54 protein-coding genes, 1 rRNA gene, 1 pseudogene and 1 riboswitch (1 of these 57 running past the window's edge) are annotated in these 57,140 nt (G+C 45.4%); of the genes and pseudogenes, 20 read left to right on the top strand and 36 right to left on the bottom strand.

What is annotated here, in order from left to right; all coding sequences use genetic code 11:
• From CQS04_RS04825 to aceA, 9 genes are all read right to left on the bottom strand, one after another.
• Nucleotides 1-207 carry the 5' portion of an MmcQ/YjbR family DNA-binding protein gene (locus CQS04_RS04825; RefSeq protein ID WP_100353054.1) on the bottom strand. Its footprint begins 162 nt before the window's first position, so only the first 207 of its 369 coding nucleotides appear in the window; its start codon is at nucleotides 205-207; its stop codon lies off the left edge, out of view.
• Nucleotides 208-211: 4 nt separating this feature from the next.
• Nucleotides 212-583, bottom strand: a complete 372-nt coding sequence (locus CQS04_RS04820) for a DUF2750 domain-containing protein (RefSeq protein WP_165775458.1) — start codon at nucleotides 581-583, stop codon at nucleotides 212-214.
• A gap of 47 nt (nucleotides 584-630) precedes the next feature.
• Complete coding sequence (locus tag CQS04_RS04815; protein WP_100353052.1) at nucleotides 631-2,751, bottom strand: sensor histidine kinase; 2,121 nt, start codon at nucleotides 2,749-2,751, stop codon at nucleotides 631-633.
• Nucleotides 2,748-2,873: a hypothetical protein gene (locus CQS04_RS13990; RefSeq protein ID WP_279327668.1), complete on the bottom strand. Its 126-nt coding sequence runs from the start codon at nucleotides 2,871-2,873 to the stop codon at nucleotides 2,748-2,750. Before CQS04_RS13990 ends, CQS04_RS04815 begins: the two co-directional genes overlap by 4 nt.
• A gap of 19 nt (nucleotides 2,874-2,892) precedes the next feature.
• On the bottom strand, nucleotides 2,893-3,585 hold the full coding sequence (locus tag CQS04_RS04810; protein ID WP_100353051.1) for a response regulator transcription factor: 693 nt from the start codon (nucleotides 3,583-3,585) through the stop codon (nucleotides 2,893-2,895).
• A gap of 26 nt (nucleotides 3,586-3,611) precedes the next feature.
• A complete protein-coding gene (locus CQS04_RS04805; RefSeq protein WP_100353050.1) occupies nucleotides 3,612-4,094 on the bottom strand; it encodes a DUF421 domain-containing protein in 483 nt (160 codons plus the stop codon).
• Between the two features lie 229 nt (nucleotides 4,095-4,323).
• Nucleotides 4,324-4,446 carry a protein YhfH gene (yhfH, locus tag CQS04_RS04800; RefSeq protein WP_094944531.1) on the bottom strand — a complete coding sequence of 41 codons (123 nt, stop codon included), beginning with the start codon at nucleotides 4,444-4,446 and terminating at the stop codon, nucleotides 4,324-4,326.
• A complete protein-coding gene (gene aceB / locus CQS04_RS04795; RefSeq protein ID WP_100353049.1) occupies nucleotides 4,427-6,052 on the bottom strand; it encodes a malate synthase A in 1,626 nt (541 codons plus the stop codon). The genes yhfH and aceB overlap by 20 nt, the downstream gene beginning before the upstream one ends.
• Before the next feature lie 22 nt (nucleotides 6,053-6,074).
• The gene (gene aceA, locus CQS04_RS04790) at nucleotides 6,075-7,358 is read right to left on the bottom strand and encodes an isocitrate lyase (protein ID WP_100353048.1); all 1,284 of its coding nucleotides are present in this window, start codon (nucleotides 7,356-7,358) and stop codon (nucleotides 6,075-6,077) included.
• Between the two features lie 168 nt (nucleotides 7,359-7,526).
• Between aceA and CQS04_RS04785 the strand changes: the two genes are divergently transcribed.
• Complete coding sequence (locus CQS04_RS04785) at nucleotides 7,527-7,868, top strand: LytR/AlgR family response regulator transcription factor (RefSeq protein ID WP_100353047.1); 342 nt, start codon at nucleotides 7,527-7,529, stop codon at nucleotides 7,866-7,868.
• A 56-nt stretch (nucleotides 7,869-7,924) separates the two neighbouring features.
• Here CQS04_RS04785 and CQS04_RS04780 read toward each other — a convergent pair whose 3' ends face one another.
• The 4 genes from CQS04_RS04780 to CQS04_RS04765 form a co-directional block, all read right to left on the bottom strand.
• Nucleotides 7,925-8,827, bottom strand: a complete 903-nt coding sequence (locus CQS04_RS04780) for an ABC transporter ATP-binding protein (protein WP_100353046.1) — start codon at nucleotides 8,825-8,827, stop codon at nucleotides 7,925-7,927.
• Between the two features lie 12 nt (nucleotides 8,828-8,839).
• Nucleotides 8,840-10,054, bottom strand: coding sequence for an ABC transporter permease (locus CQS04_RS04775; RefSeq protein ID WP_100353045.1), 1,215 nt, complete (start codon nucleotides 10,052-10,054; stop codon nucleotides 8,840-8,842).
• 13 nt (nucleotides 10,055-10,067) lie between these two features.
• On the bottom strand, nucleotides 10,068-11,186 hold the full coding sequence (locus tag CQS04_RS04770; RefSeq protein WP_100353044.1) for a hypothetical protein: 1,119 nt from the start codon (nucleotides 11,184-11,186) through the stop codon (nucleotides 10,068-10,070).
• 155 nt (nucleotides 11,187-11,341) lie between these two features.
• The gene (locus tag CQS04_RS04765) at nucleotides 11,342-12,226 is read right to left on the bottom strand and encodes a DMT family transporter (RefSeq protein WP_100353043.1); all 885 of its coding nucleotides are present in this window, start codon (nucleotides 12,224-12,226) and stop codon (nucleotides 11,342-11,344) included.
• Nucleotides 12,227-12,285: 59 nt separating this feature from the next.
• Between CQS04_RS04765 and CQS04_RS04760 the strand changes: the two genes are divergently transcribed.
• From CQS04_RS04760 to CQS04_RS04750, 3 genes are all read left to right on the top strand, one after another.
• The gene (locus tag CQS04_RS04760) at nucleotides 12,286-12,516 is read left to right on the top strand and encodes an excisionase family DNA-binding protein (RefSeq protein ID WP_094944519.1); all 231 of its coding nucleotides are present in this window, start codon (nucleotides 12,286-12,288) and stop codon (nucleotides 12,514-12,516) included.
• A 167-nt stretch (nucleotides 12,517-12,683) separates the two neighbouring features.
• On the top strand, nucleotides 12,684-14,216 hold the full coding sequence (locus CQS04_RS04755) for an AbgT family transporter (protein ID WP_100353042.1): 1,533 nt from the start codon (nucleotides 12,684-12,686) through the stop codon (nucleotides 14,214-14,216).
• 159 nt (nucleotides 14,217-14,375) lie between these two features.
• Nucleotides 14,376-14,948: a lipoprotein gene (locus CQS04_RS04750; protein WP_100353041.1), complete on the top strand. Its 573-nt coding sequence runs from the start codon at nucleotides 14,376-14,378 to the stop codon at nucleotides 14,946-14,948.
• A gap of 372 nt (nucleotides 14,949-15,320) precedes the next feature.
• Here CQS04_RS04750 and CQS04_RS04745 read toward each other — a convergent pair whose 3' ends face one another.
• Both CQS04_RS04745 and CQS04_RS04740 read right to left on the bottom strand, forming a co-directional pair.
• A complete protein-coding gene (locus CQS04_RS04745) occupies nucleotides 15,321-16,307 on the bottom strand; it encodes a homoserine dehydrogenase (RefSeq protein ID WP_100353040.1) in 987 nt (328 codons plus the stop codon).
• A gap of 122 nt (nucleotides 16,308-16,429) precedes the next feature.
• Nucleotides 16,430-17,728 carry an O-acetylhomoserine aminocarboxypropyltransferase/cysteine synthase family protein gene (locus CQS04_RS04740; RefSeq protein WP_100353039.1) on the bottom strand — a complete coding sequence of 433 codons (1,299 nt, stop codon included), beginning with the start codon at nucleotides 17,726-17,728 and terminating at the stop codon, nucleotides 16,430-16,432.
• Nucleotides 17,729-17,827: 99 nt separating this feature from the next.
• Nucleotides 17,828-17,941: riboswitch (SAM riboswitch) on the bottom strand.
• Between the two features lie 173 nt (nucleotides 17,942-18,114).
• Between CQS04_RS04740 and CQS04_RS04735 the strand changes: the two genes are divergently transcribed.
• The 8 genes from CQS04_RS04735 (at nucleotide 18,115) to CQS04_RS04700 (ending at nucleotide 27,929) form a co-directional block, all read left to right on the top strand.
• On the top strand, nucleotides 18,115-19,815 hold the full coding sequence (locus CQS04_RS04735) for a M3 family oligoendopeptidase (RefSeq protein ID WP_100353038.1): 1,701 nt from the start codon (nucleotides 18,115-18,117) through the stop codon (nucleotides 19,813-19,815).
• 98 nt (nucleotides 19,816-19,913) lie between these two features.
• Complete coding sequence (locus tag CQS04_RS04730; protein ID WP_100353037.1) at nucleotides 19,914-20,753, top strand: STAS domain-containing protein; 840 nt, start codon at nucleotides 19,914-19,916, stop codon at nucleotides 20,751-20,753.
• Between the two features lie 19 nt (nucleotides 20,754-20,772).
• On the top strand, nucleotides 20,773-21,996 hold the full coding sequence (gene pepT, locus CQS04_RS04725) for a peptidase T (RefSeq protein ID WP_100353036.1): 1,224 nt from the start codon (nucleotides 20,773-20,775) through the stop codon (nucleotides 21,994-21,996).
• An 18-nt stretch (nucleotides 21,997-22,014) separates the two neighbouring features.
• The gene (locus CQS04_RS04720; RefSeq protein WP_100353035.1) at nucleotides 22,015-22,971 is read left to right on the top strand and encodes a DMT family transporter; all 957 of its coding nucleotides are present in this window, start codon (nucleotides 22,015-22,017) and stop codon (nucleotides 22,969-22,971) included.
• A gap of 86 nt (nucleotides 22,972-23,057) precedes the next feature.
• Nucleotides 23,058-23,612, top strand: coding sequence for a TetR/AcrR family transcriptional regulator (locus tag CQS04_RS04715; RefSeq protein WP_100353034.1), 555 nt, complete (start codon nucleotides 23,058-23,060; stop codon nucleotides 23,610-23,612).
• Between the two features lie 13 nt (nucleotides 23,613-23,625).
• Complete coding sequence (locus CQS04_RS04710; protein ID WP_100353033.1) at nucleotides 23,626-26,655, top strand: efflux RND transporter permease subunit; 3,030 nt, start codon at nucleotides 23,626-23,628, stop codon at nucleotides 26,653-26,655.
• 177 nt (nucleotides 26,656-26,832) lie between these two features.
• A complete protein-coding gene (locus CQS04_RS04705; RefSeq protein ID WP_100353032.1) occupies nucleotides 26,833-27,507 on the top strand; it encodes a hypothetical protein in 675 nt (224 codons plus the stop codon).
• A gap of 11 nt (nucleotides 27,508-27,518) precedes the next feature.
• Nucleotides 27,519-27,929, top strand: coding sequence for a VOC family protein (locus CQS04_RS04700; protein WP_100353031.1), 411 nt, complete (start codon nucleotides 27,519-27,521; stop codon nucleotides 27,927-27,929).
• 58 nt (nucleotides 27,930-27,987) lie between these two features.
• Here the strand turns inward: CQS04_RS04700 and CQS04_RS04695 are convergent, their stop codons facing one another.
• The 6 genes from CQS04_RS04695 to CQS04_RS04670 form a co-directional block, all read right to left on the bottom strand.
• Nucleotides 27,988-29,067, bottom strand: a complete 1,080-nt coding sequence (locus tag CQS04_RS04695; protein WP_100353030.1) for an AI-2E family transporter — start codon at nucleotides 29,065-29,067, stop codon at nucleotides 27,988-27,990.
• Complete coding sequence (locus tag CQS04_RS04690) at nucleotides 29,064-29,270, bottom strand: hypothetical protein (RefSeq protein ID WP_100353029.1); 207 nt, start codon at nucleotides 29,268-29,270, stop codon at nucleotides 29,064-29,066. Before CQS04_RS04690 ends, CQS04_RS04695 begins: the two co-directional genes overlap by 4 nt.
• The gene (locus CQS04_RS04685) at nucleotides 29,267-30,070 is read right to left on the bottom strand and encodes a squalene/phytoene synthase family protein (protein WP_100353802.1); all 804 of its coding nucleotides are present in this window, start codon (nucleotides 30,068-30,070) and stop codon (nucleotides 29,267-29,269) included. Before CQS04_RS04685 ends, CQS04_RS04690 begins: the two co-directional genes overlap by 4 nt.
• A 95-nt stretch (nucleotides 30,071-30,165) precedes the next feature.
• Nucleotides 30,166-32,046, bottom strand: a complete 1,881-nt coding sequence (locus tag CQS04_RS04680) for a putative bifunctional diguanylate cyclase/phosphodiesterase (protein WP_100353028.1) — start codon at nucleotides 32,044-32,046, stop codon at nucleotides 30,166-30,168.
• 72 nt (nucleotides 32,047-32,118) lie between these two features.
• On the bottom strand, nucleotides 32,119-32,781 hold the full coding sequence (locus CQS04_RS04675) for an N-acetyltransferase (RefSeq protein ID WP_100353027.1): 663 nt from the start codon (nucleotides 32,779-32,781) through the stop codon (nucleotides 32,119-32,121).
• Entirely contained in the window at nucleotides 32,781-33,902 is a 1,122-nt protein-coding gene (locus CQS04_RS04670; RefSeq protein WP_100353026.1) for a mandelate racemase/muconate lactonizing enzyme family protein, read from the bottom strand. The genes CQS04_RS04675 and CQS04_RS04670 overlap by 1 nt, the downstream gene beginning before the upstream one ends.
• Before the next feature lie 83 nt (nucleotides 33,903-33,985).
• Here CQS04_RS04670 and CQS04_RS04665 point away from each other — a divergent pair, with 83 nt between their 5' ends.
• On the top strand, nucleotides 33,986-35,215 hold the full coding sequence (locus CQS04_RS04665; protein WP_100353025.1) for a hypothetical protein: 1,230 nt from the start codon (nucleotides 33,986-33,988) through the stop codon (nucleotides 35,213-35,215).
• A 37-nt stretch (nucleotides 35,216-35,252) separates the two neighbouring features.
• On the opposite strand, the gene nhaC is transcribed toward CQS04_RS04665, so the two are convergent.
• Both nhaC and CQS04_RS04655 read right to left on the bottom strand, forming a co-directional pair.
• The gene (gene nhaC / locus CQS04_RS04660) at nucleotides 35,253-36,665 is read right to left on the bottom strand and encodes a Na+/H+ antiporter NhaC (RefSeq protein WP_100353024.1); all 1,413 of its coding nucleotides are present in this window, start codon (nucleotides 36,663-36,665) and stop codon (nucleotides 35,253-35,255) included.
• Between the two features lie 111 nt (nucleotides 36,666-36,776).
• Nucleotides 36,777-37,874, bottom strand: coding sequence for an amidohydrolase (locus CQS04_RS04655; RefSeq protein ID WP_100353023.1), 1,098 nt, complete (start codon nucleotides 37,872-37,874; stop codon nucleotides 36,777-36,779).
• A gap of 85 nt (nucleotides 37,875-37,959) precedes the next feature.
• Here CQS04_RS04655 and CQS04_RS04650 point away from each other — a divergent pair, with 85 nt between their 5' ends.
• Nucleotides 37,960-38,394, top strand: coding sequence for a peptidylprolyl isomerase (locus tag CQS04_RS04650; protein WP_100353022.1), 435 nt, complete (start codon nucleotides 37,960-37,962; stop codon nucleotides 38,392-38,394).
• Nucleotides 38,395-38,433: 39 nt separating this feature from the next.
• Here the strand turns inward: CQS04_RS04650 and CQS04_RS04645 are convergent, their stop codons facing one another.
• From CQS04_RS04645 to CQS04_RS04620, 6 genes are all read right to left on the bottom strand, one after another.
• Complete coding sequence (locus CQS04_RS04645) at nucleotides 38,434-40,428, bottom strand: sensor domain-containing protein (RefSeq protein ID WP_100353021.1); 1,995 nt, start codon at nucleotides 40,426-40,428, stop codon at nucleotides 38,434-38,436.
• Between the two features lie 117 nt (nucleotides 40,429-40,545).
• Complete coding sequence (locus CQS04_RS04640) at nucleotides 40,546-40,899, bottom strand: hypothetical protein (RefSeq protein WP_100353020.1); 354 nt, start codon at nucleotides 40,897-40,899, stop codon at nucleotides 40,546-40,548.
• A 362-nt stretch (nucleotides 40,900-41,261) separates the two neighbouring features.
• Nucleotides 41,262-42,218, bottom strand: a complete 957-nt coding sequence (gene trhO, locus CQS04_RS04635) for an oxygen-dependent tRNA uridine(34) hydroxylase TrhO (protein ID WP_100353019.1) — start codon at nucleotides 42,216-42,218, stop codon at nucleotides 41,262-41,264.
• 63 nt (nucleotides 42,219-42,281) lie between these two features.
• Entirely contained in the window at nucleotides 42,282-42,734 is a 453-nt protein-coding gene (locus CQS04_RS04630; protein ID WP_100353018.1) for a YaiI/YqxD family protein, read from the bottom strand.
• An 11-nt stretch (nucleotides 42,735-42,745) separates the two neighbouring features.
• Nucleotides 42,746-45,793, bottom strand: coding sequence for an AAA family ATPase (locus CQS04_RS04625; RefSeq protein WP_100353017.1), 3,048 nt, complete (start codon nucleotides 45,791-45,793; stop codon nucleotides 42,746-42,748).
• A complete protein-coding gene (locus CQS04_RS04620; protein ID WP_100353016.1) occupies nucleotides 45,793-46,938 on the bottom strand; it encodes an exonuclease SbcCD subunit D in 1,146 nt (381 codons plus the stop codon). The genes CQS04_RS04625 and CQS04_RS04620 overlap by 1 nt, the downstream gene beginning before the upstream one ends.
• Nucleotides 46,939-47,072: 134 nt before the next feature.
• Between CQS04_RS04620 and putP the strand changes: the two are divergent.
• The 4 genes and pseudogenes from putP (at nucleotide 47,073) to CQS04_RS04600 (ending at nucleotide 51,557) form a co-directional block, all read left to right on the top strand.
• Nucleotides 47,073-48,563: pseudogene (putP, locus tag CQS04_RS04615) on the top strand (sodium/proline symporter PutP).
• Nucleotides 48,564-48,699: 136 nt separating this feature from the next.
• Nucleotides 48,700-49,731 (top strand): Delta(5) desaturase DesA, encoded by a 1,032-nt coding sequence (gene desA / locus CQS04_RS04610; RefSeq protein WP_100353015.1) that lies wholly within the window; start codon nucleotides 48,700-48,702, stop codon nucleotides 49,729-49,731.
• Nucleotides 49,732-49,830: 99 nt separating this feature from the next.
• The gene (locus CQS04_RS04605) at nucleotides 49,831-50,961 is read left to right on the top strand and encodes a sensor histidine kinase (protein WP_100353014.1); all 1,131 of its coding nucleotides are present in this window, start codon (nucleotides 49,831-49,833) and stop codon (nucleotides 50,959-50,961) included.
• The gene (locus CQS04_RS04600) at nucleotides 50,958-51,557 is read left to right on the top strand and encodes a response regulator transcription factor (RefSeq protein ID WP_100353013.1); all 600 of its coding nucleotides are present in this window, start codon (nucleotides 50,958-50,960) and stop codon (nucleotides 51,555-51,557) included. The genes CQS04_RS04605 and CQS04_RS04600 overlap by 4 nt, the downstream gene beginning before the upstream one ends.
• An 11-nt stretch (nucleotides 51,558-51,568) precedes the next feature.
• Here CQS04_RS04600 and CQS04_RS04595 read toward each other — a convergent pair whose 3' ends face one another.
• Genes CQS04_RS04595 through CQS04_RS04575 form a run of 5 tightly spaced genes read right to left on the bottom strand, consistent with a single transcriptional unit; the run spans nucleotide 51,569 to nucleotide 55,016 of the window.
• Nucleotides 51,569-52,372, bottom strand: a complete 804-nt coding sequence (locus tag CQS04_RS04595; protein ID WP_100353012.1) for a metallophosphoesterase — start codon at nucleotides 52,370-52,372, stop codon at nucleotides 51,569-51,571.
• A 36-nt stretch (nucleotides 52,373-52,408) separates the two neighbouring features.
• Nucleotides 52,409-53,125 (bottom strand): CBS domain-containing protein, encoded by a 717-nt coding sequence (locus CQS04_RS04590; protein WP_100353011.1) that lies wholly within the window; start codon nucleotides 53,123-53,125, stop codon nucleotides 52,409-52,411.
• A 9-nt stretch (nucleotides 53,126-53,134) separates the two neighbouring features.
• Nucleotides 53,135-53,917 carry an ABC transporter permease subunit gene (locus CQS04_RS04585; protein ID WP_100353010.1) on the bottom strand — a complete coding sequence of 261 codons (783 nt, stop codon included), beginning with the start codon at nucleotides 53,915-53,917 and terminating at the stop codon, nucleotides 53,135-53,137.
• Nucleotides 53,914-54,816 carry an ABC transporter ATP-binding protein gene (locus tag CQS04_RS04580; RefSeq protein ID WP_100353009.1) on the bottom strand — a complete coding sequence of 301 codons (903 nt, stop codon included), beginning with the start codon at nucleotides 54,814-54,816 and terminating at the stop codon, nucleotides 53,914-53,916. Before CQS04_RS04580 ends, CQS04_RS04585 begins: the two co-directional genes overlap by 4 nt.
• Nucleotides 54,813-55,016: a PLD nuclease N-terminal domain-containing protein gene (locus CQS04_RS04575; protein WP_100353008.1), complete on the bottom strand. Its 204-nt coding sequence runs from the start codon at nucleotides 55,014-55,016 to the stop codon at nucleotides 54,813-54,815. The genes CQS04_RS04580 and CQS04_RS04575 overlap by 4 nt, the downstream gene beginning before the upstream one ends.
• Nucleotides 55,017-55,178: 162 nt before the next feature.
• On the opposite strand from CQS04_RS04575, the gene CQS04_RS04570 reads away from it, so the two are divergent.
• Both CQS04_RS04570 and ytvA read left to right on the top strand, forming a co-directional pair.
• Nucleotides 55,179-55,379 carry a CsbD family protein gene (locus CQS04_RS04570; protein ID WP_100353007.1) on the top strand — a complete coding sequence of 67 codons (201 nt, stop codon included), beginning with the start codon at nucleotides 55,179-55,181 and terminating at the stop codon, nucleotides 55,377-55,379.
• A gap of 122 nt (nucleotides 55,380-55,501) precedes the next feature.
• Nucleotides 55,502-56,278: a YtvA family blue-light photoreceptor gene (ytvA, locus tag CQS04_RS04565; RefSeq protein WP_100353006.1), complete on the top strand. Its 777-nt coding sequence runs from the start codon at nucleotides 55,502-55,504 to the stop codon at nucleotides 56,276-56,278.
• A gap of 361 nt (nucleotides 56,279-56,639) precedes the next feature.
• Here the strand turns inward: ytvA and CQS04_RS13720 are convergent, their stop codons facing one another.
• A complete protein-coding gene (locus CQS04_RS13720; protein ID WP_165775457.1) occupies nucleotides 56,640-56,813 on the bottom strand; it encodes a hypothetical protein in 174 nt (57 codons plus the stop codon).
• A gap of 120 nt (nucleotides 56,814-56,933) precedes the next feature.
• Nucleotides 56,934-57,049 (bottom strand): 5S ribosomal RNA (gene rrf, locus CQS04_RS04560).
• Nucleotides 57,050-57,140 lie beyond the last annotated feature (91 nt).

Here is a 57,140-nt window from a genome sequence, read left to right as displayed (position 1 = left end):
CGCATCATACTCAGTACGAAGTTCTTCAGCATATGAAGGTTCTGCTTTTAACGTTAAGATAGCTGTTCCCTCTTTGTCGCCACCAAGCATTGCATACATCTTGTCACCTATCATGTAGCGATCAGCAGCCCACTCTTCTTTGTAATCATGAGTAGTCCCAGGTAAAGCCAGAAAGAACGCATGGAGAGCTTCGTTATCGTTCAGCATCTGCTCACGCCTCGCTCTCTAGATCTTCCAAATCTTCGAGCAGTGTTTCTGCTTCTACTAAAATCTCGTCTTTTGCTGTGGAGAACACAGAAATTTGGATTTCGTCTTTTTCAAGACCCGGTAGCCAAGCTTCCATAAACTCATCCAAAGCGATTGGTTTAGGTGTGAACCCAGGCCATTCTTTAGCGGCTTGGTGCTTTGCAAACTCTTCTGAAGGCCAGAAGAAGATGCGTTGTGCGCCTTTCGCGTCTTCTGCTGTTGCCCAGCCCTCTTGGAACAGTCCCCATACTTGTTTGCTCTCTGCTACTGTGTGCAAAAAGACTTCATACCGCGTATCTGCCGGCAGACGTGTCAGTTCATGCAATTCTTTTTTCATCCGAACCGCCTCCTTTTCTCTCATCGTACCACAATCCGAGAGACGCGTCAGACGGTTCCTTTAGGAATTCGAATCGTCACCTTGAACAAGTCTCCATCGAGATCCAGTTCAAATTGTCCTCCGTGTAAAGAAACAATGGATTGCGCTATCGCAAGCCCAAGTCCAGAACCTTCTGTGTGACGAGATTGATCGCCACGTTTAAAGCGCTCTGTAAGTTCTGCAGTATCGTCCCCGAGTTCATACTGCGAGACGTTCTTGAATGTTAAGATAGCTTCTCCAAACGATTCTTGCAACGCTAGATAGACTCGAGTTCCCGGCATGGAATACTTACTGATGTTTAGAAGTAAATTGTCCATCACTCGCCACATCTTTTGTCCATCAACCTGTGCCATTATCGGTTGTGATGCAATAGAAACACGTAAGTCCAAATTCTGCTTATCAAGTGCTTCTTGCTGTTCAGCTATAGACTGTTGGAGTAATGATGCTAAGTCGACTTGCGCTTTTTGAAGCTCAATGTTGCCAGAGGCCATCTTCGAAACATCGAACAAGTCTTCAATCAAAGTTTTCAAACGAGCTGACTTCCGTTCTAAGACATCGACATATTGAGCGCGTTCTTCGACTGTCAGATTTGGATTTTTCAATAGATCTGTATACGTAATAATCGATGTTAAAGGCGTCCGTAAATCATGACTCACATTTGTTATCAATTCCGACTTCAATCGTTCACTCTTCACTTGCGAAGAATGCGAGTAAATCAGCTGCTGACGAATTTCATTTAGCTTTCGCGCATGTGCAGCCAAGCGAGACCGACCTTTTTCCTGAAACGGCTCACTTACGAACCCTTCTGCCACTAATTCCGTACGTGCCATCGTACGATTCAGATAGGCAATACGACTAAACACAAAGTACAACGCTGGAATTCCGATGAATAGAGTAGCGGGAATCCAGATGAAGACCAATCCACCGATCACTCCAGATAAGGCAGTACCTAACCCCCAGAAAAACACGACAATTAAAACAAAAATCATTTGCACGGCTAGGCTTCGGTTTAAGAATAAACCTTTCATATTCTGTACTAAACGATTCAAAATCGAGTTTTTGTAAGTAAAGTCGTCCATCGTAAGTACTAGACTTATAAAACTTTGCAAAATGATTGCATTGATGGCGATGAGAACTAAGAACAAAAAGAATGTGAAGTCATCAAAGCCGTAATAAGTATTAAGCCCTCTAGACACTTGCCACAACATAACATAACTAAAGAAACCTAAAAACCCTACCATAGCTGCCCGTAATTCATGAGGTAGTTTTGCAAACTCGTCCATGAATGTACTTGCTAATAACTCGTGTTTCCATTTTTTCCAAAGAACCACACTCGCAAAGGCTGCAATGATTCCGAAAATCGTCAGCACCCAGAAGATGATTTTGCGTTGTTTAAAATCTTCAAGCTGGGAAGAGACATACGATTCCGGAAGAAATACGGTGCCACTATAATTGACAGGGATTGAACCTAACTCTGCTGATATAGGATCGCTGTCTTGTGTATAATAATCGATACGATCGGCATAGAGCCCTTCCGCTCCTCCTCCATAAGTTAATTGAAGGACGTTGGAAGAAAATCCTTCCATATCAAATGTTTTATTACTTCCGGTATTCGTTAGAGAATAGCCGATACCTGGATAGTTTGCTGAATAGATTTTCCGCTCTCTTGCAAGCCCTTGCAGATAATTGTCGACTTTCGTTTCCCACTCCGCCCTGAGCTTGGCTTCCACGTAGGAGTCCTCTTTAAAGTTTCTGCGAATATCCGCAATCTTCTCATCTCGCTCTTTAGCGAGTTCTTCACTCAGTTCCTCTCCACGCTCTGTCTCATACTGACTGTTAATATTCTCGATTTGCGTACTTAAATTGCCGTAACGAAAGCGGTATTCTTCTATGTCTGCATTCGTTACCGTATACGATTCCAGGAGCTCTTCTTTCGTTAAAGGTTCTGTGACTAGGGCCGGTAACCGCGTCACAATTTCGGATTCGAAGGTGTGATAAAATTCATCTGTCTCTTGAAACTCTTTCAATAGCTCTCTTCCTTGTCCAGCCCAACTAATAATAGTGGCCAGAATGAGAGTCAGTAACAAGGCAAGAGTCAGCCATTTTCCTAAATGTCGTTCTTTCTTCATCCTAATCCTCCTCGATCTACAAACCGCTTCAGCTGTGCGAGCCACTCCGATGATTCTGCTGCCTGCATGAAGCAATAACTGCAATATCCGATGGTGATGATTCCAATCAGCATAACAATCATAGATATTCTAGTCTCCCATTTACTTGTCCATTTTGTAGCCAACGCCCCACACCACCTTAATATATCTTGGATTTTTCGGATCTGCTTCCATCTTCTCGCGAATTTTTCGGATGTGGACGGCTACAATGTTTTCTGCGTTGTACGCCGGTTCTTGCCAGACTCGCTCGTAGATTTCGGAAATCGAGAACACACGACCTTGATTGCGCATGAACAGTTCAGTGATCTTGAACTCCGTCGGCGTGAGCTTGAGCGGCTCTCCATCGAGCGTTACAATTTTCGAGTCTTGGTCTAGAACTAAACCATCTTTTTCGACTACTGCCTGAATGCCTTCATATGTACCGAGCTTTGTAAAGCGTCTCAGCTGCGACTTCACTCGTGCCACCAGTTCCAACGGATGGAACGGCTTGGTAACGTAGTCATCTGCCCCTACTGACAGACCGTGAATCTTATCCCCGTCCTCTGACTTAGCAGACAACATAATAATCGGGATGTTTTTTGTCTCGCGTGCCTTGAATGTCGCTTGAATCCCATCCATCTGTGGCATCATGATGTCCATGATCACCAACTGGATGTCGTATTTCTCAAGAGCCTCTAGTGCCTCTACTCCGTTAGCGGCCTTGACCACCTGATACCCCTCGTTTTTTAAGTAGATTTCGATTCCGTCTCGAATCTCTTGGTCATCGTCTGTAACAAGAATTGTAAATGGTGTCATCGTCGACCGCCTCCTTCCTTCTGTTTCTATTGTACCTTGCAAATCTTAACAAGTAAGGGGGAGATTTCTGAAGAAATTCTTAAGAACGAAAAAATCCCCTCGCACGTTGCGAAGAGATCAATCGTCATTGCTGCTATCAATGTAGAGTTTGCCGTTCTCTTGAAGCTCGGCTTAGAAGATTTGCGCAGGATCTTCCCTTTGCGAATGACGACTGAGGGCTCATCATCTATGAGCATCTTCGCTCGCATAGATTTCAACGTAATCCAACTGACTAGAATCGTAAGAAGTGTCCACATGATAAGCGAAATCATACCGTCGATAAAAGGGGTCTCTTGTTGTCCCGCTAAATCTGCCGCAATCGAGCCGGTGGTGATGCCGGTGATGTAGTTGAACATTGTGAGCTGACTGAGCTGTTCTTTCCCACGAAAGCGCGTAAGGAGTAAGAGTACGGCAAAGGTTACTGTTGTGCGTAGGATCATTTCAAGTGCGTTGATGTCTTCCGTCCACATAGGGAATCACCTCTACCTGACAGTATGGACAGTAGTGGCCAACGTTAGACTGAAAACTTGAATTAGCGCCCAAGCTTGTTTGATTGGCGACCCAAAAGAATTAATTGACGCCCGTACTTTCCTCATTAAAGACCCTACTTCCTCCTTCAACGCCCCAACTGATTTTATGGAAACTACTTCATCCGTTCATCCGCAGAAAAAACCCCATCCTAAGATGGGGCACTTCCTATTATTCCGGCTGGTTGTTCAAGCAACGCTCACATTCAAATAGTTGAGACTCGACTTGCTCACGAATGACAGTGCCACACTCGCGGCATACTTTTGGGTTCGCTTCACGATTCGGTTGATTCATGGTCAGTCACCTCCTCTAACTGGTCATAGCCAGGTACTGTGAGAAATTCGATAAAGTCATCGTTTAGAACTAATCGTCTAAAGAGACCGGCAGCCTCTTCAAATCGTCCTGTGTCATAAACATCTTTTCCAAACTGTTGCTGTAGCTTTTGCAACTCTTCTTCAAGCACTTGATCCACAAGCTCGCCTGTGATCTTGCGACCGTCTTCAAGCTTTCCTTCTGGATGGCGAATCCATTGCCATACTTGTGTGCGAGAGATTTCGGCAGTTGCTGCGTCTTCCATCAAGTGATTGATAGGTGCTGCACCGTTTCCTCGTAACCAAGAAGCGATGTACTGAACGCCCACCGAACAGTTTACTCGTAAACCATTTTCTGTAATGGAGCCCGTTGGAACTTCCACTAAGTCCTCAGCCGTCACTTCCACATCGTCTCGCTTTCTTGAGATCTGGTTCGGTTCCGTCATATGCTCGTTGAATTCTTCAAGTGCCACAGCGACAAGTGCAGGGTGTGCAACCCATGTACCATCATGTCCGTCGGTCACTTCACGGCGCTTGTCTTCTCGAACTTTATCAAAAGCGGCGGCGTTAGCTTCTTCATCCCCTTTGATTGGAATCTGAGCTGCCATGCCTCCCATTGCAGGAGCATTGCGCTTGTGACATGTTTTGATAGCGAGAAGTGTGTAAGCCCGCATAAATGGTGACGTCATCGTCACTTGACTGCGATCCGGTAAGATGACATCCGGTTGGTTGCGCAGACGTTTGATGTAGCTGAAGATATAATCCCAGCGACCACAGTTCAGACCTGCTGAATGCTCTCGCAATTCATACAAGATCTCGTCCATTTGGAATGCTGCAGGAATTGTTTCAATCAACACCGTAGCTCGAATCGAACCTTGTGGGACACCAAGCGTGTCTTGTGCATATCTAAACACATCGTTCCAAAGACGTGCCTCCAAATAGTGTTCCAGCTTTGGCAAGTAGAAGTAAGGGCCACTTCCTCGTGCTAGCAGTTCCTTGGCGTTATGGAAGAAATAGAGTCCAAAGTCGAACAAGCCGCCTGACATCGGCTCTCCATCAACTTCCACATGTTTTTCGAGAAGATGCCAGCCTCTCGGACGAATCTGTAGTACGGCTACTTCTTCATTCAGTTGATACGTCTTTCCTGTCTCGGACTGTGTGAACGAGATCGTCTTGCGAATCGCATCGTACATATTGATTTGCCCATGAATCATGTTGTGCCAGGTAGGTGCAGTCGCATCTTCAAAACAGGCCATGAAGAGCTTCGCTCCTGAGTTGAGTGCGTTGATGACCATTTTGCGGTCGACCGGACCAGTGATTTCGACGCGTCTGTCCTGCAAATCTTTCGGGAGCTCGGCGACCGTCCAGTCGCCTTCCCGGATTGCTTTGGTCTCTTCTAAGAAATCGAGTTTGCCGCCTGCATCGAGCTGCTGCTGCCGTTCTTCACGTGCCTTAAGTAGCTCTTTACGGCGTTCATTGAATGTTCGGTGGAGCCCCTCTAAAAACTGCAGGGCTTCCGGAGTCAGCACACGTTCCGTGGCTTTGTCCTGGAGTCCTTTGATCTCAAGTGACGTCGTCAATTGTGTCATCTGTCCCACCCCTTCCCGGTCATCACGCAAATTGCGCGACTTCCGTAGATCCTTTCATTGCTGTCGTCGATGACATACCACCAGATACGATCTGCGATACTTCATCAAAGTAACCTGTACCCACTTCACGTTGGTGCTTCGTCGCAGTATAGCCTTTCGCCTCTGAATCGAATTCTGCTTGCTGCAGACGAGAATAAGCAGCCATGCCTTCTGTTTTATAAGCATGTGCTAGCTCGAACATGCCGTGGTTCAAGCTATGGAAACCAGCAAGTGTGACGAACTGGAACTTGTAGCCCATCTTCCCAAGCTCGACTTGGTACTTAGCAATCGTCTCTTGATCCAGATTTGCTTCCCAGTTGAATGATGGGGAACAGTTGTAAGCAAGCATCTTCCCTGGGAACTGCGCATGAATCGCATCTGCAAACTGCTTCGCTTCTTCAAGGCTTGGGTGAGATGTTTCACACCACACAAGGTCTGCATACGGTGCGTACGCAAGTCCACGTGCGATGGCCTGCTCGATACCCGGATTCGTTTTGAAGAAGCCTTCAGGAGTGCGTTCGCCTGTGATGAACGCATGGTCGCGCTCGTCGATGTCGCTTGTCACCATGTCTGCTGCGTCTGCATCCGTACGTGCTACGATTAGCGTTGGAACGTCTAGAACATCTGCTGCTAAACGAGCTGCTACAAGGTTGCGAATAGCGTTCTGTGTTGGAAGAAGAACTTTCCCGCCTAAGTGACCACATTTTTTCTCTGAAGCGAGTTGATCCTCTAAGTGAACACCTGCTGCTCCTGCTTCGATCATTCCTTTAATCAGTTCGAAAACATTCAGTGGACCACCGAATCCAGCTTCTGCGTCTGCTACGATTGGAGCGAACCAGTCAAACCCGTCATTGCGACCTTCTGCGTGATCAATTTGGTCCGCGCGCTGCAAAGCTTGGTTGATCCGCTTCACCACTGCTGGAACCGAGTTGGCTGGGTACAAGCTTTGATCCGGATACATCTGCCCAGATAGGTTAGCATCTGCTGCTACTTGCCAACCGCTTAAGTAGATAGCCTGTAAGCCTGCTTTCACTTGTTGTACGGCTTGGTTCCCAGTAAGCGCCCCCAGCGCGTTAATAAAATCTTCTGTATGAAGTGAGTTCCATAAACGTTCTGCTCCGCGGCGTGCTAATGTCTGTTCTACGACAACGGATCCTCGTAGTTTAACGACCTCTTCAGCTGTGTATGGACGCTCGATACCTTGCCAACGCTCACTCTCGTTCCACTCTTTACGTAATTGTTCAACCTGTTCTTGTCGTGTCATCATCTTCTATCTCACCCTTCGCGTAAGTTTCTGTTGCATAACAGTTTTAAATCTTGTAAATTAATATATAACAGAAAATTCAAACTGACACGGCTTTTTGACAAACAATAGAATTTTCATGACGAACCCCCTTTTTTCCACGACAAACTAAGATTTTAGAGGAGGAACACAATGGAACAGCTGACCGCATCTCGTTTTTTAACCGTCCGACAAGAAGAAGATTGGAAGCCTCTGCTCCTATCTGCTATCACACACGTGGAGAGTTTACATAAGAAGACATGGGTCTATGCAGACGGAGAAGCGTATTCGGTCTCGCATCCTTTAAAGGACCTCGAACGGAAGTTGCCTGAAGATTTCGTGCGAATCCACAGGTCTTTCATAGTTAACTTGTTGGCTGTCGAACGAATCACGCGGGATCTTGCTTCGAATTTGGTGATGGTGCTTGTGGATGGTAGCGAATTGCCGGTGGGTCAATCGTATGCGGCGGATGTGAAGCGGGTGCTGGGGATGTGACAACTAACAATCCATCATACACAAAAGCCCTCCAACTGGAGGGCTTTTACTCTATATCATTGGTATTCCATTGAATACAGGTCGTGAAGTGACACTTTGCCGAAATGGAAATCTGAAATATGGGATGCGACAAGGAAAGACACGAGCGCCGTGATCTGCTCGTCTGTTTGTTGCTGGATATCAATCAAGATTGTATCATTCGGTAACTTCTGCATCGCAAGCTCCGGAAACTTCGCAGCTATTTTCGCTGTCTCTTCTGCTGTTACTTTCGGAAGACGGATCGTCGTCACTGTTTCTGCGGAGAAGCCTGGCGCTAAATCATCTGCCAGATGCAGCTTACCGTTTTTGAAGAAGTAGATCTTGTCTGCGTACTGCTCGAGGTTCTCAAGTAAGTGGGAGGCAATGATGACGGTCTTGCCTTCACGCTTTTTCTCGACGAGAATCTGTGAGATCATCTCGACGTGGGTTGGATCTAGACCGTTCATGACTTCGTCCATCAACATGATTTTTGTATCCGAGACGATCTGCATTGCAAAGCAGAGACGCTGGCGCATCCCGAGAGAATACGTCCCTGTCTTCTTCTTTACATAAGAGGCCATACCTAGCTTGGTAATCGTATCTTCAATCAATTCTGGACGGCTGTTCCACATGGTCTGGTAGATCTTCATATGGTTCTTTCCTGACACATGGTTGTACAGCTCGTTCTGGTCTGGCATCATCGACATCACTTGATGAATCTTCACTTCATTCGGTTTACTTGTGTACTTCAGAGCGCCACCAACAATTACCTGCCCTTGTTTAGGAGACAGGTAGTTCATGATGACGTTCATCAACGTGGACTTTCCTGTCCCATTCGGCGCTACGAGGCCGATAATCTGACCTGATTCAAATGTGATCGAGATATCATCGAGCACGCGCTTCTCTTGAAACTGCATGCCAATCTGTTTCAGCTCAAGCATTTGATTCCCTCCTTACTTGGTATATGAAAAACGCTTATTAGTGGTAATGAGCAAGATAATTAAGATACAAACTGCAGCGCTGCCAGCGACGAGGAGCATGCCTCGCTCCATTGTGAAGAGCTGGGAAGCATAAAGGAAGTCTCGCGTTCCAGAGATGACTTGACCGACTTGGATATACGATGTCGGATACCAGTACGCATCGGTGAATGGGCTGACGGCTCGCTCGAAATACAAGAATTCGGCAAAGATGATAGCTAGCCCGACTGCAATATTGATAAATTCAAGACGCACTGTAATACTCAAAAGAATGATAACCGCTACTAGCGCTACAAACCATAGAGTTAAAAATGCCAGATTTAACAATAAGAATTCCCACATCGGAATTCGAGTAAATAGTTCAGGACCCGGATTGAAAATACTCATAGCGGTGTTGTATATAGGCACCCCTAGCATAAAGTCTCCAAACCCCTCTCTCAAACCAATGAGGACTAGACCAGCCCCTAATGGAAAGAGTGCAGCGATACTCCCTACAATCGCCACGATGCCTTTTCCAAACATCCGCTTCCAATCAGCTAATGGGAAACCTTTGACGAGACTTGGATTACGCCGGTCTTTCAAAACGATGTCAGCAGTTAGAACGACACTGCTAATAAGGATTACAAAAGGCAAAAAATCGGATAGGAGTCTTTGTAGTGTCTGAATGGCTGTTCGCTCTTCGAAGAGTTCATACGAGAGTTTATGCTCCCCTTCGGTATAATCTTGAAATCGGCTTGCTGTGTAGCCGTACCCGTAGAAGCCGTCATCTTTTGCAAAACGATTTCCGTAGGTATAGTACAAAGGATTGTAGTAGAACAAGTCTCCACTACTATAGATCGTTTGATTTGAAAATTCGTACCAATCTTCAGTTGCCGAGGCATATGCTGCAAGATCTTGTTCATCAAGTGCATTGACTCGTTGCAACTCGAGCTTATTCCAATCAGGAAACAGAAACTTCGCGTATTCAACGAGTGGGTAGAGCTGATCTCTTCCTTCTACACTTTCTAAAAACGCTTCCCGCGTATCATACGCCGCCTGCATCTCGTCACGACTCACTTTTTCGATTGGTTCATAGTTCGGTGCTACTGCAACTGCATAATAGAGACTGAGGAGCAGCAAGATGATGTACACCGCTTGGTTCTTTTTGTTGCCGATAAATTGCAACACTTCCCATTTGATAAAATTCCACATAGCAGTCCCCTCCTTACGCTCGTTGTAATTTCCCGCTTGATAAGAACCCTTTGACGAGGGCGAGCAGAAGTACCAAATAGATGCTCAAGATGATCAGTCCCATTGAAGCAGATAGTTCTGCTGGGTACGCTCCCAGAAGACTCTCTCCTCGCAACAGAGCCGGGAAATTGACATAGTGATACGGGTACCAAGGCACAAGCGATGCAAGACGTGGAAACATTAATGGTAATGCCACGAGGCCCAGTTGAATAAAGACCGTGATGTAGACATTCCGTACCAACACGTTCAAAATCACCGAGCTGACGATGGCCACAAGAGATAACAACAGCATATAGCCGATAGCGAAGCTGCTGTACGATAGCACAGAGTGAATCTCTACCTCTCCGTTCCATACGGAGATGACACTAGAAAGAGTTCCCCAGGCTCCAAGGAACCCGTAAGGCAGACTGAACACTAGCAATGTCAAAACGAATAAACATGTGATGCTCCAAGTCACGAGCACTTTTGCGAGCACATACCGGTCGAATGCAATCGGATAGCCTTTGATTAGGGTCGTATGGCGAAAATCTTCAATCATGATATTGGAAGAATAAACGGCAATGATTAGGAACCAAAACGCTCCGACGAATCCGAGCAGATACATTAAAAACTGCGTATACGAATACGCTTCAAAAGGTGGCGGCGAATCTAATTGCGCCAAATAACTGTAATAGTAATAATCGAGCTCGTTTTCAATCATTTGTGGCATGATGTCCGCAACCTTGTCATACTCATCCATCGTGAATGCCTCTTTGCGCAGCTGGGTCAAGCGAAGAGCAGACTCTAAATAGAGCTCGGGTCGTTCTACTTTCAATGCCATCCCCTGTTTCGTATAGGCATGATCTTGTTGCACGACATTTTTATAAAGAGGACTACCTGGACCGTTCTCGGTAGCATCGACTACCTGAAACTTGTTCAGAGCTACTTTTACTGTCAGAGACTCGTTTGATTTCTCAGCAATCGGATTGCCTAAATCAATCTGATACGAATAGATGCTGATAGCTAGCGAGAAAACCGCAATAGCCAGTAATGCAAAGAGCGTCTTTTTATCTGTCCGCTCGACAAGAAAAATGGTTTTTAACATGCGAATCATTTTAATGACCCCTCACTTTAATTTTCACACTTTTCTATCATCTCAAAAAACAGCCTCCCTGAGTACCCATTAGTTAAATTTAGTTAAACTTTCATCAAATATGTTATAGGATGCACTGTTTTTACAAACGAAAAAACCTGAGTCCGCGTGCAGACTCAGGTTTTTGTATATACTACTGGCTTTGAATAGCGGGATCCGACCGTCAGCACGACGATACTTCCAAGCAGTAGCGCGATCCCCACCCATGAATTCCACGTGAACACTTCTCTTACTACTACAACTCCTAAAATAGCGGCAGTTGTCGGTTCAGCAAGGGATAAGGTGAGTGCAGAGCTTGAAGGAATCTTTCGCAGTCCGGTCGTATAGAATACATAAGCAAGCGTTGTCGTGCCAATTCCGAGATATAGCAGAATTGCAGCATTGATAGGTTCCACTGTCCACGCCGCTCCGTTGATGAAATAGAAAGGAGTCAACAACAGCGCAGCTACGCTAAATGTCATCGCGACAGCTGAGACTGCATCGTGCTTCGCTACAAGTGCCTTGCTCGACATCGTGTAGATGGCAAAGACGATCCCTGCCCCTAATGACAAAATCACACCCACCGGGTTGACCGTCAGCGTTCCGGAGTTCAAGAACAAGAAGACACAGCCGACCAGAGCGAAAAGGGTCGAGATCACCCAGATACGCGTTGGGCGTTGTTTAAAGATACTCCACTCTACAAGGCCAGAAAATACTGGCGCGCTCCCGATAGCGACTACGCTGGCGATTGCCACCCCAGTCAGTTTAACGCTGCTAAAAAATAGCATTTGGAACAATCCGATACAAAGTGCTGCAAGTAAGGTCTCTTTCCAAGACCACTGCTTTAAATTGATTTTACGAAGGATCAGTAAAGGAAGGAGCAGTGTCAAGCCGCCCACTGCCGAACGAGCTGCCGCTACAACAAATGGGTGTGCATCGGCCGGCAAAAATGTCTGAGCCGTCCCCGTCGTTCCCCACAATATCGCTCCAAGTAATACTAGTAAATATGGTAAACTAGACAATGAAATCGCTCCTTGCCAAAGTGGTTCGTCCTATTCAGTATACAAGGAGGTCTGTTCGCATGTATAGAACGATTGAAGAAACCGCCGCGTACCTCCAGATGCCGGAAGAGCAGGTTCGGCGTTATGTTCTTGAAAAGCGCATCAAAGCTGTGCACGATGGCGACCAATTTTTAATCAATGACGAGCAATTCAACCGTCATTTTGAACAACTAGAGCAAGTGAAGGCTCTGATCGATGAGTGGCGCAATACACCCATCCCTGAAGATCCCGATATTAAAGACGAAGACTGATCCCAGCTACTCTGTAGTTGGGATTTTTACTGTTCCCCCTATTCGCAATCCTTTTGCAATTCCGGATATTCCGCAAAGCCTTTTTATTCACTTTAAACCTCCTTATAATAAGTAAATGCCTATATAAGCAATTGTCAGAATTGCGATAGAATTTTGGAGGTTATGAAATGGAAACTACGAAAAAACGCGGGTTCATTCTGCGTTCACTCGATGGCATTGAAGCCGTTGGGAATAAGCTGCCGCATCCGGTCACGTTATTCGCGCTGTTCTCTGTGATCATCTTAGTGCTTTCAGCTATCTTCTCGACACTTGGTGTCAGCGTTGAAGATCCGATGAATCCAGGCGAAACGTTAACCGTTAAAAACTTATTGAACTCGGAAGGGATTCTTTACCTGTTCGAGAGTATGGTCACGAACTTCACAGGATTTGCTCCTCTTGGAACAGTCCTTGTGACAATGCTTGGTATTGGTCTTGCAGAACGCTCTGGTTTAATCAGTGCGGCACTTCGCGGATTGGTTACTTCTGTACCTAAGCAATTGTTAACAGCTGCACTAGTATTCGGTGGGGTCATGTCTTCCATGGCTGCCGATGCAGGGTATGTTGTATTGACACCACTTGGTGCTGTTTTGTTTGCTGGTTTAGGCCGCCATCCACTTGCTGGTCTTGCTGCCGCGTTCGCTGGGGTTTCAGGTGGATTCAGCGCAAACTTACTACTGACATCTCTTGATCCACTTCTAGGTGGATTGACGCAAGATGCTGCCGCTATTTTCAATGCAGACTATGCAGAAACCATCAACTATGCGATGAACTACTACTTCATGATTGCTTCCGTATTCATGATTACAATCGTCGGCACAATTGTCACTGAGAAAATTGTAGAACCACGTCTTGGAGCTTATAAAGGAGACGTGAAAGAAGAAGTAAATTACTTATCTCCACTAGAGAAAAAAGGTCTTTGGGGTGCGTTGATTTCTATCGTCATCGTATCAATCGGTCTAGCACTTCTTGTCATCCCATCTTGGGGACCACTTCGTGCTGGCGCAGAGAACTTAGTAGATGCACCGTTCTTCCATGTACTAGTTCCAGTTATTTTGATTCTGTTCATCGTACCTGGTTACGTGTACGGGAAAATCACTAAAGCGATTCAGAACGATAAAGATGTAGCCAATCAGCTATCTGAAACAATGGAAACGATGGGTTCGTATATCGTTCTTGCGTTTGTAGCGGCTCAGTTCGTTGCATACTTCACAACTTCGAACTTAGGTCTTGTACTAGCAGTTAACGGGGCGGAATTATTGGAGAGCACAGGATTCACTGGCTTCCCACTCATTATTGCATTCCTATTGATCACAGGTTTTATCAACCTGTTCATTGGTAGTGCTTCTGCAAAATGGGCAATCATGGCTCCGGTATTTGTACCGATTATGATGAACCTCGGCTATACACCAGAATTGACGCAAGTCGTGTACCGTATTGCCGATTCTTCAACGAACATCATCTCTCCGTTGATGCCGTACTTCGCAATCGTGATTGCGTTTGCTCAGAAGTATGATAAGAAAGTCGGAATCGGAACTTTAATTGCAACCATGCTTCCATATTCCATTGCATTCTTCATCGTCTGGACGATTATGTTGTTCATTTGGATGGCACTTGGTATCGATCTTGGACCTGGTTCTGGAATCTACATGCCAAAAGAATAGACTTAGTAAACTGCAGTCTCACTCGAACTATTGAGTAAGGCTGCAGTTTTTTGTCGAAAAATCGAGAAATTAGGTCACTACTTCCAATTAGGTCTACTGCCCTCTTTTCAGATTATTCAATCAGTGATAAAGTAACGTCTAGAGGGGGAATCGAACAACATGAAGAAATGGCTTTTAGCAGCAGTGGCTGTTGGCATGCTTGCAGGCTGCCAAGACGACAACGAGACTACGCAACCGAAAGAAACAGAAGGTCCTTCTTCTGAAGTGGAACAAAAAATTGAAGAGGCACTGGGTACAGATGTAGCCATTCCTACTTTGGATAACCACGAAATCGGCTTAGCGTATTTAGAAGAAGGCGTTCAAGAGGAAAACCAAACGTCTGCTCACTTGATCTACCAAACGACGAAAAAGCCAATGGAAGGCTTAACAGCTGAGACTTGGGGCAAACAAAACGACGTGGAAGTCTTACACGGTGAACTGTTCAAAGATGCCCCATTAGTTGAGCTAGACATCTACCCAGAAACATACGGGACTCTAGACAATGCTGAAAAACGAGAAATTGCAGGCGAAGAAGTGGACTATTCACTGATTCCTGGATCCACTCGCAGTACAGCATACATTGGCTTTGACAAAGAAGGCGCGGGCTACATGATTCAGTATCATTTGGCACAGAACCAATCCGTTGAAGAAGCGTTCTCATTTGCAGAGCAAATTATTGAAGGTTTGAATTAAAAGAATCCTTGTCTTCTCACTTAGTGTGGGAGGGCAAGGATTTTTTGTGTGGGTTTGGTTTCCATAGAACGACTTGGGATCTAGAAGCGAGTTTACTTGTTCTAGAAAGTGACCTACATGTTCTAGAAAATCCTTTCCATGTCGAAGAAATCGCTTCACTTGTTCCAGAACGACCGCTCACCTTCCAGAAAACCCATTAGAGTCTTAAAACCTTCTTAGTAAGGGCGAGCCTGTTCCACATCTAGTGATATCGAGTTGCAGGCGTTAGAAATACACGTAAAAACCATTCACCCCAACCGAGGCAAAGAGCGCCTCACTTGGTGCGCCTGGTTTTCACGAGATTTCTGATCGAACGCCTTTCACATCTAACTACTAAATCGAGATCATAAACCCCGCGCGTTTGCCAATGATCTCCGCGTAATCTTCGACCATGACGCTCGCTGTAGGGTACATACCAGCCCCTGGACCGACGAGAGTCAACGTACCGATGTAGTTTGTATCGACGGCCACGGCGTTGTTGACACCTTCAATGGCATAAAGAGGATGATCCGGCCCTACAAGTTGTGGGCCGACCGACGCTTCTAATCGCCCATCCGGGTGCCGGACAATTTCTGCGACATGACGGTAACGTAGCCCTTCCTGCTCGGCACGTTTTACGTCTTCGAGTGTAATCGTGTCGATTCCTTTGACGTCTACTTCCCCGCGCTCCGGCTGCTCGTCGAATGCCAGTGCACTCAAAATCATCAATTTGTGAAAGGCATCCATACCCGATACGTCATTGTATGGGTCCGCTTCTGCATAGCCAAGAGCCTGCGCATCTCGAAGAGCTTCGTCGAATGCACTGTTATCTGTGCGCATAGATGTCAAAATGTAATTCGATGTCCCGTTCAAGATTCCCTGGATGCGCTGTACAGAATTCACCTGCAACAGGTTTTTCAGTGTCTTGATGACAGGGACGCCGCCGGCTGTTGTCGCTTCGTAGCCAATATAGACACCTTTTGATTTCGCACGTTCGTGCAGATCGATGTGGTAGCGAGAGAACATCACTTTGTTTGCTGTGATGACGTGACACCCCTTATCGATTGCTCGGCACAAATACCCGTATGCGGGTTCTTCTCCTACAATGGCTTCAAACACGACTTGCAACCCTGGGATGGCTAAGATGTCGTCGAAGTTATCCGTGATGAGTACGCCTGGCGTATCGGGACGCGGTTTTTCTAGATCATTCACCAGGATGGCGCCAACTTCAATGTCGAGCCCGAGAGAGCGGTGAAGCTCTTCTCGTTTGTCCTGTAAAATTCGGTAGATCCCCTGTCCGACCGTTCCATATCCTAAAATTGCTGCGCGTAATTTTGCCATGTTCATTCCTCCAACTCGGTGCGTCCATTCGCCGTATTATTTTTCCTATTCTAGAGGAAGCCTTCGAAGAAAACAAGAAAAATCTTTCTCTAGAGTACATTTGTTTTTCTTATACGGACAAATCAGACCGGAAGAGCGGCCTTTTTCACAGCTTGTAATCCAGCATCTAACGCTTCTAGAATGTCGTCGATGTGCTCGAGACCAATTGATAATCGTACTAATTCGGGTGTCACGCCTGTTCGCGCTAATTCTTCCCCTTCACCTAATTGTTGATGTGTCGTAGAAGCAGGATGAATGATCAAAGACTTTGCATCTCCAACGTTTGCTACGTGGGAGAATAACGGAATCGAGTCAATCAGTAAACGTCCTGCTTCTTTTCCGCCTTTTACTCCGAATGTCAAGATCGAGCCTGCTCCTTGAGACAAGTATTTCTTCGCGAGCTCATGAGACGGATGCTCTTTAAGCCCCGGGTAATTCACCCATTCCACTTCTTCGTGTTGCTTCAAGTAGTCTGCGACTGCCTGCGCATTTTCATTGTGCTTCGGGACACGTAAGTGAAGCGTCTCCAGTCCTTGCAGGAAAGAAAATGCCGCTTCAGGACTCAGTGCTGGTCCAAAATCACGCAATAACTGCACGCGAAGGCGAATCGCAAAAGCCACTTGCGGGACATCGATGCCATAACGCAGTCCGTGATACGTTACATCTGGCTCTGTGTATCCTGGAAATTTCTCAGAATTCCAGTCGAAGTTGCCTCCATCTACAACCACTCCACCAATCGTCGTCCCATGTCCACCGATCCATTTCGTAGCAGAATGGATCACAACATGCGCCCCGTGGCGAATTGGCTGTGTCCCGTAAGGTGTTGCAAATGTATTATCGATGAGAAGCGGCACTCCCACTTCGTTTGCTACACGAGCTACCCCTTCAATATCGAGAACATTCAGACTCGGATTTCCAATCGTCTCTGCGAAGAACCCTTTCGTCTTGGAAGTCACCGCTGCGCGGAAATTCTCAGGATTAGTCGAGTCCACAAACTTCACTGTAATTCCGTAACGAGGTAATGTGTGCGCGAACAGATTGTACGTGCCCCCGTATAGGTTCGAAGCTGCGACAATCTCATCGCCTGCTCCGGCAATATTTAAAATCGAGAACGCAATAGCGGACATTCCAGAAGATAACGCCACAGCAGCCGTCCCACCTTCTAGCTGTGCGACGCGCTGTTCAAACACGTCAACCGTCGGATTTCCAATACGTGTGTAGATGTTCCCCGCTTCTTTTAATGCAAATAAGTTCTGTGCATGCTCTGTGCTTTGGAAAACAAATGATGTCGTCTTGTGGATTGGTACCGCCCGTGAGCCGGTCACTGGATCTGGCTGTTGGCCTCCGTGAAGTAGAATCGTTTCTGGTCGTAAGTTTGTCATAATAACTTCCTCCTTTGTGTGTCAGATCAGACATCCAGAGAGGAAGTGACAATACAAAAGCCCCTCTTCAATTAAGAAGAGGGGCGAATGCTTGTCCTCCTCTTATCTTCCAGATCAAAATTGATCTGTAGGAATTAGCACCTTTCCAAGCAAAATTGCTTGTTGGTTGCCGGGCTTCGCAGGGCCTAGTCCCTCCGCCACTCTGGATAAGAGTCATATACGTCTGTCTGTTGCATTGAAGTATAAAACAACTGGGAATCATCTGTCAACAACCGATTTCAAATTTTCTGTTTTTTCAGCCGGAAATCGCTTGCCAAACACTCTGAATTGCGAAACAATAGACGGTGAGACCTTCGGTTACCGAAGAATCCAAGGAGGATTTTCGCATGACAACCCAATTCCAAGAGTATACATATGAACGTCCAGATATGTCTGCTCTAAAAACAAAAGCACATAAAGCCCTGGAAGCCTTTAAAAAAGCCTCTTCTTATGACGAGCAAAACGAAGCTATTCAAACGTTAAATCAGCTGCGTGCTGACTTCTCCACGATGGCGAACCTCGTGTACATTCGTGCTTCTATCGATACGAATGACGACTTCTATCAAAGCGAGCGTGACTACTTTGATGAAATCTCCCCGGAGATGGAAGAAATCGTGACAGAGTACTACAAAGCGCTGATCGACTCGCCTTTCCGCTCCAATCTTGAAGAGCGTTGGGGACAACAATTATTTGACTTAGCTGAGTTCCAGATCAAATCGTTCTCTCCTGAAATTATGCCTTTACTTCAAAAAGAGAACAAACTAGCTTCGGACTACTCGAAACTAGTTGCTTCGGCACAAGTAGAATTCAATGGTGAGACGCTGACTCTTGCACAACTTGGACCGTTTGCAGAATCTACAGACCGTGATACACGTAAAAAGGCAAAAGAAGCCTCTTTTGGTTTCTTCGCATCCCATGCCGATAAGTTTGATGCCATCTATGACGAGCTTGTCAAAGTCCGTACAGAGATTGCACACAAGATGGGCTATAAAAACTTCGTCGAACTTGGCTATATTCGAATGAACCGAATCGATTACAATGCAGAGATGGTCAAGACGTTCCGCGACCAAGTCCGTGATTACATCGTACCGGTAGCTACAAAACTTTATGAAAAACAGGCAAAACGCATTGGTGTTGAGAAATTGAAGCATTATGATGAGCCTCTAACGTTCTTGACTGGGAACGCGACTCCACAAGGGTCTCCAGAATGGATCATCGATGGTGGGAAGAAGATGTACGAGGAACTGTCTCCTGAGACAAACGAGTTCTTCCAGTTCATGCTTGACCGCAACCTGATGGACCTTGTAGCGAAAAAAGGAAAAGAAGCTGGCGGTTACTGTACGTTCATCGAGAACTACGACTCACCGTTCATCTTCTCGAACTTCAACGGAACGTCTGGTGATATCGACGTGTTAACGCACGAAGCAGGTCACGCGTTCCAAGTGTATTCTAGCCGCAACATCGGAATCCCTGAATACATCTGGCCGACATTTGAGTCTGCAGAGATCCACTCGATGAGTATGGAATTCTTCACATGGCCTTGGATGGAGAACTTCTTCAAAGACCAGACGGAGAAGTACAAATACTCTCACTTGATGAGCGGTCTGTTGTTCTTGCCTTACGGTGTAGCAGTTGATGAATTCCAACACGTCGTCTATGAAAATCCGGAGATGACACCTGCTGAGCGCAAAGCTGCTTGGAAAAAGATTGAACAGACGTACTTGCCTCACCGCGATTACGACGGCAATCCATATCTAGAAGAAGGTGCGTTCTGGCAACGTCAAGGCCACATCTATGCATCACCTTTCTATTACATCGATTACACACTAGCTCAGATCTGTGCATTCCAATTTTGGAAACGCTCACGCGAAGATTTCGACGGAGCATGGAAAGATTATCTGTACTTGTGCACTCTTGGCGGATCTCTTCCGTTCACGAAACTTGTGGAAGCAGCCAACCTCAAATCTCCATTTGAGCCAGGCAGCATCGAAGGTGTCGTAGAAGAAATTGAAGCGTATCTGAACAACGTGGATGACGAAGCTCTATAACAATTCTTTAGGCAGGTCCAGTGCGGACTTGCCTATTGTCTTCTCTGTCCACTACACTAGAGCGTAGGAACTTCGAAATAAAAAGGAGAGAAACGCGGATGACACCCAATCAAGAACTGTATGAGTATTTGCAAAAACACACGTGGGACTTAACAGAAGAATGGTATGCGGCTCTAGATAAAGAATCTACTAGTGGCGTCTATGCATCGAATGATGCCACAGTTATAGAGACAATCAAGCAACAGAACCACGGCTTTCATGAACGCTTTTGTAAGGTATTTGTTCAAGATGAAGCTACTTTCTTAAAAGAATTCGAAGCATGGGTACTTGAAATCGCTCGAGATCCCGAACACCTCAATACCCCACTGCACTTTATTTTGCAGGAATTCTTCAACACCCAACAACAATACATACACTTGTTGTATAGATATGAACGACAAGCTAGTGACCTCACTCATGAAACGGTTCAAGAATGGATTGCTACGGTCACGAAAACCTTCAGTAAATTAATGACCTGGTTCACAGAGGAACATCACAACTATTCGTTAAAGAAATTGCGCGCACAGCAAGAAATGATCAACGAATTAAGTACACCTGTTATTTCTCTTAGCAATGGGGTAGCGTTACTACCACTCGTCGGAGATATCGATACAAACCGTGCCAAGCACATCTTTGAAAATGCGTTGACACAGTGTACACAAAAGCGCGTACAGAGCTTGCTGATCGATATCTCTGGAGTTGCTATCATCGATACGATGGTCGCTCAACAAATCTTCCAACTAATCGAGGCACTTCGTTTGCTCGGCGTAGAGTCTACTTTGTCTGGTATTCGACCAGAGATTGCGCAAACAGCTGTCCAACTTGGCATCAGCTTCCAAGACGTCAATACGATCTCTACAATTGAGCGCGCCGTGCAGCGCTTATTTACTGAAAAATAACAAGGAGGCCATCCTGGCTATGAAACAAACGCTAATCGAGCGCCTGACGCGCTACGCTAAAATTGATACGCAGTCTGACGCTGCAAGCACATCAACTCCTTCTACTGAAGGACAATGGGACTTGCTTCGCCTGCTTGAACAAGAGCTTCAAACGATGGGCATGACAGAAATCACACTGGATGATAACGGCTACTTGTTTGCTACCCTTCCTGCAACGACGGAAAAAGACGTGCCTACTATCGGCTTCTTAGCTCACGTCGATACAGCGACGGATTACACAGGAAAAGACGTGAACCCTCAGATCGTAGAGAACTACGACGGGAAAGACCTTGTATTGAATGCTACGACTACTATGAAAGTATCGGATTTTCCAGAGCTTCCTAAATACAAAGGCCATACATTGATGACGACAGATGGCACAACGCTTCTTGGCGCTGACAACAAGGCCGGAATTGCTATCATTTTGACAGCTATGGACTACTTCTTGAAACATCCTGAAATCGAACATGGCAAGATTCGCGTCGGTTTCACACCAGACGAAGAGATCGGCCGCGGACCACATAAGTTTGATGTTGCTGCGTTTGGTGCCGACTATACCTACACGATGGACGGCGGCCCTCTTGGAGAACTTCAATACGAGAGCTTCAACGCTGCTGGTGCTCGTGTGACGACGCATGGCGTGAGCGTTCACCCAGGCTCCGCGAAAGACAAGATGGTCAATGCCATCACGATGGCGATGAAATTCCAGTCCCATATGCCTCCTCAAGAAGTACCTGAAAAGACAGAAGGTTACGAAGGCTTCGTCCACTTGATGGATATCCACGGTAAAGTCGAGAAAACCGTGATGGATTACATCATCCGTGACTTTGACAAAGCCAAGTTCGAAGAAAAGAAACAACGATTCCATGATGCCGCTTCGGCTATCCGCGCGCAGTATGGTGACGATGCAATTGAAGTGGAGTTGAACGATCAATACTACAACATGGGTGAAAAAATCACACCAGTCATGGAAATCGTCGATCACGTGAAAGCCATCATGGAAGATTTAGAAATTGAACCACTTATTATTCCGATTCGTGGCGGAACAGACGGTTCTCAGCTTTCGTATATGGGGATGCCGACACCAAACATCTTTACAGGCGGAGAAAACTACCACGGCAAGTTTGAGTACATCTCGATTGAAAATATGGAAAAAGCCACTCAAGTCGTACAAGAAATCATCAAGCGCGCTGCATTGAAGTAAGGAAAGGGCGGGACGAAGATGAAGGCTATAGGTTTAGGAATTGTCGCTGCCCTATTCTTTGCAGTGACATTCGTGTTGAATCATGCAATGGAGCTCTCAGGTGGCAGTTGGATGTGGGGCGCATCGCTCCGCTACTTTTTCATGGTGCCGTTCCTTGTCATCATCGTCTGGATGCGTGGTGGCTTGCCACCTCTTGCTCGTGACATGAGAACGAGTCCCGGACCTTGGTTCATCTGGAGCTTTGTCGGCTTCGTCCTGTTCTATGCTCCTCTGACTTATGCAGCTGCCTTTGGTCCTGGATGGCTCGTTGCCGGGATGTGGCAGCTGACGATTGTCGCAGGAATTTTACTGGCTCCCCTGTTTCTTTCGAATGATGGGAATCGTGAAGTGATTCCTCGCGCTGCATTAGTAATTTCAGGAGTGATTTTAGTTGGCATTTTCCTGCTTCATTTGCCTCAAGCAGCGTCCGTTCCCTTAGCGACACTGCTGCTCGGGTCCTTGCCCGTTGTGGTGGCTGCATTCGCTTACCCTCTTGGAAACCGCAAGATGATGCAGCACGTCGGAAGTCGACTAGACTCTTATCAGCGCGTTCTTGGGATGACGATAGCGTCCCTTCCCGCTTGGATCCTGTTGGCTGCCTATGCTTGGATGACAGTCGGTCTCCCGTCTGGAAGTCAGGTCTTGCAGTCCTTCTTTGTTGGTGTGAGTTCCGGAGTGATTGCGACCGTGCTGTTCTTCATGGCTACTGACATGGCGAGACATAGCCAAAGTCGCCTAGCTAGCGTAGAAGCCACTCAGTCTACAGAGATCTTATTCGTTGTAGCGGGAGAGATGGTGCTACTGCAACTCCCTCTACCCGCTCCTATTGCATTAGCTGGGATGGGCATCATCGTCCTCGGACTTCTTGCGCATAGTTTGCATACTATTTGGGAACAAAAACAAAAATTGCACACGACCTCAAACCACGTATCTTAAAAGGTACGTGGTTTTTGTTTGACAAACTTTATACAAAGGGTGTACATTCAGAGTACTCACGGGTACTCTAAAAAAGGGGGAGAGATATGACGGAGCAAGAACTACGTTCACGCATCTTATTTGCAGCACTTGAAACCTTTGGTAAAGAAGGCTTTTTTGAAGCCAAGATGCTGACCATTGCTCGCCTCGCAAAAATATCGAAATCTACTTTATACGCCATGTTTCCTTCAAAAGAAGAATTGTATACAGATATGATGAAGTTTACGTTTTCAATGTATTTGACCACAATTGAGCGTCATATCCAGAATCAGCGCACATTTCCAGAAACGCTCCAAGCCATCTCGCAAGAACACCTTCAGAATATCTGGAAACAACGCCATCGGTCAGGAATGTATTTGCAGCTCAATCATAAACATGAGGAAGCGATGGATGCCTTGATGGACTTCATCGAAGCGTATATTGAATTGATTCGCCAATTTTTCGAGCAGCATGGGATAGAAAATGCCGCCACGAAGGCAAGGCTTTATGTAGGTATGCTCGACAGTTTTCGAAATGAGATTTTTATGGATCCTTCGTTCAATGAAGAACGCTTGACAGAGATCCGTCAGCAGATTGACCAGATTGTCATTACAGGATTTTAAAGGAGGAGACGCAATGAGTTGGATTACTAGGTTCAGTCTACGTAACGCCGTTGCCGTATTTATATTTGCATTCTTACTGATTTTACTCGGCTTGTTTTCATTCAGCCGTCTGAAAATCGATCTACTTCCAAACATTGAATTCCCGCAGCTCTCTGCACAGATCGTCTATCCTGGCGCGTCTCCAGATGATGTTAACGAGCAAGTGATCACCCCGCTCGAACAAGCATTTGAAGGACTTGAAGGTGTGCAAGAGATTCAGAGCGCGTCTTATGACACAATTGGTGTCATCAACTTGGTGTTCCCATTTGACACCGACCTAGATCGCCTCGAGCAACAAGCGGATACTGCGATTGCAGAAGCCGGTCTACCTGAAGAAGCCACTGTTGAAATCAGTCGCCTTTCGTTTGGCGCCTTCCCTATTTTCAATATTTCATTATTTGCTGAAGAAGGCGTCGATCTTGATGAGTTGCTAGACACGGACGTCATCCCAGAGCTCTCGAAAATTCCTGGTGTGAACTCCGTATCTGTCGGTGGACTTACAGATACCGAGCTTCAAATCACTGTAGACCAAGCAGCTGCGGAGCAAGCGGGCCTTACACTTGGTCAGATCAAAGATCAGATTGATCAAAAGTTCTTTAGTTTCCCAGCAGGACAAGTACAACAAAACGACATCACCATTCCTGTCAAAGTGGAACAAGTACTAGAATCCATTGACGATCTGGAATCGCTGTCTCTACAGAACTCGTTCAATCCATCAGCGCCACCCGTCACACTCGGGGACATTGCGACGATTGAAGAAGTCGAGACACAGGATGAAATCACTCGCTACAACGATGAAGAAGCCTACTCGATGGCCGTCACGAAAAAACAAGATGCCAACACTGTTGAAGTGGCAGATGAAGTGTTAGAAGTACTTGAGAAGTATGATGGAGAGCTTTCGTACTCTATCGGCTTCAACTCCGCTGAAGGAATTGAAAAATCGGTTGAAACGCTTGTAAAAGAAGGGTTGCTTGGTGCTCTATTCGCATCCATCGCAGTACTCATTTTCTTACGCAACTGGCGTGCAACCATCATTGCCATCATCTCAATTCCGCTGTCTTTATTGATTGCAGCGATTTTCTTGAATCAACTAGGAATCACTCTCAACATCATGACACTCGGTGGTATGGCTGTTGCTGTCGGACGAGTTGTCGATGACAGTATCGTGGTTATCGAGAACATTTTCAGGCGCCTCAGAAAGCCTGGTGTGGAAATGACCAACGAGATGGTGGAAACCTCTACAAAAGAGATTTTAAAAGCCATCACATCCTCGACCATCACAACGGTCGTCGTATTCTTGCCTTTAGGCTTTGTAAGCGGGATTACAGGAGAGTTCTTCTTGCCATTTGCTTTGACGGTCGTATTCTCGTTACTAGCTTCTTTACTTGTAGCAATTACCATCGTTCCGATTTTAGCGAAGTTTTCGTTCAAGAAGATCAAGCAAGAAGAAAAAGAAGACGTCCTGCAACGTCAGTATGGTCGTGCTATCGCATGGTCATTACGCCGAAAATGGCTCGTCTTGCTCATCTCACTCGTCCTTTTAGGAGCTTCATTTGCCATCGTGCCACGTCTTGGATTTACATTTATACCTGATGAAGAGTCGCGTCTTGTACAGGCAAGCATTGAGCTTCCATCCTCCACGACACTTGACCGGACTAATGAAGTCTCTTTAGAAGTCGAACAGCTGCTCCTCGGGTATGACGAAGTAGACAGCGTCACAACATCCGTTGGGGCACGTGACTTTGCAACGGGCATCAAACTCGTTAACCGAGCCGGTTACTTTATCTCTTTAAACGATGATGCCGATCTAGACGCATTCTTAGATAAAGCAGCTACAGATATGGATGAATTAGTGACTAGTATCAACGACCAGACAACAGTTTCTGTCTCAGAAGTGTCTACAGGAGGTCCACCAACCAACAACAATGTCGTCGTTGACTTGTTCTCGACCAACCTGGACGATCTGGAGCAAGCCGCTGCTGAAGTGGAAGCATTGCTTTCTGAGCGCGACGATTTGAAATATGTAAGCAACAATTTCTCTGAAAAGCAAGAACAACTTGTTGTGACAGTAAATACTGAAGCTGCAGATGCTCGAGGCATCTCTGGTTTCCAAATCCTCGGTGCTATCTCTGACCAGACACGTCCCGTTGAACTCGGAGAACTTCAGATAGGTGAGGACCGCCCTTCTGTTCAGCTGTCTTATGATGAAGGCGTGACCTCGCCAGAAGAAATTGAAGAGTTGACGTTGTTCACAACTCAAGGTCCCGTCACCTTGTCTGAAGTTGCAGACGTGGAACAGATTGAATCGTTTACTTCTATACAGAAACTAGACGGTCGCGTGTTTGCTCGAGTGGAGGCACAAGTAAACGCAGAAAATATTCGTGCTGTTTCTACAGATGTACTCGCTGCAGTGGAAAGCGACATCGACCTTCCGGAATCTGTATCACTTGAAGGTGGCGGTGGTAGTGATGAAACTGTTGAAGTGTTCCAACAGCTCGGTATCGCTATCTTGAGTGCGATTGGTCTTGTGTATTTGACGCTACTGATTACATTCGGAAAAGCACGAATCCCGTTTGTCATCCTCTCTTCCCTATTGTTCGTACCAATCGGAGCCTTGTTTGGCTTACTGATTGCTCAAGAACCTCTATCCGTTAGTGTGATGATCGGATTCTTGATGCTCATTGGGATTGTAACGACAAACGCCATTGTTATGGTGGACCGAATCAACCAGAACCGTTATGACAAAGGGATGCCGATACGCGAAGCATTAGTGGAAGCTGGGAAGACGCGTTTGCGTCCGATCTTGATGACCGCATTTGCAACGATTGCAGCATTGATCCCTCTTGCGCTCACTACATCTTCTGGAACGTTGATTTCAAAAGGACTGGCTATCACAGTAATCGGTGGGTTGACGTCTTCTACATTGTTGACACTGATCATAGTGCCTGTAATTTATGAATTCTTCTTCTTCCGAGATGTCCGTCGCGAAACGAAGAAAGCATGAAAATAAGCGCCAACCCTAGCGGTTGGCGCTTTCGTTTTGTGTCTCACATTTGAGGGGGGCGAGACAATCGTGTCCTTTTTGGAGAAAAGCACGATGGCTTGTTGACCTTATGGTAATGATAATCATTTTCAATTAAAAAGTCAAGCAGAGTCAGAAAAAATCTTTTATACTGAAACTATGTTAACTACTTCTCAGCGCCAGCAACTAACTCAATACAGTGTTTACCTGCAGCCGGCTGGTCCTGTCCTCTTTCACACAGGAGAATGGAAAGAGCATCTGACGACGGTTCAAGAAATCATCCAGGCGCCACACAAAACTGCAGCCGCTTCTTATCTCACACGTCGTCTAGGTCTTTTCTTGTCCATGCAATTCTGGAATCTGACTCTTTATGATGAACGATGGGTGGGAGATCCAAACAATTTGCAGTGGGTGTTGGTCCGTGAATATGGGAATCCGGCTATTAGTGCCTTTGTGCAAGAAGAACACTATGTGCCGCTGCAAAATGAAACGGAAAGGCCTCATGCTGTGCAAGCTATTTGGAACCTAGCAGATACTGTGGTCACGTCTCTTTCGACATCGCCTGCCATTCAGCAGATTCACTGGGAAAATATTTTTGGATACACAGTTTGGCATTATTCCGTTTTTCTACAGCAAGCCGATTTATGGGAAAAGGCGTTAACTGACTGGATGTTGTTACAAAACCCTGACTTAGGAGAAGGGGCCGCAAAGTTCTCTAATTTTGTTGCGGGTAGGTCCGCTCTAGATTTGACGAGAGTGCCAGTTCGATCAACCTGCTGTCTTGCAAAAGATATTGCAGGACAGCTCAAATGTGGATTTTGTCCAATCGATTAGGAGGAAAAAGGATGCCAGTTATTGCGTATTTGAATTTTAATGGGAACACAGAAGAAGTGGTACGTTTTTATCACGAGGTATTTGCAACAGAAGCTCCTCACATTCAATATTTTAAAGATATGCCTGGACATGAAGCTGATCCAGAGTTAGGAAACCGTGTGCTTCACGCACGAATCACGGTTCACGGTTCACCACTCTTCTTTTCAGACTCGATGCCGCAAAACCCAGTTACCCACGGGGACGGAATCACTTTGGCAATCGTTGGCGATGACGCCGATCTTTTAACGCAACAGTTCAACTTGCTTGCCGAAAAGGGGCGTGTCCTCATGCCCATCCAAGAAACGTTTTGGAGTAAAGCTTATGGAATCGTACAAGATCAATATGGGATTCAGTGGCAGTTCAGCCACGAGGTTTCAGCATAACAAAAGAGTCCGGGACAGAACTTAGAAAAGGCAGCTTCTCAATGAGAAACTGCCTTTTTTAAACGTCTTTATTCGCTGTATCCCGAATCTCTTCACGATACGCGTAGATGTTACGTAAAATCGATTTCACAACCGCATACGCCGGGATTGCTAAAATGATTCCCCACAAGCCTGCTAAGCTTCCTGCTGACAAAATAATTGTGATTACTGTCAAAGGATGGATGTCGAGTGATTTCCCCATAACGTTTGGTGTAATCAGGTTACTCTCAATCTGTTGAGCAACCAACATGACGAGAGCCACCCACAGCGCCATGATTGGCTCTTGAGTAAAGGCAATGATCATCGCCGGAATGACCGCTAGATACGGTCCCAAGAATGGAATTACATTTGTCAGCATGCCAAACAAGGCAAGTAACAGTGGGTACTTTAAACCAATGATCATGTATCCAATCAGCAACATGACACCTACTAAAAAGCTGACAAGTAGTTGGCCTTGTATGTATGTCTTTAATGTTTCATCGATATCCGCAAGTGTCTTGCGAATCCACGTCTTACGCTCACCTTTAAAGAATTTCGCAACAAATGGAGCAAGTTTTTCATGATCTTTTAGCATGTAAATTAAGAAGAACGGCACCAATACGAGCATAAAGATTCCTTGGAACAGTCCTTGGAAGAAGTTGATTAACAAAGTCCCGCCAGAGACCGCAAACTCATTGGCTCTGCCGACTGCATCTTGAATAGAGTCCTGCATCGATTCAGGAAGTCGGTCTCGTTGGTCTAGAACGTAGTCTGTCATCGATTCAATTTCTTTGATAATAACTGGACCATTCTTCACTAATGCGTTCACTTGATTAGTCAATACGGGTCCAACAATTGAGGTGAATCCAACGATGACTGCAAGTAGCAAGATAACCACTATGGAAATAGAGCCCCAACGAGGCACTTTCTTTCTCTCTAATAGCTTCACTAAAGGACGTGTGAGATAAAACAGCACGCCCCCAATTAAAAGTGGCAAAAATACCGTGCGTAAAATCACAAAGAACGGGTTGAAAATCGCCTGCACTTCCACAACCATTCGGATAATCACAAGAGTCAGCAAAATCGCGACTCCTACTTGAAACCATAATTTTTTAGTCATTTTAGTTTCTCCTTTGGTTTCGGGTCGACTTTATCGATGTCTTGTCGTAATAAGATAAAGCCTATTAGTGCCGATACTAGAGAAGCCCCTATCGTAATCAACACTTTATTTTGGAATGTCACATCTGGATGATCTCGTAAAATCAGCACGGAGAAAAATGCAGAGATCACCATGATGGGAAGTAACCATTTTAATTTTTTCATGCTCTTTCCTCCCAATCGCTCCCTGCGACTTCTTGAACGGTTCGTTCCACTTCTGCTCGGGTCATTTTTTCACGTCCATGCTTCATGGCGTCCATCGTTTTGTGAGCAAATGTTAAAGGCAGCTGGCAGAACAAACGGATACTGCGCTTGGAGATGTCTTCCATATAGGCATCGGCTTTCGCGAGATTGGCTTCCGCATAAGCGAACATATCCGCACGAGTCCACTGCTTCGGAAAATAACCGACCCCACGTTCCGAATCTTCTTCTTGATTGCGCAAGATGTTGACGGCTTGCAATCCTCGACCGTATCCAATGGCGAGGTCTCGGTCTGTACGAATTCCTGAATCCCATTCCCACATGTCCGATAGCATGACACCGACAAGGCCTGCTACATAGTACGTGTAGTCATCTAAGTCTTCTTGCGTCTCCACTTTCCATTCTTTCAGTGCCCATTTGGCCATTCCCTCTGCCATCTCAGCAGTAGCTAGTTGCATTCGCTTTCTAGCTCCTTCAGGGCAATACGCGACCCAGTCCGCCAAGCGAATTGTGACTTCTGGCATCAAGTGTTGAATCGGCTCGAGCGCTCGTAGATACGCCTCTTCATCAAACGATGATTCTAGTAGACTTGCTGTTTTTAATAAAATGTCTGCTTTCAGTTCTTTAGGAATGTCTTCATGATCTTCTATTTCATCAATTGCACGCATACAGAGATAAGCGGAAGCGACCGCCTTCTTAAGATCGCGTTGCAGAAAAGTAATTGGTATGTAAAACGTGCGGCTCGTTTCTTTTAAAACGCGCATCGCATCACGTGTTTCTGGACTGGCCTTCACAAGAATCCTCCATTCTCAACTATCGTACCTTCTATTGTATCAAAAAACCCCTCCCTAAGGAGAGGTTAGCGTAAATAGCGTTGTTCAAACTCGGCAACTGGGAGGGGATGAGAGAAGTAAAAGCCTTGCCCTTTGGTACAGCCGTTCTGAAGCAGAAACTCCGCCTGCTCTTCTCGCTCCACGCCTTCTGCCACGAGTTCAAATCCAAGATTCCGGCCCATCTCAATAATCGTCTTCACTAAAGTGGCTTGCCCTTTATTATGGGGAATTTCTTGGATGAACGACTTGTCGATTTTGATGAAATCGATAGGCAATTGATTTAAGATACCGAGAGATGAATAGCCGGTCCCAAAGTCATCAATGTAGATACTCACACCGAGTTGTCGCATCTCAAACAGAATCGGAACGGCCGCTTCTACATTTTGGACCATGCCTTCAGTCAATTCAATTCCAAGTAGGTTCGGTGTGATCCCACTTTCCAAAAGTAGCAACTGCAAACGGTCCATAAAATCAGTCACTTCCAGCTGAGCACTCGAAACGTTGACCGCGACACGTAGAGGTGTTCCCACTTCTTCCCATAACTTCACTTGATGGATGGCTTGTTTCAACACCCAATCACCAATCGGCACAATCTGGCCAGACTCTTCAGCAATCGGAATGAATTCAGCAGGTGAGATCTCTCCTAAGATTGGATGGTGCCAGCGGATAAGGGCCTCGGCTCCTTGGACACTATGTGACATCAAAGAGACTTTGGCTTGGTAATATAGCTCAAACTCTTGAAATTCTAAGGCTCGTTTCAAGTCATGCTCAATCCGAAGCTTCCGTTTTTGAAGCTCCTCATTTTCTCGTATATAGAATTGGATGTTGTTTTTCCCTTTTCGTTTGGCTCGCTTTAAAGCCGCATTCGCTTTAGACAACAGACTGTTCACACTCTCGGCATCATCCGGGTACAAAGCTACTCCGATACTTACACTGACGAACAATTCGTCTTCTGCTGTATGGAAAGGCGTATGGAACGACTCCATAAATTGATTGATCTTCATCTGCATGGCTTCACGGTCATGATGGGGATAAGCAATGATGAACTCATCTCCACCATAGCGGGCCATCAGAGTATCGTGTCCAAAGTACATCGGCATCCGTTCAGCAATCAGCTGCAGAATTTCATCTCCTGTCTCAAAACCTAACATGTCATTAATAAACTTCAACCGATCTACATTGAAGTAGATAAGTGCCAACTGCTCGTCTTCTTCACTCTCTTCAATACGCACTTCCAACTGGCGATTGAAGTACACTTGGTTCGGCAACTGCGTTAAAGTGTCCGTCATAGCAATCCGGCTCATCGTCTCCTGCAGCTCGATCTCTTTTGAAAAATCAAATGTAACCCCTACGATTCGAGTAACTTTGCCCTCGTCATTTCGAATGGGTTCTCCGATTGAACGGATATGAGCAATAGAGCGATCTTTTTTATACAGTCTCCATTCTGCTTCAGATCGCTCTCCTCGAAGAAGCTTCTCCAGATGACGCTCTGCGATATATTTATCACTTTCTAACGCTTTTGTTAACCATATTTGATAATCGTCTTCGATCTCTTGTTGTGAATAACCAAAGAGCTCTAAAATTCCTGTTGAGACTTTTAATTTCTCTCGCTCTAAATCAATGCTCCAAATCCAAGCACTGCTATTAAAATACAAAGCATCGAGCTCTCGCTGAATGTCTTCCAACTCTTTGCGCTTTGTCTCTACTTCTTCAATGGAAAGACGTCGTTCATCAGTTAATTTACGGCGACTGGCCACTAACCATCCGACTAATACCCCTATGGCCCCCGCTCCTATCACATCGATGACAATGTGATAGGGATCTACATTGGCCCAAAAAAAGGCATAGAAAAAGGCAGCGACAGACAGCACAAGACCAAAAACCAACATGGATGTTTTGATCGTCATGTGAATGCCACCGCCTTACGAGCTTTTAGTCTCAGTTTAACGGAATTTCACCCTCTTGAATAGAGGGAATTGTCAGTCAACAATCGTGTACTGCACGAGCCATGCTCCATCTTGTTCGAGAAGTCCCACTCCGCGCGCTCCACGGGCCAAAAGCTGTTGCTGCATCTCTGTATCTGCCATTGGTACTGCTTGGAGTTCTGTCACTTCACGTGTCTGTTGCAAATCACGTACGAAAATATAGCGCAGCTTGCCTCCATACTTCACTTTTAACGCTCCAATGGACATTCCCAACTGGAACTTGTCTTTCATACTTGGAATATTGAATGGAGCTACAGTAGCACATACATAGCGATAAGGTGATGTCTGGAGACGCTCCATCCACCAAGCTCCCATTTTCTTTTGAAGGCCGTGCCCTTGGTACGATGGGTCTACTAATGAAATCTCGGAATAGATCACGTCTTTCCATTCATCTACATGGATACCAACATCTTTAGCAAGATGCTCTTCGTCTTCAGGGGTGTAAAGAAAAGCGCGTGCCGCCACTAACTGGTCATCTATCCAGACACCGGCAAACAGCTCTTGATGCAAAATGATTCGTATTTCGTCATGTGTAAGCTTCTGAAGCTGGTCTACTCGCTCCAAATGAGCAGCCACTCGGTCTTGAAGCCGTTCAATGGCTTCTAGATGCTGCAAATTTAAAAGTGTCATGCGAAACCCGTCTTTAGGGAAACTCATCAAGCTCCCTCCTGGCCAATTGTAGTACGGCGCACAGTCAATTCTTCCAATACACGTTCGTCTACATCTACTCCGAGTCCTGCTTGATCATTCAGCGCGATGAACGGCACATCATAATGCAGGTTCCCAATATCTTTTGAGAACTTCAAAGGCCCTGTCAATTCCACACTAGAAAATACTTTTTTTGCGAAAGCTACATGGAATCCTGCTGCAGACCCGACGGACGACTCGACCATAGAACCGATCTGGCAATCGAGTCCTGCCATCTCCGCCATATGAGCAAGCTTGACTGCTGGGTAGATGCCGCCACACTTCATTAGTTTGATGTTCACTTTATGCGCTGCCCCTTGTTGAATGACCTGTCGCATCTCACGCTTTGACTTCATTCCTTCGTCAATCATGAGAGGAATTGTCGACTTCGCTTTGATTTCGACCATTCCTTCGATATCATCTGCTTTCACCGGCTGCTCCAACCAGTCGATGTTCAAGCCTTTCATCAGTTCAATAGCCTGCAAGGTAGATGAGGCATTAACCCAACCTTGATTCACATCTACCCGTATGGCAATATCGTCTCCAACTGCCTCACGAACGGCACGGATTCGAGCTACATCACTGAGCACATCGCGACCGACTTTCATTTTGAACGAGCTGTACCCTTGTTCCATTCGTTCACGTGCTTCTTCTGCCATCGCAGCAGGCTCTCCGATACTTAATACGTGGGTGATCGGGAAACGCTCGTGGTACCGTCCACCTATCAAATCATAGACAGGAACCCCTAGCTTTTTCCCAACAGCATCGAAACAAGCAATATCAAGAGCTGCCTTTGCTGCTGGAGCTTGATACACAATAGAATCCATTAAGTCGTGCAGCGCTTCAAAGTGCATTGGATTATGTCCGATCAGAGCAGGAGCCAACGAATGCTCGATTAAAGCAAAAGTACTCTCCCAAGACTCGCCTGTCACGTGATCATCTGCCACGGCTTCTCCGTAACCTACGATTCCTTCGTCAGTCGTGATTTTGACAATCAGCGAAGGCATATCAGCGTAACTGTGATAGCTGACTACAAAAGGTGTAATTAAAGGTAGGCGAATTGCATAAAGATCGATTTGTGTGATTTTCATTTCATCTCATCCTTTACAAAGAAAATAGTTTCATTTATAGTTGTCGTTAAATAGTCGTTATATAGGTGAAACGGGGTGATTTTTTGGCATTGACCATCGCTGTCGTAAGTTCTGAATTATTTGCTCCGAGAATTCGCGAATTGGCTTCTGAGTTCTCAGACATTCATTTTATTTATTATACGTATAAACATTCTACTGAAGCAAGAACCATCGCTAGCGACTTGCCTAATGTGGATGCTGTATTCTTCGCAGGGACTTTCCCTTACTACCATGCAAAATCTATACTGGACGAACGTCAACTGCCCGTCTATGTTATGAGACAAGATGAAGCGGTTGTTACAGCCACTTTATTGCAGGCAGGTTGGCTTCATCAAGTAGCTCCACAAGACATTTCCATAGACTTGACTGACCCCGTGCTTATCCATGAAATTGTTACTGAAATTTCACCTGGGCATACCATAGGTGCCGTCTTGCAGATCGACCCGAACATTTCCCAGCAAGCTGTCGTGCAGTTTCATTCTTATGCTCAACAAAGTGGCCGTGTTCGAGTAGCCATAACTAGCATCCATGCAGTTCACGAGGAATTAATCCAAAAAGGATACCGCTCTGTCTACATGCGAGAGCTGAAACGGACACTGGTTCGGGCACTCGCTCAGACAGCTTATTTAGCCCGGCTTTCCAAAAGTCAAAAAGCAGAGCCTGCAGTGATGCTCATCAGTAAATCTCATGCGGACCCTACATTTCATGCGACAATTCGTCGGCATGTCCAAGGATCTTGGTTTCCGTACAATGAGGATACAGATCAATTTATCACAACTCGCAAACACGTAGAATTCGTGATGGAACAATCTGAGTTCCGCGAATTTCTAGAGACATCTAGAGCTCGCACCGGGATTGGATATGGTCTCGACATTTTGACTGCGACACGTCATGCAGAAGACGCACTAGATTTTAGCAGCGAGGGCGGCATCTATATAATGGATGCACAGAAAAACTTATCAAGCCCTATGTCCTCTGAGCGCATCACCCTTCAGTTGACGCAACCCAATCAAGTGCTGCTCGCCAAACGGATGGGCCTAAGTCCAGCGAACCTGTCTAAACTGATTAGCTTTTATGCCATTCACCCCTCCAATCAGTTCACAGCTCAAGACTTGGAGAACTTTCTAGGTGTGACACGCCGTTCAACTGAACGAATCATCAAAAAATGCGTGGATCACAAGTTGGTAGTGGCAACTGGAGAAGAGATGACCTATCAACAAGGTCGTCCACGCACCATCTATACCTTCACCTTACCTGACTTTCTCACAGTATAAGAATAAAATCCGATCCGCAGAAGGATCGGATTTTTTGTTATGCGTTTTGTAGAGCCGTTTGCTGACGTACTTTTAGAATCGTAAATCCAGTGAACGCATAGACAATCGACAGTAATGGAACCACGAAGTTGAGTACAGCGTACGGGGCATACTCAAATGCACCTACTCCAAGTGTACCTAAAATGAACACTCCACATGTATTCCATGGGAAGAACACAGATGTGAGCGTCCCTCCGTCTTCAAGTGCACGAGACAGATTGCGTGAATCAAGCCCCATCTTCTCATAGCTTTCAGCAAACATACGAGCAGGTACCACTATAGAAATATATTGTTCAGAACAAGTTGCATTTGTTGTGATAGCTGCCGCAATAGTTGTAGCAACCAAAGAGCCCGCTGACTTAGCTAGGCGTAAAATATGGTTCATCATTGACTGTAGCATTCCAGAGTACTCTAAAATTCCTCCGAAAGTCATGGCAACAATGGTCATCGAAACAGTATACATCATCGAATCCAAGCCACCACGGTTGAACAAGTCGTCCACCAGAGCATTTCCCGAATCGATAACGTATCCAGCTTGTAGCGCAGACACTGCATCTGCTAAAGAACCACCTTGAACAAAGATTTGAGCCAGTACCCCAAGAACAATCCCTACTACTAAAGCTGGAATCGCAGGTACTTTTAAAGCAACCAAGACAATGACAGCAAGAGGAATCAGTAAAAGCCAAGCCGAAATATCAAATTGTTGGTTCAACTCAATGATTGTTTGATTGATGGCTTGTTGATCAATGGCTCCATTTGCGTAGTTTTGACCCAGCACCCAGTACACAGCAAGTGCAATGATAATCCCTGGAATTGTTGTATAAAGCATGTGACGAATATGTACAAATAAATCCGTTCCCGTTAAGCCAGACGCCAAGTTTGTCGTATCAGACAGTGGTGACATCTTATCTCCAAAGTAAGCTCCTGAGATGACAGCCCCTGCAATCATCGGAGCCGGAATTCCCATGCTGAGTCCAATACCCATACCAGCGACACCGATCGTTCCCATAGTTGACCAAGAGCTTCCGATAGCGAGAGATACGACCGCACAGATCAATGTGATCGTTACTAAGAAAAAGGCTGGAGAAATAATTTTTAGTCCGTAGAAAATCATAGTAGCTACAACACCACTTCCGATCCACGCTCCAATTGTAAGCCCTACCAAAATAATGATGACAACAGCAGGAAGCGCCAAGCGAATGCCTTTATACATCATCTCTTCAATTTCTGCCCATTTGAATCCGTGTTTCCAAGCAACGATTGCTGCAATTGACGTTCCAATAATCAGCGGAATATGTGGACCTTGTTCGAGTTCCACGATCGTGTAAAACATTACGAGAATCATCAGTACTAGTGGTAATACCGCCCACCCCAGTGCCATCTCTTTTTTCTCAATTTTCGGTTTCTCCATACGAACACCCCTTTGTCGTTAATATGTCGTTAATGGAGTAATCATATAAGTGTGACAGAATTTTGTCAATATAAAAAATAAGACATCGTTTTGTGGACGATGTCTCTTATCTTATTTCGCTGCTTTCCGTAAAACGCTAGCTAATACACGTGAAGCCTGCGGTAAGATGGACGTATCAAACGACATCTCCGGATGGTGCAACCCGTGCGTCATCCCTGCTCCAACCCCAATCATGGCCGCCTTGATTTCTGGACGACGAATCGTGTAAAAGTGGAAATCGTCACTCCCGGATGTATGGATTTCCGGCTCTAGTACAGAATCGCCTACTTCATTCAAGATACCCTGACGCGCCAGCTCAGCCGCTTCCGCCGAAACTTCTGCTCCTGGTGTCATGTCCTGCCATTCCCACTCGATGGTAACGTCAAACTGCTGACCTATGGCACGCAACTTCCGCTCGACTTGTTCTTTGATCTCTGTCAGCACGTCATTTTTCTGAGCACGAGCATCGATAGCAAACGATGCTTGCCCGGGAATGATGTTCAAGCTGTCTCCTCCGGCATGAATGTTCGTCAATTTGACAGAATAGGAGTCAAACGGCGAAAAGTAAAGGTTTTTTAGCATCTGGTGGATAGAGAACACGACATCAATGCTGTTCTTTCCTTGATGAGGGCGAGCGCCGTGTGCATCTACTCCATGAATCTTCCCTTGTAAAAACATCGCTGCTCCGTGATGAATGGCTGGCGAATACTTTCCATACTCGAGTTCTTCTGCCGGTCGCAGATGCACACCAAATAGATGCGTCACGCCTTCTACTGCTCCTCGGTCAATCATGGAGTTAGCACCGTTGCCTTTTTCTTCCGCTGGCTGGAAGATAAACCGGATCGTCTTCGAAAACGCTTCGTCTTTCACTTCTAGAAGGGCTCCTAACACCATGGCCATATTGGCATCGTGTCCGCAGGAGTGATTGGCTTGAAACACACCGCCCACTTCTTGCCACAAGGCATCGATGTCTGCACGAATGGCAATGACCTCTTCACCTTCACCGATTTCAGCGACAAGTCCTGTCACGTCCTCAAACGTGCGGTAGCTCACGTTCAACTCGTCCATGATCTGAGCCAACTTGTTGGTCGTCTTGATCTCGTTCCAGCTCACTTCTGCATTTGTATGAAAATGTTGGTACCACTCTAAGATCTGCTGTTCTCTGCTCATCGTCTTCCCCCGTGTCTCGTTTTTGTATCGCTCGCGTTCCATGCTATACTAGTACTGATGATAATTTGAAATGGAGGACTTTTCAATGGCGAAAACAGGTTACTTTTTAATGGAGTCTGGCGACAAGCTAGAATTCGAACTTTTTCCAAATGAAGCACCGAACACAGTAGCAAACTTTGAACAGCTTGCTAACTCTGGTTTTTATGACGGCGTAATTTTCCACCGTGTCATTCCAGGATTCGTTTCTCAAGGTGGCGACCCAACTGGTACAGGTATGGGTGGCAGCGGCAAAACAATCAAATGTGAGACGGACGGCAATCCACACAAACACGAGCCAGGTAGCCTTTCCATGGCACATGCTGGTCGTGACACAGGCTCTAGCCAGTTCTTCATCGTTCACGAGTCTCAACCACATTTAGATGGCGTTCATACTGTATTCGGGAAATTGACTTCTGGTTTAGAAGCAGCTCGCAGTATGTCTAATGGCGACAAAATGAAAGAAGTTCGTGTAAACGGTTAAACCACAAAAAACCAGTTCGGGCAGCAGCCTGAACTGGTTTTATTCATTTACAAGCAGGCGTTGTAAGAAAGTCGTCGCTTCTTCTGCTGGTATAGGTTTAGAAAAATAATAGCCTTGCATCAGCATGCATTCTCGAAGCTGCAAATAGTGAACTTGCGCTTCCGTCTCTACACCTTCAGCTACTAAATCAATGCCCAGTCGTAAGCTGAGGAGGACAAGAGAGTCCAAGACGGCTTCTCCTTTTTCTGATTCTCCAATATAGTCAATAAACGATTTATCGATTTTAATTTTATCGATCGGAAACTCACTAATATAAGAAAAATTGGAGTAACCGCTCCCAAAATCATCAATCGCGATACGGAATCCATTTTCTTGCAGGAGACGTAGCTTTTGTTGAATAAAAGGGGATTCGAAGAGCTGCATGTTTTCCGTCAACTCTAACTCTAAAAGCCCGTCTGCAACTCCGCACTCTTTCTTGATTTTTACTAGAAATTCACAAAAAGAATCTTCGGAGACAAGCTGTGAAGTGACGTTAATAGAGAGCATACCTCGATACCCACAGTGGTGCTGCCAGTAGATGAAATCCTTTAGAGCGTGTTGAATCAGTCCTTCTGTTAGGGCTTGTAGCTGAGCCGACTCTTCTGCAATCGGAATGAACTCTTGGGGAGAGATGAATCCGAGCGTCGGATGGAACCATCTTGCAAGCACCTCCAAGCTCACCACTTGCTGGACCACAGTGTCGAGCTCCGGTTGATAATGCGGCAACAAGTGCCCCGCTTGTAGGGCAGGTAACAACTCTTTCTCAAGTCGTAACCGGCGATTCCAGCTCTCCGCCATGGATGTAGAGTAGTACATCCAGTGGGTCTGCTTAATTTTTTTTGCTTCGTACATGGCCATGTCACTCTTAGTAATCAAGTCGTCTACACTCGTCGCATCTTGAGGATAGAGAGCAATCCCGATAGATGCTGTCACATGGAAGCCGTTCACTCCTTGTAACCAGAAAGCATCATGAAAACAGCTGGCAATACGCTCGGCTTCTTGATCCAGCTGTTCTTCATCGAGATAGTCTGTTTTAATGACGAACTCATCTCCTCCAAATCTACTGATAAAAAACTCAGGTCCTAGCTGAGTTTTTAATCGAGAAGCTACTTGCTGGAGCAATTCATCTCCCTTATCATGACCGTAAACGTCATTGATCATTTTGAAGTCATTTAAATCCAAGAAAAAAATGCCCAACTTCTGTTGTTCCTTAATTTTGGCAGTAAGTTCTTTATAGAGATGCATTCGATTCGGCAGTCCCGTCAAATGGTCAAAATGTGCCGTTTCCCAAAGCTTGAATTCTTTTTGCTTCTTGTCTGTTACGTCTTTAAAGTACACCGAGATGCCACCTGATCCACGAGGATAAATATGTATTTCAAACCACGCTTCAAGAGGTGGATAAAATTGTTCCATTACACGACTTTGCTCAGACTTCAAGACAGCGAGATAAGCCGGGTAAATAGCGGTTTTCTTCGCTTCCGGAAAGACTTCCCACATATTTTTTCCAATCAAGTCTTCTTTTGAGCGTCGTAAGAGCGTAGCTGCTTGGTCATTTAAATAAACAAATCGCCATTCCGGATCGAGTGCGTAAAAAGCATCCGTCATACTTTCTAACACATCATAAACTTCCCGACGCTGTTGCTCTTCCTTTGTAATGTTCCGGTGAGAGATCACTGCTCCCACAACGACTCCTTGTTCTTTTAAAGGGGTCACTCGCATTAAATACCACTGATCTTCACGGGGAGAAGGACAAGCATAACTAGAATCATAAAATGGGAGTGAGCCGCTCAGCACATCACGAATCCCGGCGGCCTCTTCGAAAGAGCCTGTTGCCGTTAAAAGCGAGAGATAGTTGCGGTCAATATCGGTGTAATCTTTCGGCGCGCCATTCTCTCTGGCGAATCGTTTCCAAGCTGAGTTGGTAGCATAGATTTTGCCGTCTGTATCAATTAACGCAATATTTTCTTGAAACGCATCTAACAGGGCCTGCTCCATCTTCTCCCCTCCTTTTGTCCTATTATACGTCTCTTTCAAATGTTTGTAATCTTTTAGTGCGGACAAAAAATAGCCTTCTCTTCATTCATGTACTGAATAAGAAAAGGCTAGGTAAGATTAGTTGGCATATGATGTGATTTCACGGTTGAATAGTACAAATCCTTCCTTGTCCGAGTCTAATAAGCAACGGCGTGCCACGAGTTGGTGTTCCGCATCAATCCGAATTTTCACTTCGTCTGTTGTACGCTGCTTCAAATTGGTCAGTCCTTCTGACAATTGTTCTACTTCATTTGACGTTTTCAAATTGAAAATATTTTCTCCTGTAAACAATGGGGCTGTTTCCAATTGATTGAGATGGTATAAGTCCCATTCCGGGTTTGTATATAAAATGGTGCCGTCGGGAGCGACGATTGCTGCTTGATCCATTAGCACTTCCATAAAGTTTTCTATAAAAAATCCGATTTTCTCCATTACCCTCACTCCTGCTAGATCCTTGTGTTGCGGTGGATCGTATCCCGCTTAATTATTATTAGTATAGCCTTATTTGCAATTATTTAAACGTTTGTGTATAATAAGCCACTTTTCTGACAAATTGGAAATAACTAGGCCTTTAAAAGGCAAAGAAAAAGGAGCTTTCTCTATTTTGAGAAACTCCCTTTTGCTTGTTCTATTGTGTGTAGGGGAAGCGTTCCGCGGGCGCGGGCTGAGCCAAAATCGAGTTGCGAACGCCAGAAATCCCCATCAAAACCATTCACCCCTACACACTTTTCATTTTGTTGTCTTTAATTTTTATTTGTGGAATGAAATGAGTTACATTCCAGTCTCTTTAAAAATCACTTTACGTCTGCTGTTTCAAGTGCAGCTAAACGCTCTTCCACTTGCTCTGGAGTCATGTTGTGCTCGACTATATAGCGGTTACGTGGATGCGTACGGCACTCGTGTGAACAAGAACGCATGTATTTGTGTTCGTTTTCTTCTGAGCATAAAATCTTGTCATTACATTCTGGGTTTGCACAGTTCACGTAGCGCTCACATGGCGTGCCGTCAAAGATGTCTTTTCCGACAATCACGTGTTCTACGCGGTTGATTGGCACCGCAATGCGATTATCAAATACGTACATTTGACCATCCCATAGCTGTCCTTTTACTTCAGGGTCTGTTCCGTATGTGTGAATACCACCGTGTAATTGGCTTACATCTTCAAAGCCTTCACGTTTCAACCAGCCAGAGAACTTTTCACAGCGGATACCGCCTGTGCAATACGTCAAAATCTTTTTGCCTTCGAGCTTGTCTTTGTTGTCTTTGATCCATTGTGGCAGATCACGGAAGTTGCGAATATCTGGACGTACCGATCCACGGAAGTGGCCAAGGTCGTACTCATAGTCATTACGAGCATCTAAAACGATTGTATCTTCTTGTTGCATCTGCTCGTAGAATTCTTTAGGTGACAAATACGTTCCCGTCAATTCATTCGGGTTGATATCGTCTTCTAGACCTAAATGAACAATTTCTTTTTTCGCACGGACGTGCATCTTTTTGAATGCATGACCTTCTGCATCATCCATTTTCCACATGATGTCTTTGAAACGCTCGTCGTTATTCATCATTTCCATATAAGCATCGGTCTGCTCGATTGTACCTGAGCATGTACCGTTGATTCCTTCGTGAGAGACAAGGATACGGCCTTTCAAGCCAATCTCCTTACATGCCGCTAAATGTTCTGCAGCAAATGTTTCCGGGTCTTCGATTGCGACATATTTATAATAAAGTAATACACGATACTGTTCCATTTTCGTTTGTTCCACCTTTAGTTTTATTCATCATAGTAGTATATCAAAAGTTCATCAAAATTTCTAGATGAATTCCTTATTTTGTAGGCGGAACACCAAATGTTCAAATTTTTGTTGAAAATGCTGATTGGCTTCTTTGCTGCGCTTCTTAGGACCCTTCATACGTCCGCCGGCTTGACGAATCTTCTTAGCCAAATGGCGGCGTTCGAGCATTCCCAAGATGTTGTCGTTCGTATATTCATAGCCGTTCTGATCGATGACGTACCCACCGCGAGCAAGAACCATGGCAGCGAGCCCATAGTCTTGTGTCACGACAATATCGCCTTTGTCCATATGATTGACGAGGACGAAATCCACAGCATCTGCTCCTTTTGAGACGGTGATGGTCTCTGCACCTGGACGTTCCATCACATGAGCCGTATCACAGATCAGCAAGACGGGCACACCTAGCTTGTGGCCGCTCTGAATCACTTCGTTGACGACAGGACAGCCGTCTGCATCTACTAAAATGCGCATGGCGCCTCCTCCTATCCTATCTGAAAGTAGGTCGAGCTCGTCCCACTTGCTGATTTCTTCACTCGTAATTGTGCAGGAATGGCAGCTTGCAATTCTTTCACGTGCGAGATGACACCGATCAAACGGCCTGTTCGTTGCAATTGCACGAGCGCTTCGATAGCTTTTTGAAGAGATTCTTCATCAAGAGAGCCAAATCCTTCATCAATGAACATCGTATCGATTTGAATCCCCCCGTTCATCTCTTGCATCACATCGGCCATTCCAAGCGCCAAGCTGAGAGAGGCATGGAACTTTTCGCCTCCAGACAAGCTTTTCACGTCACGGAACTGACCTGTATACCCGTCGTACACATCCAGCTGCAGGCCACTCTGTTTGCCGTGGCTCTCTTGGCGATCACTTCTCACCAAGCGGAACTGGCCACCCGATAGGGTCTCCAGGCGCTGATTCGCTGCTTCTGTAATTTGTTCTAAATACGCGATGAGCATATAACGCTCGAAGGATAACTTTTTGTTGTTTTGCCCCCGAAGCGCATCATATAGGGCTGTTGCGGTAGCAAGCTTCGCCTCCGTATCTCCCATTTTTTCTTTGAGTACGGTCAACTGCGCGACGAGGCGTTCGGTCGCTTGAATTTTACTTTGCAGTGATTGAGACAGGTCTTTGAGCTCGTCCCAGGCGGCTTTCGCTGCTGTAACTTTTTGTTGCTGCTCTTCAAGAGGCACTTCTTCTTGATGTCCTTCCAATTCATGTTCAAGGATGGTACGCTCCGTAGTCACTTGTTGGACTTGTCGGTCATACTCTTCTACGTCTTGTTTGAACCGGGCAAGCTCGTGCTTAGGAACGACAGCTTGTTTGAACGCATCTTCCTGACTAAACTCGTATTCTGAAAGAGCTTGTTGCCAAGCTGTTGTAGCCCGTTGCTGTTCCGTAGTTAGTTCTTGAAGTTGCTTGCGTTCCCACTCAGTCTGCTGTTGCAGCAACTGGAACGCGTCTTTAAGTTGACTATAACGCTCTTGTAGTTGTTGCCATTCCTGCATCACTTGCTGAACTTGCTGTTGCTTATCTGCCAAATGGCGTTTCGCTTTATCTAATGCGTTCTCATCTGTTTGATCTCCTAACGCTTGCAACTGACCTATGAGACGTTGCCATTCTTCTGACAGTGAGGCAAGCTTCCGTTGTTTCTCCGGAAGTTGTTCTTTCAATTGCTTCTGTTGTGCGCGAAGTGGACGACCTTCTGCCATGCAAGCATCTGCTTGCTTCCGTTTCTGGTTGAGCTCTTCAATCAACTGCTGCTGGCGATCGAATTGACCTTGCAGGTCTGCACTCTGTTTCAAGACGTCTGCGTGTCCTTCTTCAAACGAACGCAGATCTTGTTGTAAACGTTCCTGTTCAATCGTGAGACGCAACTGACGAGCTGTTGCTTCTTGCAGCTGCTTCTCTACTGTCGCCTGTGAATCATGCGACGAATGGTCTGTTGATACCGCTGGCGCAGGGTGCTCTGTAGCCCCACAAACTGGGCATGGTCGCCCGTCGTGGAGATGCGTCACGAGCTGCAGCGCGAGTTCATTCGCTTGTTGCTGCTGCACTTCTTGCCATGCATCAGCTGCAAGTTGTTTCTGACGAGTGGCTTCTAGTAAATCCGCACCCAGTTTTTCAAGCTGCTTCTTTTGATTTTCATACTGCTCTACTTGTTGAAGCTGTTCTTTGATTTTTGCAAGTTTCGTCGTTTCTTCCGGTATTACCTTGCTCTCGCCCTGTAGCAGTTGGTACTGATCGACTAAATACTGCAGCCTCTCATCAATTTGCTGTAACTGCAGTTCCAATTGTTCGACTTCAGTACGTTGTTGATGATGCGTTGTGGCCAGACGGCGCTCTTGCAAGACAAGCTGTTGCCGCTCCTCAAGTTGTGCAATCCGTTGTTGCAGTTGGTCTACTTCTCGGCGAAGCTCGTGGCGCGCTTCTTCTTGCCCTTTCGCTGTCTGATACTCTTTGTCAGTTTGTTGGAACGCTTCCGTCGTTTGGTTCAGGCGTTTTTCTAAGTCTGCCACTTGCTCGCTTTTCGACGCCACTTGCTGTACCGCTTTTTGGCGGGCTTCATAGACATGATGAATCTGCTGAGCACGCTGTGCTGCTTCTAACCGAGTGCGTACCTGTTCAATTAGAGGACGTTGCCTTACGAGCTTCTCTTGCTTTTCAATTAATACGGCTAAACGCGTCCGCTTTGCGACCATCCACTCGAGTTGCTGCAAAAGCTTTTGTTCGGATTGAAAGAGGGACCACGCTTGCTGTTCTTGCTCAATGGACTGTCTGTACTCTGTCTGCGCCGTTTCGAGTCCTGCTCCAAATGCCGCGTCGATTTGGTAGAGATTCGGTTCCGCCTGACGAAACGTCTCTTGCTCTGGATAAAGCCCTGCCGCTTGATTGACGAGCATCGCGAGTACTGCCCGGTGTTGCTGTGAGGAATCTAGAAGCTGTTGACGGCGTTCTTTCAAGAAGTCGTTCATTTTCTGGAAGCGTTCTGTACGGAATAACTTCCTGAGAATGACTTCTTTTTGATCGGTCGACGACGTCAAAAACTTCCGGAACTCGCCTTGAGGCAGCATGACAATCTGATGGAACTGATCTGCAGTCATTCCTACGAGTTCCATCAGCTTTGTATTGATTTCTCTTACCGTGTAGCGTTCAACGAGAGGAATATCGCCTTCCCCTGTTTGTTCAACCAGCTCGTATTTCTCTCCCGTCGCTGTTTTATTTCCTGCTTTGACGTGAGCCATCTGACGGAAGATGCGAATAACCTTGCCTCGTACTTCAAACGTCAACTCAACCGCTGTATGCAAATCGTCCGGTGCAAAGTCACTGCGCAACATGCGCGTATCTTGACGGTCTTCTCCGCTTCCGGTGCCAAACAAGGCGAAAGACAACGCATCAAAGATACTCGTCTTTCCTGCACCCGTAGGACCTGCAATTACAAACAATGTATGCGGATCAAGCTCAGAAAAGTCGATAGTCTCTTGCTCTCGGTAAGGTCCGAAAGCCGTCATTTTTAAATATAAAGGACGCATCAGTTGTCCCCCTCCTTCTCGGCATAATGCCAAGCTTCTTGGAAGAGCTCGGTCATCGCATCGTCTGGTTCATGACTAGTGATTTCTTGAAGAAAGGCTGTGAACAAAGCCTTCTCGCTGAGCTGCTGACGCTCTTTTAAAGGCACCGCTTGCTGCCCGTCGAAAGCGACCAGCTGACGCTCTACATGTAATGTATTTGGATATACCGTACGCAGCTGTTCCATCGGTGATAAAATAGGCCCTTCATCGAGAAGTTTGACGATGACGTAATCCTCACTGATTGCGTGCTGCAACAAGTCTTGTAATTTCCCTTCAACTCGGCGCATAGCCCGACGTGGTATCAGAGCAACTGATTCAATCTGTACAGATCCATCAGCAGCAAGTTCTACAAAGAGGACACCTTTTTCTGCCCCTGCTTCAGACAAGGCATAGGTCATCGGACTACCGGAAAACCGGATATGGTCCATCCCGCAATGATGCGCTCGGTGCAAGTGACCCAGGGCCGTATAATGGAACTTCTGAAACAACTGGGCAGAGACATATTCCGCTCCTCCGATAGCTAAAGGACGTTCTGCTTCACTCGTGTTGTCTTCCGGCTCCCCGTAAGGCGTGACGAATGCATGACCGACAAATACATGGCGGACTCCTTCTTCAAGGGGCATACACGTATCGAGGATGCGCTCCATTGCTTGCTGGTGATTCATTGACTGATCTTCTTCTAATCGAAACTTCACCTGTGCAGGATCAAGGTAGGGAACTAAATGAAAATCCACTGGCCCTGACGCATCTTCTATCCGAACCTTTTGCTGTCCAGGCACCCAGTCACCTACAAGATGCAGGCCTGATGATTTCATAAAGCTCGAGCCGAAATGCACACGCCCCGGGCTATCGTGATTCCCTGTTACCGCCAGAAACGGGATTTTGCGTACTTCTACCACCTCATGGAGCCACTCCCCAAACAATTGAATCGCTTCGACTGGTGGAATAGCACGATCGTAAATATCGCCTGCCATGACAATGACGTCTGGACGTCGTTCGTCAATAACACGTAGCATTTCCCACAACATGTGACGTTGATCTTCGAGAAGCGAAATTCCCTGTAACCATTTTCCTAAATGCCAATCAGCTGTATGTAAAATTTTCATATGATGTCTCCTTCTGTAAACGGGTTTGTAGTCCAGTTCTTTCCTATATGAATATAATAGTTTTTTCTAGTCAAAAGGCTCTATACAGAATGCAATATACTTGTTACTATGAATTTGAAAAGGAGGTTATTCATATGTCAGCAGAAATTTATCAGATTATTGCCATAATTATCTATATGGTTGCGATGCTTGTTATCGGTTATTATGCTTACCGCAAGACAACCAACCTGAACGACTATATGCTTGGAGGACGTGATCTTGGTCCCGCTGTAACTGCTTTAAGTGCAGGAGCTGCCGATATGTCCGCATGGCTACTCATGGGTCTTCCAGGTGCCATCTATCTTTCTGGTCTTACAAGTGCGTGGATTGCCATCGGTCTTACTATCGGTGCTTACTTGAACTGGGTGTTTGTTGCACCACGTCTTCGTGTCTATACAGAAGTATCTAGTAACTCCATCACAATCCCTAGTTACTTAGACAACCGTCTAAAAGGGAAATCCGCGTTACTTCGTATTGCTTCAGGTATCATCATTTTACTATTCTTTACGTTCTAAGTATCGTCTGGAATGGTAGCAGGTGGGAAATTCTTTGAAAGTTCATTTGGATTAGATTATCATGCAGGTTTATTGATTGTTTCAGCAGTTGTAGTAGCCTACACATTATTCGGAGGCTTCCTAGCTGTAAGTTACACAGACTTCTTACAAGGTCTGATGATGTTCATCGCCTTGATCCTTGTTCCAGCAATCGGAATCATCGCTTTAGGTGGATTTGGTGAAACGGTTGATGCCATTCAAGCTGTTGAACCAAATCACTTCAGCTTATTCGCAGGAACTACAGTACTTGGTATCATCTCGACAGCTGCTTGGGGTCTTGGCTACTTTGGTCAACCTCATATTATCGTTCGTTTCATGGCAATCAAATCGGCTCGTGAAGCAAAATCAGCTCGTCGTATCGGAATCGGCTGGATGATCTTCAGCTTGCTTGGTGCTATCGCTACAGCTTTAGTTGGGGTCGCGTACTTCAACCAAGCGGGTCAGACACCACTTGATAAAGCGACTGCAGAAACTGTATTCATCTTACTAGGTCAAGCTGTGTTCCATCCGTTCATCGCGGGTCTAATGCTTGCGGCTATCTTAGCGGCAATTATGAGTACAATCTCTTCTCAATTGATTGTTACTTCTTCCGCTTTAGTAGAAGACTTATACAAAAAAGTCATCAAATCAGATGCAGAAGATAAAACGTATGTACTTTATGGACGTATTGCTGTACTAGCAGTTTCTCTCTTTGCAGGCTTCCTTGCTTGGGAACAAAATGAAACGATTTTAGGTCTAGTTGAGTTTGCTTGGGCTGGATTCGGTGCTTCTTTCGGACCGGTCATCCTACTTTCTCTTTACTGGAGAAAGCTAACGTCTCAAGGTGCTCTAGCTGGTATGATTACAGGTGCTACCGTAGTAGTCGTTTGGGCGAACATCGAGGTACTAAAATCAGCTATGTATGAAATCGTACCTGGATTCATCTTGAGCTTGATCGTAGCAGTTGTTGTAAGTATCATCACTTACAAACCAAACCCAGCTATTGACGAAGAATTTAACGAAACAAACCGTTTAATCAACGAAAACAAATAAGATTTACAAAAGCTCTCGCTTAGGCGGGAGCTTTTTTCATGACACTTGTCATGTCGGATTGCTTACATCTGTTTCTACTAGCTGGTCCTAATCTTTCGTATGCTTACTGTAGAACATTTCGATCAGGAGGCATCACATGGACAAACAGCGCATTCGCGAGCTTCGGAAGCAAGTGGCTCCCTTTGAAAAATCACAACTTAATAAAAGTATTTTCCAAGTCATCAATACAATTTTACCGTTATTTTTAGTTTGGACACTTGCGTATTTGGCCTTTGATATTTCGGTTTGGTTAAGTGTCGGACTGGCTGTCATTGCAGCAGGCTTTATGGTTCGCACATTTATCATCTTCCACGATTGTACACACGGATCGTTCTTTAAAAACAAAAAAGCAAACAACATCATGGGGAACATCACAGGAATCTTAACGTTATTCGCTTATGAAAAGTGGAAACGCGAGCACTCGATCCACCACGCTACAAGCAGTAACCTCGACAAGCGAGGCACAGGCGACATGTGGGTCATGACAGTTGAAGAGTATACAGAAGCGACACCAGGACAACGTCTTGCATACCGCTTGTACCGCAACCCACTTGTCATGTTCGGTCTTGGACCACTTTACTTGTTCTTAGTATCTAGCCGCATCAACCGTAAAGATGCACGCTCTAAGGAACGTTGGAACACACACTTTATCACATTAGCTGTTGTTGTACTTTACACTCTTGCCGGATTCTTACTTGGATGGAAAGAGTTCGCAATCATTCAAGGGACGACTGTTTATGTAGCTGGCGTACTTGGTATCTGGTTGTTCTACGTGCAGCACCAATTTGAAGATTCGTATTTTGAAGAAGAGGCAGAATGGGATTACGTGAAGGCCGCAGTAGATGGCAGCTCGTACTACCAGCTTCCAAAAGTACTTCAGTGGTTGACTGGAAATATAGGCTACCACCACGTGCACCACTTAAGCCCACGTGTTCCGAACTATTTACTTGAAGAAGCGCATGAGAACACACCACCGCTTCAAAAAGCGACGACAATCACATTGACGACTAGCTTGACTTCATTGAAGTTCCGTCTCTATGACGAAGCTGCTAAAACATTCATCTCGTTCAAAGATTGGAAGCAGCGCCAAATGAGCACTCGCACCACGACTTCTCAAGTCAAAGGCTGACCCTTCCCCTATACTGAAGAACACTCTATACTAGAGGAAGCAGAGTAGTGCTTGCCTGGTCACTCTGTGGCCAGGCTATTTTTTATGGGAGGTGGACACATGCCGAAATGGTATCAGCTGTTCCCACGGTCTCCATGGCTCAGTCTGTATGCCTGGATCGTGTTTTGTGTCCTGCCTTTCTTCTTCTTATTCCGCTCTACCGGCTGGGAAGAGATTGTTCTTGGACTTAGTTTACTTGGCTTATTTTTCTTACTATATCGTTTTTCGTTTTTCTTAAAAGGAACGCTGTTTTATATGGCTGTGTTACTGGAAATTGCAGTAGCCTCCGCGATGACCTTGTTGTTCGGCTACGTCTATCTGAGTATTTTCTTATCGTTTTTCATAGGCTTCATTGAAAGCAAGACCCGCTTTTTCGTCTTATACGGAATTCACATTCTTGCCGTGACTCTTAGTGTTGTATTCGGCTTTTTCTTAGAATTTGATGTCTTTATGTCTTACTTGCCCTTCTTGATCATCAGCTTGATTGGGATTGTATTATTACCTTTTGCAACGTTCTCTAAAGCTCGTCAGGATTATTTGACCGGTGAGCTAGAAGATGCCCATGAGAAGATTGCACGTATGAGTGTAATAGAAGAGCGTCAGCGGATTGCTCGCGACTTACATGATACGCTTGGTCAGAAGCTGTCTCTGATTGGTTTGAAGAGTGAACTCGCGTCTAAATTGATGGACAAAGATCCTGAACGTGCAAAAAAAGAATTAAGAGAAGTACAGCAGACGTCTCGCCTTGCTTTAAAAGAAGTTCGGGAGCTCGTGTCCACAATCCGTACCGTGCATTTTGAAGACGAAGTGGAGGCCGCCTCACAACTACTGGAAGCGGCAGATATCCAGTTTATTCGTGAAGGTGGTCGTGTAAACGATAATTTGCCTCTGCTGATTGAATCAATTTTGAGCATGGCACTGAAAGAGGCTGTGACGAACGTTGTCAAACATAGTCAGGCTTCTTACTGCCGTGTCAATTTAAACAGTGCCTCCCAACTGACTGTGCTTCAAGTGGAAGATGATGGGATTGGCGATGAAACCAGAAGTTATATTGAAGGAAATGGACTTGCGGGTATGCGCGAACGAATTGAATTTGTCAACGGCTCGCTCACGGTGGAACAGCACAGCGGAACGCGTCTGACGATTGCCGTTCCTCACGTAGCCCCACAGAGAAAGGATGAATCGTTATGATACGGATTGTACTTGCCGAAGACCAGCGCATGCTGCTCGGTGCTCTAGGCTCCCTGTTAGAACTTGAAGAGGATATGGAAGTCGTGGGCCTTGCGAGGGACGGCGAAGAGGCGTTACAACTAGTAGAAGACTTGTCTCCAGATATTTGTATCACGGACATTGAGATGCCTAACTTGACGGGGCTTGAACTTGCAGAAAAACTGAAGGACCATCCCTGCAAAGTGTTGATTCTGACGACGTTTGCGCGCTCTGGCTACTTTGAGAAAGCTCGTCAGGCAGAAGTTGATGGCTATTTGATCAAGGACAGCCCTAGTGAAGAGCTTGCCTATGCAATCCGCTCCATTCTTGGAGGACGCAAAATGTACTCTCCGGAGCTGATGGAGCTGGCATTTGATGCGCCAAATCCTTTGACTGAGAGGGAACTGCAAATTATGGAGCTGATGGCAGAAGGAAAAAGCTCAAAGGAGATTTCTTCTGTGTTGTTTCTATCATCAGGGACCGTACGCAACTACATATCCGTAATTTTGGACAAACTTCAAGTGAGCAATCGCATTGAAGCCATCTCCAAAGCAAAAGAAAAAGGCTGGTACAAGTGACCAGCCTTTTGTCATGGAGTTAAAGTAACCGTAACGATTTCCGGGCGGTTGAAGATGCGTACGGGAAATAAGCTATTTCCTAAGCCGCGACTTACAATCATCTGTGTCTCTCCCTCTTCATACACACCCGCTGTATATTGCGGGAAAAATCCTTGTCCTGGAGCAATGAGTCCGCCAAGACCGGGGATTCTGATTTGTCCTCCGTGGGCGTGTCCTGTGAACACCAGGCTCTCCCCATTCATCACATACTCTTCAAAGACTTCAGGCCTGTGAGACAGTGTAAGACGCGGGAATTCCGTTCGCGGATGTTTTGCAAGCGCGTCTGTGACGGAAATCCCGTTCAATGGGTCATCGATGCCGAAAATCTCGATGGTCTGCCCTTCGAGTGTTACGGCCTCTACTTCATTGGAGAGCACCGTCACACCAAGCTGTGAAAGGCTTGATTTAATTTGATCGACCTTCCCTGTCGCAATTTCATGATTGCCTGTCACATAATAGACAGGTGCCAGTTCCACAAAGCCTTCAACTACTTCAAGGCTTTGCTTTAGGTTGTAGCGATTGCTGTCGACAATATCGCCTGTAATAAAAATTAGATCCGGCTCTTGTTTAGCGACTTTAGCAATCAGTTCCTGCTGCGCTTCACCAAATGTGGCGTCGTGAAGGTCAGATATTTGTACTACTCGAAGACCTTCTAGCTCCTCTGGAAGCCCTGGGAGGCGAATCTCCTGCTGGGTCACCGCTATAGTAGTATTTCCGATATAGGTGATAATGACGAAAGCGACAACAATCGCTACAAATCCTAAAAGTTTTTTCATATGTCAATCCTTGTTGAATTATTTCCCGGGAAATAGTTAGTTCAGTTTTAAAATATCAAACGGTGTCACAATTCCGAGTAAATCGCTCGATGCCGCCCCATCTTCCGTGATTAACAGTGCTTCTAGACGATGACCTCGTGTCAATTCGGTCTTGAACATCTCTTCTGCCACGTAAGCCGATGTATCTCCACTAATGAAACGATGATTGTCTCGTTTGTTTTCGTGGACGAGAATGTCTTCTAATGTCGTTTTTCGTAGTGAAATCGTATCTTCACGCAAGTTACTGGCCAAAAAGGCAGTAATTCCGACAGGTGTTACAAGTCCTTTGAACTCAGAACCTAGATAGACCGGAAACTGGTTAAATTTTTTCTCTCGAATGATCTTTAATGCATAACTCAACGAATCTCCGAGTTGAAACGTCAATACATCTCGCCGAAATATCTCGCCGACCGAATTTGGATGCATGAGTGCCTGTTCGATTTCTTCCATCTTCGCCACTACATCGTCATGTGGCTCTGCAATAACATACTCAGTAGATGTCCGGTGATGAACGATGGCATTTCGAAGGTCTCCATATTCTCGAAGATCCGCCTCGTATCTCCGGATGACAGCACTTTTCTTTTTAGCCATATCAATCAGTCGAAAGAATGAATGATGTTCTTTGGCTCCAGACAGTTCTTTCATTTCTTGATCGATTCGGTTATAAGCTGAAATGAATCGGTCCGAGTTTCGTTCTTTAGCTGCTTGCTCCATATGCCCACCTCACAACGTGACTTTTGCTGCTCGCTTCTTTGCAATTAGTATAGACAGCGTAACGCAAACAATCACTAAAAGTACAGCAATAGCTATAGTCCACCAAAGATCGGCGTTAGGCGCATCTCCTGCCATCAACATCGCTGCGTACGAATACAGTTTCCAAGGTGTCCACGGCCAATAACGAAGGATCAATCCATCAATCATCGGGAAGAATACAATCAAGAAGATGGACAACGCTGTGGCAATCCCTGGCGAGAATAGTGCACTCATCAGCAGTGTCATACTTAATGCGACGACAATCCATAGCGAATAGATCCCGATCATGCCAAAAAACTTAGCGAGAGAAAATTCACCAAATAGTAGATGAATGTAATACGCACTTGCACTGATACCAACAACAAAGCTTGCAAGTAGAAGAAGCAAACTATTGCTCCATTTGCTTAAAATATAAGAACTGTAGGAAAGCGGACGCACATAAAGAAACGCTGCAGTCCCGTTCTTCCTCTCTTTGGCTACAAGTCCTGAAAAAGCAAACGCGATAATCAGCATGCCAATGAATTGATATTGACCTAATGCTGAACCAAAAATCTGTCCAGGTGTCATCTCAGGTAACTGAAACACCGCTCCGTCTGGCATATTGCCAGCAGACTCTAATATTTGTGGCAAGAAGTATGTCGTGATGGGTTCCATAATCCCTAACAGAATAAAGACGATTGGAATCCATACCCACTTTAAACTGCGCACACTTTCTTTCCATTCTTTTTGAAAGAGGACAGTGAACTGACTCATTTGCCATTCACCACCTTTAAGAAGATTTGTTCAAGAGACGCACGAGCGCGCTCGACCTTATTAACAGGAAGACCCGAATGTACAATGCTTTCAAGCACTTGTTGCATCGCCGGCTGCTCCTCATTAATCGAGATATAGACCTGTTCGTTCTCTTGGTGAGCAGGAAGTGGTGATGCGTCAACAAACTGTGCCGCATCTTCAACAGATGCAAAATGTACTTCATAATGCGCTTCTTCGTACTTTTGCTGAATATCTGTTAGAGATCCTTGTTCAATCAATTTCCCTTTTCTTAAAAACAGCAACTGATCGGTCATCTCTTCTGCATCGTTTAAAATATGAGTAGAGTAAAGAATTGTCGTTTTGTGTTGTAGTTCTTTGATCAAGTTTAGAAGCTCGCGACGTCCTAAAGGATCTAGCGCTGAGACAGGCTCGTCTAAAAACAAGAAAGTCGGCTTATGTACTATAGCTTGAGCCAAGCCCAGACGTTGCCTCATCCCTCCAGAAAACCCACCAATCTTCTTTTTCTTCGCATCCCCAAGTCCTACGAAGTCAAGCGCCTTTTCAGACTCATGACGTGCTGATTTTGCCTCAACTCCACTTAAACGAGCAGCCATCTCCAAATACTCGAGAGGGTTCATCCAGCCATAAAATTTAGGATATTGCGATAAGAATCCAATCTTGTTGCGAAAGTCTTGATTCGCTTTTCCATTTACTACAACCATGCCTGAAGTCGGTTCAAGCAAATGGGTTAGCATCGATAAGGTGGTCGTCTTCCCTGCACCATTCGGGCCGATAAGAGCTGTAGCCGTGTTGGGCTCAAGTGTGAACGTCACATCATCCACAACGGTCTCGTTCCCAAACCTTTTAGTTAAGCCTTCCACATAAATCAATCCGCTCATTGAGTTCTCCTCCCTACGATGAAATACACGATGGGCCCAATGATGTTTCCAAAGACAATAATCAGAGCCCACAACCACTTCGGTCCATTGGTCGCTGGAATACGAACTAAATCAATAAGTGCAACTAGTAATAATATGAATTGAAGAAGAATAATTGGGGCAACCAATGCCCACGGAATATCTGTTAATGCTGCTTCCATAGCAATTCCTCCTTTTCTACAGTCTACTACTTAGTACGTTTATTAAAAGCGAGCGTTTCATAATACATCAAGAATATGCACAAATCCCACTATTGTTTGATTCTAAGAGAGTGGGGTATTTTAATTCTAGAACTAGTAAGAAAAATAAAGGAGGAATTTATAATGGCAAAAGACGGATTTTCGAATAAAGTAGAAGGCAAACTAGAGAAAGTTTCTGGTAAAGTGAAAGAAACAATTGGCGATGCTACAGATAACAAATCGCTAGAACGCGAAGGAAAAAAAGAGCAACTTAAAGGAAATGTTCAGGAAAAGGCTGGACAAGTACAACAAAACTTTGAGGACTTGACGAAAGATCGTCGTTAATAAAGTTAAAAACTTAGAGATCAATAGATTTCTAAGTTTTTTCAACTTTAAACTGTAATAGATACAGTACAATAAACTAGAGAGACGAGATAAGATACTTTTTTAGAAGTGGAGTTCAGAACATGAATCAGTTAGATCAAACAACTCAAAATCAGTTATTTGAAGCACTCTTAAACAGCAGTCAAATTGCCAATGTTATCACAGATCCTAACCAACCAGACAATCCTATTATTTATACCAATAAGTTTTTTCTTGAACTCACTGGCTATGAATCTTCTGAGATACTAGGAAGAAACTGCCGATTTTTGCAAGGGGCAAAAACAGATACCTACACTGTAAACCTCTTGAGAAATGCTATTGAGCAACAGAAGGAAGTCACTGCCACCCTGCAAAACTATCGTAAAGACGGCACTACCTTTTGGAATCGACTTCATATAGAACCCATTCACATTGGGAACACACTCTTCTTTATGAGCTCTCAGCACGATATCACAAAAGAAATAGAGCAGCGCGCCCTACTTAATGAGAAAGAAAAAGAAATTACAAATCAACTCCTCCCTATCATTCCTCTAAATGAAACAACTAGTATTTTAGCTTTAGTAGGAAAAATGAACAAAGAGCGATTTCAGGTGTTGATCTCAAAATTGAGTTCCTATGTTCAAAAAACTTCCACTTTCCATGTGATTGTTGATATCACCGGTGCTATTTGGGAAGAAGAATTTTTCCACCACGATTTATTAATGATTCAAGATGTCTTACGTTTGATGGGTAGCCACCTGCTCGTAACAGGCATTACCCCTAAAACCGCTATTCAATTAGTTACAACATCTCAACAGGAAAATTCATTTACCACGTTTTCATCTGTGGAGCAGGCTCTTGCCTATTTAGAAACTCTTTAACAAATTTATACTCTGTCGTCATTAAATATGAACAGATTAGTAGTCTCTTGCTCACATTTTAACTACTCGTAAAGAATAGCATTTAATTAATATGAGCGAAATAATTAGTAAATCTGCTTGCATCTTGAGATGTAGGCTTTTCTATTTGAATCGACGAAGAGATTTATCAAGTTTCTAGGCACGGCTTTACTACTTAAGGACTTTCTAGAAAGGACGGGTTTGAGGAATTCATTCATTTGAGGGAATTTTTCATTGTTCGGCTATGGAAAAAACTTGCGGTGATCTAAAAAGTGGGGCCAGCGATTGCTGCTTTGGTGCGAATCGTCGGCAGATTGGTCTGAATCGGAGGCAGATGTTGATTTTACGTCGGCAGATGACGCTTTTTCGTCGAGACCTGCATGGAAGCATCTGTACCAGTCGTTTCCACTACATATGCTCTTGCTAGAAAGGCCCTTCCACCATTAAAGGACTTTCCTTTCGCATCAACGATGGTATCGAGCTCCGGACGCCAGAAATCCACATAAAGATCATTCATCCCAACCGAGGCAAAGTACGCCTCAATTAGGACGCCTGATCTTTATGAAATTTCTTGAGCGGCGTCCTGCGCATCTAAGCATACAAAAAAGGCCATCCCTCTCGGGATGACCTTCGTGTTGCCCAGCGACGTCCTACTCTCACAGGGGGAGACCCCCAACTACCATCGGCGCTGAAGAGCTTAACTTCCGTGTTCGGTATGGGAACGGGTGTGACCTCTTCGCCATCATCACTGGACATGAGCCTGTTCGCTCAAAACTGGATAGAACTTCATTGATCTTTTTGGTTAAGTCCTCGATCGATTAGTATTCGTCAGCTCCACACGTCG

Origin of the sequence: Chryseomicrobium excrementi (genome assembly GCF_002798305.1) — a bacterium.
GTDB lineage: Bacteria > Bacillota > Bacilli > Bacillales_A > Planococcaceae > Chryseomicrobium > Chryseomicrobium excrementi.
The sequence above is the reverse complement of the archived record's forward strand: the minus strand, read 5'-3'. Positions and strand labels throughout refer to the sequence as shown.

What these genes read in the sequence shown, in the direction of transcription:
- yhfH (WP_094944531.1), bottom strand. Translation starts at nt 4,446, where the DNA reads ATGAATCAACCGAATCGTGAAGCGAACCCAAAAGTATGCCGCGAGTGT.
- aceB (WP_100353049.1), bottom strand. Translation starts at nt 6,052, where the DNA reads ATGACACAATTGACGACGTCACTTGAGATCAAAGGACTCCAGGACAAA.
- CQS04_RS04590 (WP_100353011.1), bottom strand. Translation starts at nt 53,125, where the DNA reads ATGGAGCAAGCAGCTAAAGAACGAAACTCGGACCGATTCATTTCAGCT.
- CQS04_RS04740 (WP_100353039.1), bottom strand. Translation starts at nt 17,728, where the DNA reads ATGACAAACTTACGACCAGAAACGATTCTACTTCACGGAGGCCAACAG.
- CQS04_RS04620 (WP_100353016.1), bottom strand. Translation starts at nt 46,938, where the DNA reads ATGAAAATTTTACATACAGCTGATTGGCATTTAGGAAAATGGTTACAG.
- trhO (WP_100353019.1), bottom strand. Translation starts at nt 42,218, where the DNA reads ATGGAACAGTATCGTGTATTACTTTATTATAAATATGTCGCAATCGAA.
- CQS04_RS04710 (WP_100353033.1), top strand. Translation starts at nt 23,626, where the DNA reads ATGAGTTGGATTACTAGGTTCAGTCTACGTAACGCCGTTGCCGTATTT.
- CQS04_RS04570 (WP_100353007.1), top strand. Translation starts at nt 55,179, where the DNA reads ATGGCAAAAGACGGATTTTCGAATAAAGTAGAAGGCAAACTAGAGAAA.
- CQS04_RS04705 (WP_100353032.1), top strand. Translation starts at nt 26,833, where the DNA reads ATGTTAACTACTTCTCAGCGCCAGCAACTAACTCAATACAGTGTTTAC.
- CQS04_RS04695 (WP_100353030.1), bottom strand. Translation starts at nt 29,067, where the DNA reads ATGACTAAAAAATTATGGTTTCAAGTAGGAGTCGCGATTTTGCTGACT.
- CQS04_RS04675 (WP_100353027.1), bottom strand. Translation starts at nt 32,781, where the DNA reads ATGAGTTTCCCTAAAGACGGGTTTCGCATGACACTTTTAAATTTGCAG.
- CQS04_RS13720 (WP_165775457.1), bottom strand. Translation starts at nt 56,813, where the DNA reads ATGAATGATCTTTATGTGGATTTCTGGCGTCCGGAGCTCGATACCATC.
- desA (WP_100353015.1), top strand. Translation starts at nt 48,700, where the DNA reads ATGGACAAACAGCGCATTCGCGAGCTTCGGAAGCAAGTGGCTCCCTTT.
- aceA (WP_100353048.1), bottom strand. Translation starts at nt 7,358, where the DNA reads ATGATGACACGACAAGAACAGGTTGAACAATTACGTAAAGAGTGGAAC.
- nhaC (WP_100353024.1), bottom strand. Translation starts at nt 36,665, where the DNA reads ATGGAGAAACCGAAAATTGAGAAAAAAGAGATGGCACTGGGGTGGGCG.
- CQS04_RS04700 (WP_100353031.1), top strand. Translation starts at nt 27,519, where the DNA reads ATGCCAGTTATTGCGTATTTGAATTTTAATGGGAACACAGAAGAAGTG.
- CQS04_RS04605 (WP_100353014.1), top strand. Translation starts at nt 49,831, where the DNA reads ATGCCGAAATGGTATCAGCTGTTCCCACGGTCTCCATGGCTCAGTCTG.
- CQS04_RS04625 (WP_100353017.1), bottom strand. Translation starts at nt 45,793, where the DNA reads ATGCGTCCTTTATATTTAAAAATGACGGCTTTCGGACCTTACCGAGAG.
- CQS04_RS04720 (WP_100353035.1), top strand. Translation starts at nt 22,015, where the DNA reads ATGAAGGCTATAGGTTTAGGAATTGTCGCTGCCCTATTCTTTGCAGTG.
- CQS04_RS04770 (WP_100353044.1), bottom strand. Translation starts at nt 11,186, where the DNA reads ATGATTCGCATGTTAAAAACCATTTTTCTTGTCGAGCGGACAGATAAA.
- CQS04_RS04580 (WP_100353009.1), bottom strand. Translation starts at nt 54,816, where the DNA reads ATGAGCGGATTGATTTATGTGGAAGGCTTAACTAAAAGGTTTGGGAAC.
- CQS04_RS04680 (WP_100353028.1), bottom strand. Translation starts at nt 32,046, where the DNA reads ATGACGATCAAAACATCCATGTTGGTTTTTGGTCTTGTGCTGTCTGTC.
- pepT (WP_100353036.1), top strand. Translation starts at nt 20,773, where the DNA reads ATGAAACAAACGCTAATCGAGCGCCTGACGCGCTACGCTAAAATTGAT.
- CQS04_RS04630 (WP_100353018.1), bottom strand. Translation starts at nt 42,734, where the DNA reads ATGCGCATTTTAGTAGATGCAGACGGCTGTCCTGTCGTCAACGAAGTG.
- CQS04_RS04670 (WP_100353026.1), bottom strand. Translation starts at nt 33,902, where the DNA reads ATGAAAATCACACAAATCGATCTTTATGCAATTCGCCTACCTTTAATT.
- CQS04_RS04715 (WP_100353034.1), top strand. Translation starts at nt 23,058, where the DNA reads ATGACGGAGCAAGAACTACGTTCACGCATCTTATTTGCAGCACTTGAA.
- CQS04_RS04655 (WP_100353023.1), bottom strand. Translation starts at nt 37,874, where the DNA reads ATGAGCAGAGAACAGCAGATCTTAGAGTGGTACCAACATTTTCATACA.
- CQS04_RS04650 (WP_100353022.1), top strand. Translation starts at nt 37,960, where the DNA reads ATGGCGAAAACAGGTTACTTTTTAATGGAGTCTGGCGACAAGCTAGAA.
- CQS04_RS04685 (WP_100353802.1), bottom strand. Translation starts at nt 30,070, where the DNA reads ATGCGCGTTTTAAAAGAAACGAGCCGCACGTTTTACATACCAATTACT.
- CQS04_RS04750 (WP_100353041.1), top strand. Translation starts at nt 14,376, where the DNA reads ATGAAGAAATGGCTTTTAGCAGCAGTGGCTGTTGGCATGCTTGCAGGC.
- CQS04_RS04640 (WP_100353020.1), bottom strand. Translation starts at nt 40,899, where the DNA reads ATGGAGAAAATCGGATTTTTTATAGAAAACTTTATGGAAGTGCTAATG.
- CQS04_RS04645 (WP_100353021.1), bottom strand. Translation starts at nt 40,428, where the DNA reads ATGGAGCAGGCCCTGTTAGATGCGTTTCAAGAAAATATTGCGTTAATT.
- CQS04_RS04745 (WP_100353040.1), bottom strand. Translation starts at nt 16,307, where the DNA reads ATGGCAAAATTACGCGCAGCAATTTTAGGATATGGAACGGTCGGACAG.
- ytvA (WP_100353006.1), top strand. Translation starts at nt 55,502, where the DNA reads ATGAATCAGTTAGATCAAACAACTCAAAATCAGTTATTTGAAGCACTC.
- CQS04_RS04730 (WP_100353037.1), top strand. Translation starts at nt 19,914, where the DNA reads ATGACACCCAATCAAGAACTGTATGAGTATTTGCAAAAACACACGTGG.
- CQS04_RS04760 (WP_094944519.1), top strand. Translation starts at nt 12,286, where the DNA reads ATGTATAGAACGATTGAAGAAACCGCCGCGTACCTCCAGATGCCGGAA.
- CQS04_RS04585 (WP_100353010.1), bottom strand. Translation starts at nt 53,917, where the DNA reads ATGAGTCAGTTCACTGTCCTCTTTCAAAAAGAATGGAAAGAAAGTGTG.
- CQS04_RS04810 (WP_100353051.1), bottom strand. Translation starts at nt 3,585, where the DNA reads ATGACACCATTTACAATTCTTGTTACAGACGATGACCAAGAGATTCGA.
- CQS04_RS04755 (WP_100353042.1), top strand. Translation starts at nt 12,684, where the DNA reads ATGGAAACTACGAAAAAACGCGGGTTCATTCTGCGTTCACTCGATGGC.
- CQS04_RS04735 (WP_100353038.1), top strand. Translation starts at nt 18,115, where the DNA reads ATGACAACCCAATTCCAAGAGTATACATATGAACGTCCAGATATGTCT.
- CQS04_RS04815 (WP_100353052.1), bottom strand. Translation starts at nt 2,751, where the DNA reads ATGAAGAAAGAACGACATTTAGGAAAATGGCTGACTCTTGCCTTGTTA.
- CQS04_RS04780 (WP_100353046.1), bottom strand. Translation starts at nt 8,827, where the DNA reads ATGCTTGAGCTGAAACAGATTGGCATGCAGTTTCAAGAGAAGCGCGTG.
- CQS04_RS04775 (WP_100353045.1), bottom strand. Translation starts at nt 10,054, where the DNA reads ATGTGGAATTTTATCAAATGGGAAGTGTTGCAATTTATCGGCAACAAA.
- CQS04_RS04820 (WP_165775458.1), bottom strand. Translation starts at nt 583, where the DNA reads ATGAAAAAAGAATTGCATGAACTGACACGTCTGCCGGCAGATACGCGG.
- CQS04_RS04690 (WP_100353029.1), bottom strand. Translation starts at nt 29,270, where the DNA reads ATGAAAAAATTAAAATGGTTACTTCCCATCATGGTGATCTCTGCATTT.
- CQS04_RS04575 (WP_100353008.1), bottom strand. Translation starts at nt 55,016, where the DNA reads ATGGAAGCAGCATTAACAGATATTCCGTGGGCATTGGTTGCCCCAATT.
- CQS04_RS04600 (WP_100353013.1), top strand. Translation starts at nt 50,958, where the DNA reads ATGATACGGATTGTACTTGCCGAAGACCAGCGCATGCTGCTCGGTGCT.
- CQS04_RS04805 (WP_100353050.1), bottom strand. Translation starts at nt 4,094, where the DNA reads ATGTGGACGGAAGACATCAACGCACTTGAAATGATCCTACGCACAACA.
- CQS04_RS04595 (WP_100353012.1), bottom strand. Translation starts at nt 52,372, where the DNA reads ATGAAAAAACTTTTAGGATTTGTAGCGATTGTTGTCGCTTTCGTCATT.
- CQS04_RS13990 (WP_279327668.1), bottom strand. Translation starts at nt 2,873, where the DNA reads ATGATTGTTATGCTGATTGGAATCATCACCATCGGATATTGCAGTTAT.
- CQS04_RS04785 (WP_100353047.1), top strand. Translation starts at nt 7,527, where the DNA reads ATGGAACAGCTGACCGCATCTCGTTTTTTAACCGTCCGACAAGAAGAA.